Here is a 57671-nt window from a genome sequence, read left to right on the forward strand (position 1 = left end):
TTATTGAAATTACAAAAAATATTGCCAAAGAAAGCCAAAATAATCGTCAAACAACCGATATAAAAAAAGTTCTTCAAATGGCAGATACTTTTGAAGAAACAGCTGAAGAGATGAAGAACCTCAGAATTCAAGACGAAAAACTAATGCAATATCAAATCGGCTTTGCCGAAGTATATCGCGGTAACGCTCAAGCAACTCGCGAATTTGTCGATGCCTTGCAAAAAAAAGACATTGCCAAGGCAAAGTTAACCCAAAAAAGAGTGCAACAAATAGGAAAAAAAGAACAAGAATTAGTCAGCAATATGAATAGTTATTGCCAGGGAAACCGAACTAAGGACGTAGAGTAAAAGTCGGAAGTCGGAAGCCGAGGAAGTAGGGGAAGTGTGGGGAGTGTGGGGAGACTTTTGGGACGGGGAGACAATTAACTACTAACCACTAACTACTAACTACTCGCTAATTTAGGGCAAAAAGCGATCGAGGGCGGCTTTTAACTGTTCGATCTCTTCATCGATATTACCCTCATCGGCAGCACGGGCAATGCACTCGCTCAGATGTTCGTCTAAAATTAGGCGCGCCACGCGATCGATCGCGCCGCGAACGGCAGCAATTTGGATTAATACTTCAGGACACGGACGGCTTTCTGTCACCATTGTTTTAATTCCGCGTATGTGTCCCTCTATACGAGACAGTCGATTCACAATCTGCCGCAGAGAAGCTTCGCTATGAACGTGAGGCTTGCCTTGCCCCTCATGAGTGTGGACGCGATCGCCATGTTGATGAGCATTTTCTGACGGATGCAAAATTTTCTGCGGACTTGGATGAGTTGAATTGGTCAATGGCTTAGCTTCCATTTTTCACTCGATAAGGTGTGTAGCGGACATGCTACTAAATTCTAGTCTGACATAGATCGTAGGAGTGGAGCTAAATTAATTTTTGTTTTGTTGTGGGGCAAACAGCTTTTTTCCGCGATCGATTAGTGGTTAGTAGATAGATAGTCTGTGCTATTGACTTAGAGCGCGGAAGAATCGTTGCATATTAGTTAATAAACCGGGTTTTTTCGGTTTTGGTGCCTGGGTACTCTCGTTCTCATCGCTGTTGCCCGTTACGGCACCAGCGATGAGTAAATCTAGCCTTTCTCCTGTGGGTTTTTGGGGTTCTTCGGCAATTAGTTGATAGTCTTCCTCTCCTCCTAGCCAGACTTGCCACAAAGACGGATAAGAACGCAGCACGACAGCCCCTTCTAGAGGTCTAAAGTAGTAAGAGGATTCCAAGGTACTGAGGAATCGTTCTCTCAGTTGGCGGGCAGCCAAACCAATTCCGACAACGGAAACGTCTTCTAGTTGAGGAATGAGGAGAACTACGGGGCGATCGCCTGCCAAATTGCAAAGTTTCTCAACCGAGTTGACTTCAATCGCCGAGGGAGAGACGACTAAGAAAGCCGTATCCTCTTCCGATATCTTCATATCTACCGGGATAAAACGACTCCCCAAGTCGCTTACTTGAAAAACGGTCTCTCCCCAATCGCGACGTGCCAAAGCTGCCGCACCCGTATCGGGAAATAAAACCCTCAATCCAGAACCATAGTCTTCCAAAAGGGAAGTAAATTCTAGGGCAAGCGATTGGGCTTGCAGGGCAATTTCTGGGACGACCAATTCTACTTGTATGCGCTCGCAACCGGCTTCTAGAGCAACTTTAGTCGCTTCTTTAGCTTGTTCTACAGCTTCTTCTAAGGTTGATGGAACTTGAGGCATAGTCAGTTATCAATTATCTGTTATCAGTTATCAGTTTATAGCGTTCGATTTCTGGTGTGGCGATCGCTGCATGTTAGTCGCCAAGGAATAACTTCTTAATGTCCAGCCGTTACTAATTGAGGCATTAGTCGATCGAGAACTTGTTTGAGTACCATTGCCGTCCAATCGATCTCGGCTTCGGTGGTTTCTCGTCCCAGAGTCAGGCGAATTCCGCCTAACGCTTCCTCTGGAGTAAAACCCATCGCTAGCAATATAGGGCTGGGAGATAGTTTCCCACTGTGACAAGCCGAACCAGAACTAATTCCGATTCCTGCTAGGTTTAACTGACGTACTAGGGTTTTTCCCGTAATTTTTTCTTTTCTGACTCGCTCGTGAGGATCGCTGACGATAAAGCTAACGTGGTGCGGCAAGCGATACAATCTGTCTCCGGTGGGAATGAGGTAGGGACAGTCGGCTAAGCGATCGAAGAGGCGATCGCGCAATTCAATTAACCGACGGGTTTCTGTTTCCATGTCAGCGGCAGCTAATTCGGCAGCAACGCCAAATGCGGCAATGACGGGAACGGCTTGAGTTCCCGAGCGCAAGCCTCTTTCTTGTCCGCCACCGCCAAGGAGGGGAACTAATTCTCTGCCTTCGCGCACGTATAATGCCCCAGCCCCTTGAACCCCATAGATTTTGTGGCTGGAGAGAGAAAGCATATCGACTGGCAATTTCTGCACGTCGATAGGCACTCGTCCGGCTACTTGAACGGCATCGGTATGAAAGAATACGTTGCGATCGCCTTTGGCGCTGCGCCCAGCGCAATCGCGGGCAATTTGAGCGAGTTCCTCAATCGGTTGTAGCGTGCCTACTTCGCTTTGCCCGTAAATAATTGACACCAAAACTGTATTTGGCTGTATGGCTGCTTTTAAATCGAGAGGATTTACTCTGCCGTAGCGGTTGACGGGCAGTCGAGTCACTTGCCAGCCCCATTTTTCGAGCAAGTTAGCTGGTTGTGCGATCGCCGAATGTTCTGCGCTGGAAATAATTATGTGTTGAGGCGTTTGATAGCGACGCGCTACGCCCATCATGGCGAGATTGTCGGCTTCTGTTCCCCCAGAGGTAAAAACAATGGATTCGGGATTGGGGGCGTTGATGAGATTGGCGACTTGAATTCTAGCGGTTTCAATAATTGTTGCTGCCCTCTCTCCCCAAGCGTGCAAGCTGGAAGGATTTCCCCACTGCTGCGCGAGGACTTCTTGCATCTTGGTAACCACCTCCGAGCGTGGAGGCGTTGTGGCACTATAGTCAAGATAAATTTGCATTTTTTTACACTTTGAGGCGCGTCCCTAGCACGCTAGGCTGACTCTATTTAATAACTTAGCAAACTTGGTTAAATCCCTAGTTAATGTCCTAAATATTGTTGCAGCGATCGCCGCATTACATCGACGGGAACTGGTTGTTGCAACCAAATTTTTAAGGCGGATGCACCTTGCTCGACTAACATCTTTAATCCGTCAATCGCTTTCGCGCCTCGTTCTTTTGCTCGTACTAGAAATTGGGTAGGGTTAGGCGTATAAATGAGATCGTAGGCGATTGCATCGGTTGGCATTTTCTCCATCACCACTGCATCCACTGGAGATTCATTCACTTTTGGATACATTCCTACGGGAGTTGTATTCACTAACAACTTGGTATCCGATACCAGCTCTGCTAATTCCGACCATTCATGAACTTCTATTTCGGTTTTGAGAGCTGAATTCTGCCAACTTTGTTTAAACTTTTCCAATTTAGTGCGATCGCGTCCTACAACGCGAATTTTTGGACATCCTATCTCTGCACATCCGACCACAACAGCTCTCGCTGCACCCCCATTGCCTAAAATAATCGGGGTAACTTGCGTCCAATCGCGATCTAATTCTTTCAAAGGAGCTAAAAACCCTTCTACATCGGTATTTGTGCCGCACCAACCCGCTTCCGTGCGCCAAACGGTATTAACTGCCCCTACCAGTTGCGCCGCCGCAGAGACTTCCGATAGCAGAGGGATAATGGCTTGTTTGTGGGGGATAGTAATGTTAAACCCAACGACACCTATTGCTTCAAAACCCGCGATCGCTTTTTCTAAATCCTTTCCTTTGACTGGAAAAGGAACATAAACATAATTAACCCTCAAATGTGCGATCGCTGCATTGTGCATGACTGGCGACAGTGAATGTTCGACTGGATCGCCAATAACTCCTAATAGTTTGGTTTTACCTGTAATCAGTTGCATTTAAATTAATTTAAGCATCAGGAGATGTTTACAATCTTAGTATTGTCAAACCAACAAAAAACTACAACAAAAATCCACTCATACATCGCCCAGATAACTTTCTTAGCGCTTCTGCGTAAGATTTTATTTATCCTTTTGAATGGCGATCGCATTATCAATCGAACAATCCAGTTAATAAACTGTCACTTCTTATCCTTTCCCCCTCAAGCCGCCATCCATAAAATTGAAATAATTTGGTCAAGCAGAATTTTTTAGGATAAAGAAGCAATGAATAAACATAACATCGTCCAAGACCACAGTTCGGCTTGGGTAATGCAAACCTGGCTATCTTTTATTATTTCCGTAACTGCTACCTCGCTTGGAATTATTTATTTACCCGTCGATGGTTGGACAAAAAGCTTTATGGGAATGGGATTAGCTTTTACGGTTGGCTCTACAATTAGTTTGGCAAAAACTCAAAGAGATTTACATGAAGCAAAAAAAATCACGTCTAGAATCGAGGAAGCCAAAGTCGAAAAACTGTTAGCAGAACACAATAATCTTTAATAAAAATCCTCAATGGAGATAAACCATTGAGGATTTTTTGAATAGCAGAGCTATGTAAATTAGCCTTTTTTATTTTGTTCGATCTGATGGATTGAATTTAATGATTTGCTTGTTTCTTGAGTTTCTTAGCAGCAATTGTGCGATTCTTTTGAGGAAATCCAAGTTGCTTGATCTCTTGGTATTTTCGCTCTTCTTCTAACTCTTTTAGTTTGCTGTAATCGACCCAGTGAATGCAATCCACCGGGCAGGTATCGATAGCTTCTTGGATTGTTTCTTCCAAATCGCCATCTTGATTAAAAACTCGCGATCGCCCGTACTCCGATTCGATGTAGAACGTATTTGGGGCAACGTGAGCGCAGTGTTTGCAGCCGATGCAGGTGATTTCATCGACGTAAACACCTTTTTGCCGCAGTGCGCCCCCTAGTTCCGGCTCGAATCCAGATCGTTCCGGTACCTCTCGAAATATACCCCCTAGCTCCGGCTCAAACCCAGATCGATCGGGGGTTGGGGAAAAGCCAGCCATTAGGCACTCCAGCGTTGGACGACTAAACGAATAGAACCATCTTCATTTTTTTGCTGTTCTGCAATCTGGAATCCTTGCTTAACAGACTCGCTTATTACGGTATGGAAAGCATATCTCTGAGTTACTTTTCTCAAGAAACCTTCCACAGATAAAGGTTGCTGCCAGTATTGCAAATCGGCAACCAACTCATATTCGTTTCCGTTCCAGCTAAAACCGATGTCGTGGTTATTGTCTTGTTCGATTACAATTTCAGCTGTGCGGGTTTGGCCTTGATATCCTCTGACGGTCGTCGGTCCCTCTTTCCAATCAATTCCCAGATCGGTCAGGGCAGCTTTGAGGGAGGTTAGGTTGCGAATTTGGGTTTTGATATTGCTAAAGTGCGACATAATCCTAGACGATTTGATTGAATTGGATTTTAGAAAAGGTAAATTTTAGAAAAAATTACCAGTTGCTAAAACTAGCCTGATTAGTGGCTCTAGCTGACTGGTTGACGGCTTGGGAGTAATATTCGGAAGTGTTCTCCTGGGAAACCACCTGTCCGAGTTGAGTTTCGATCGCCGCAGTCACCTCTTGACAAGAAGACCCAACGATGCCCGTCACAGTTTCTTTCACTCGACCATCGGGATAGATAATGAACTCTAAGGTTTCCATATTCATGTTCGATCCCTTCCTACTCCTCTATTTCTAGCTCTGCTGTTTTTTAGGAGACGACTATATTGCTTTGCTTAGCCCTATACAATAATCTTGAGCAACCGTAGCAATATGAATCAGATTTTAGCAAAATTTAATATTTACTGAGACATCTACTTTTATTGTTTGTAAGTTTCGCTTAACTTTTCATTTCAGTCAAGAGCAAAAAATTCTCAAAAATGCTGAGTGCAACAAAAATATACAGATCGAGCAAGCAGCAGCCTTAGATAATAAAAATCGGTCTAGGTAACGAGAAGAGAAATGATGAGTACAGACAAAGTTATCCGAGTAGGGGTTTTAGGGTTTGGAGGATTAGGACAAGCGGCTGCCAGAGTTCTCGAACCTAAGATAGAGATGAAATGGGTAGCAGTTGCCGATCGCAAGGGATATGCTTACAATGAGATGGGCTTGGATGGAGATGCTTGTATTGCCGCTTGTCGGGATAAAGGATCGGTGGGATATGTACGACCCTACGGAACGCTCGCTAGCAATAGTATTCAAGAATTATTAGCCAAGGCAAATACAGACGGTTATTTCCTCGCCTTGCCCAACTTGCCAAATACTTTTATGGCAGATGTCGCGCGGATGTTCATCCAATCCGGTTGGCGAGGCGTTTTGGTAGATGCGCTCAAACGTACCAGTGCGGTAGAGCAATTATTGCAGTTGCGAGGCGAACTACAAGCAGTAGGCATTACTTACATGACGGGATGCGGGGCAACGCCAGGACTGCTAACGGCGGCAGCAGCGCTTGCCGCTCAAAGTTATGCAGAAATTCACAGCGTTAAAATTACCTTTGGAGTAGGAATCGCTAACTGGGAAGCTTATCGGGCAACCATTCGCGAAGATATCGCCCATTTACCAGGCTACAACGTAGAAAAAGCCAGGGCAATGAGCGATGCTGAGGTAGAGATGCTCTTAGATAAAACCAATGGAATTTTGGCGCTAGAAAACATGGAACATGCCGACGATATCATACTAGAGTTAGCAGGAATCTGTCCGCGCGATCGCGTTTCGGTTGGCGGTGTCGTCGATACCCGCAATCCCAAAAAGCCACTCAGTACCCATGTTAAGGTAGCGGGACGGACATTCGAGGGCAAAATTTCTACCCATACCTTTACGCTAGGCGACGAAACCAGCATGGCAGCTAATGTTTGCGGTCCCGCTTTCGGCTATCTTAAAGCTGGCATTGCTTTGCACCGTCGCGGAATTTACGGGTTGTTTACCGCAGCAGAAGTTATGCCTCAGTTTGTTAAGTAAGTGGAAAGTCACCTAGATTTTAGGAGCGCAGACATAACACTGGCATGCTTGTTCGGAGCTTGCACCACTTACAGAATAATTAAAGGTTCGGTCTGGTAAGATCGAATCTGTAGTGCGCTCATCGTAGCGTGCGCGTAAGCGCATACGTCCCACTCGCAAGCAAGACGCTCGCACTATGATTACGGTTGTTCGATTGGATTTATTCTAATGAAGAGAAAATCGAGTTAGATATGCGATCGCCTAAAAATACGGACGGTTAGTTTCAACGTAATTAATAATTTCTGGAAAGAAACTCAGAAAATCTAGCTCGATTTCATCATAATTTTTTAAGAGTTCGTCTTGAGCTAGTGCCAGACTATTTGCTCTTTTAATCCGTCGAGACAAACGCTGACAAGCTAGATCGATCCCTTCGATTTTTTTATACAAAACTAACCAGTTTTCAGAAATCATTACGGGCAGATTTCTTTGCAGTCTTTCGGGTAAAATATTCCTATTCTTCTCTAAAATTTTATAAATCTTATCGGCAAATTCTTCTAGAGACTCTTTTGAGAATTGCGACCAGTTTTTAGCCAAAAAATGATCGTAAAAAATATCTATTATAACACCGGAAAAATGGCGATGAATTTTGCTGAGGCGCTGTTTACTTTCTTTGTAAAAATAGTGAGTATCAGTAAAAAAGTCTACTCGTCGATGAGTCTCAATTCCCTTGAGTATGCTTTCACTATAATGAGTTTTGTATCTTTCTAGAGAACCTTTAACAAAATCGCCAAGCAAATTGCCAATGCGAGATTCTGGCGTATCTTCTGCTAGAAATAAATGAGCCAAATAATTCATTAATTTAAGGTCTGTTGACTCTTTTTCAAGCACAAGGTTTGCGTCTCTACATCTAGTTGTTTTGACTTTTTATGATGAAAACGAATGCCTAAAAACACATCATAAAGGAAACTCCAAAAGTTTTTTCTCTCCAGTAAACCTAGAGATTGATCGCATCCTTTGGCATCTAAAAGCGGTTTGGTAGCATAATAGGCAGCTTGATATTTATACCAAGGAATCGAGGGCCACAGATGATGAATGAGGTGATAATTTTGTCCGAGAATGAGAAGATTGAGGATAGAGTTGGGATAGACTCTCGCATTTTTCCAGCGATCGCGCTCTTGAAAAGGACGATGGGGTAGATAATCAAAAAAAAGCCCTAGCGCTAACCCTACTACTAAAGCTGGAACGAACCAAAAGTTCATAATATAGCCAATAAAACCATAGTGGCATCCCAGAAAAACAACTGTGATAAGAAACAGTCGGCTTAAAAACCATTCAAGCAACTCATAATTGCGCCACAAACGCCGCTTGAAGAAAAAAACTTCATGATAAAAAAAGCGTGCCGCAATTAACCACAAAGGTCCCCCAGTAGAGACAAAATGGTCGGGATCGTTTTCGGGATCGTTGACGTGAGCGTGGTGTTGCAAGTGTACTCTGGTAAATACGGGAAAGGCAAATCCCAACATCAGCGCGCTGCCGTGTCCCAGAATAGCATTAAGAATTCGGTTTCGATGGGCGCTGTTGTGAGATGCATCATGAATGACCGTACCTGCTAAATGCAAAGCCAGAACATTAAAACAAAAACAGCACCAATCCCACCAATCCCACAACCAATAACCACAAACTGAAAAAACAATTAGCCCTAAAGCTGCTAAAAACATGATCGCAGTAGGATTTAATCCATCGGGCGCTTTTAGAAACTCTTTGGGCACCGTCAGCAGCATCTGGGCCGACTGCATCGTTGTTGTTGCTCCTTTTTATCCTTTGTTTATCCTTCCCTCGCGTAGTTTACAATACAACGGCTATTAGATAAAGATTTGTAACATTATCTCATCTAATATGTAACAGCTAGATAAATAAGTTACTAATTGTCATTTGTTCTTTGTCATGCGTCATTGGGATTGGGGGAAAGGGGAAAGGGTAAAGTCTTCCGCACTACCGACTGCTTGCGAAAGATGCGTGAAACCTTGTGCTTCTAATCTGGTAACTAATCCTTCTAGAATGCGACGTACCATCCAAGGTCCTTCATAAATCCAACCCGTATAGACTTGTAGCAGACTCGCACCAGCCGTAATTTTTTCCCAGGCATCATCGGGGGTAAAAATACCTCCAACCCCAATAATTGGGAGTTTACCTTGGGTTTTGTGCCAAATAAAGCGGATTATCTCTGTAGAGCGCTGGCGCACGGGAGTGCCGCTAATTCCTCCGGCTTCGTCTTTAATATCTTTCCCCGTCGCTTCGAGAATTTGGGTTTTAAGTCCGTCTCGTCGAGTCGTGGTGTTGGTGGCAATAATACCAGCTAAATTATAGGCTTTCGCTAAGTCTAGGATAGTCGCGATCGCATCCCCATCCAAGTCGGGAGAGATTTTAATTAATAGCGGCTTACTGCCCCGATTTTCTGCAACCAATGCTGCCAAAATGGGTTCGAGTTGTTCTCCTGCTTGGAGCGATCGCAATCCTGGCGTATTGGGAGAACTCACGTTCGCAACAAAATAATCAGCCCAATCTCTCAGATAGCGAAAACTTTCCACATAATCCTCTGCTGCCTCCTCCAATGGAGTTATTTTAGACTTACACAGATTAATCCCGATAGGAATGCGACGAGGCTGTCTTTGCCAAGCTTGTCGCAGGGTTTTTGACATAGCTTCTGCGCCTTGATTGTTCGCTCCCATGCGATTTAGGATGGCTCGATCCAACGGCAGGCGAAACAAGCGAGGACGAGGATTGCCAGGTTGCGGGTGAAGCGTTACTGCTCCTAATTCTGCAAACCCAAAACCCAAACTATTCCAGATTCCAGCCGCTACTCCATCTTTATCGCAACCCGGAGCCAAACCGACGGGATTATCAAAATTAAGTCCCCACAAGGTTTGTGAGAGTCGCGGCTCGCTGTAGACAAAGGATTGCTCGCATTGTTTCAGCACCCAGCCTCCCCAAACAGAATGACGCGATCGCTCTATCCGATTTAGAGTTTTGAGGAGTTGCTGATGCGCCCCCTCTGGATTGTTTTTAGCAGCAGCGAAAATGAGTGGATATAAAGGTTGCGCGAAATTAAACATAGAAGAATAGTTGGGAAGTGAGATTGGTAAGTAGTAATTTTACTGATTTTCGTACAGATTTTTCCGTAGAAATAACCAGTGATTTATAAAGTCTTTAAGATCTTACTATTTTCATTTTAGTAAATCTTCGAGATCGAGACTATTTTAAAGGCATAAATAATTGACTCGTTCCGAATTTATTGATTTCTTTTCAGTATTTTCTCGATATTTTCTCTTGAAAAGATGTTTTTTTGGTAAAAAATGATTCTCTTGGATGACATGATAACAATAACTGGGCAGACTAGAATTAAGGCAAAATAATCAGTTTAAAAAGTAAGGAGAAATCAAAAAATGAAAAGGATATTCAAACTAAGACTAGCAATTTCTGTGGCTGGTTTTGCTATTGCTGGTTTGCTTTTTTCTAAAGCAGCCGAGGCAGTTACCCTGTATAGAGTTTCACAAGAAACTGCTGTCAACAGCAGCAACTACAATCTCTTGGGGTATATTAAACCTTTTGTTACGACACAAACAGTTAGCCAGTACTACAATTACAAAAACTCCTCGTTTGGTGGTTCTAATATTCAACTTGTCAACGATCGCTCGCATCTCTTTTTAGTTCAGGCAAAAGATGGTTTAGCCCTTTTCTCAGTTCATAATTCACCAGCTACCTCAGATAGAACTGGTGGTAATGCACGAATGCAATTTGATTTGTTGGGAGATCCTAACAAAGCCTCGTTTATGGTGAGAGACGATGCAAGCGATACATATCTCGTAAATGGTACGGTTATAAACGCCGCTAATTCGACTTTAAGAGGCGATACTTTTACCACAGCCCAAAATTGGCAACCCGGTAAAACAGATGGCTTTGCAATTGGTTCTCTCAACGACAACTGGACAACGTGAGTTCGATAAGGTTAAAAGACGGCAGGAGGAAGGGCTGGTAAGCCTGAGGGTTCTAAATCGAGAGAAGGTTTTTTGGGTAGGTAAGTGTAAGCTATCAATCCAGCTAAGAGATTGACTAGAAAATTCCAAACACTTCGGTGTCTCGAATGCTCGATTTGAGAAATGTTCTTGAGTTGGTCATTGACGGTTTCAATCAAGGCTCGTTTACGCAACAAAATTTTGTCGATTAACCGCACTAACTGCTGTTTCATCTTTTTCTTGCGTCGTGTAATCAGTTCGAGTCCTCGCTGGTAAAGTTGCTCAAATAGCTCTTGAGAAATATAACCGCGATCGCCAAATAACTTACCAATCAGATCTTGAGTTAAGTCAGGTACAGGCTTACGGTCGTCAGTATTACCTGGGGTTAACTTAAAAGCCAGCAACTCGCCTCGTTGGTTAATAATTAGGTGCAGCTTAAACCCATAGTGCCAACCGACAGAGTTTTTGCCCCAGCCCACCAAACCTTCAAACACACGATGGCTCTTGGAACGGCAAGGATGACATACCTCGATTGGGGTCGAATCAATGAATGAAATGCCAGTTACTTCTCCTCGACGGGTCTGTACAAAGTAGCACAACAGCATCAACGACCAAGGCATCAATTCCACAAAACGAGTATAACTGACCAGATGAGGAAAAGCTTTGCGCCAGCCCGGTAGAACTTGTCGTAGGTAAAATTCTTTGAAGGTACGATAGCCAGAGCCATGAAAAGCAATCACAATCGTCATTACTTCACTCAAGCTTAAACGAGAGCGACACAATCGTTCCCCACTCTGAGCCGTCAATAGAGGGATTGAAAGCCAATGTCGTTCAAAAGTTTGATAGAAGTCGTCTACCTCACAAAATATTTGAGTAATATCGAGACGAGATACAATATCTGTCATAGCTGAGATGTCTATAGAGTAAGCATTTTGAGTTTACATCTCAGCTTTTCTTTTGCCTAGATTTTTCCGTCGAACTCACGTTGGACAATGTTTGCTCGCTTCACTGCCCGGACAAACTTAAATTCCTGGACTGCCTATTCGCAAGATGGAGCGAATATTTCGCTTGCCCTGGAGAATAACCGGAGAGTAAAAATAGATAAGGTTGAGATCCCCGAACCTACTGCTAAATTAAGTCTGCTTGCGGTTGGCGCGCTTGGGGTTGGTACTTCGGCACTGAGACGCAAAAAAGATTGCGAGTAAATCAAAATAATCTGGCCTATGAATCAATGACAAAATTCACCAACCATACCTCTTACCGTCTTTTACAAAAAAAGAGCTGGTAAGAGGATAATAGTTAGAGTTGCTCTAAATAACTCAGCAAATCTGCCATTTCCTGAGTACTTGGCTGAAATTTTGGCATAGGAGGGGTTTTCCCGCTGATGACTTGCTCGATCAAGCGAACTTTAGATTTGCGTTTGGGAACGTGGTGCAAGCTCGGTCCTACATTACCATCAGCTCGCAATCCATGACATCCCGCACAGTTGATTTGAAAGATTGCGTGACCCCTATCTCGATCGCCAGCGAGGGATAAAACTTTTAGCACGTAGGGATCGGAAACCCTGCTGAAATGTATTCCCAGAGCGATCCCGATAACTAGCAAAGCCAAAGCTACTGCTACCCAAATCAATCGCTGTGCCAAAACTTTAGGTTGCGCTAACTGATTATCCACTGGTCATTTCAACAGGTCGCTCTTCTGTTAACATTTTGCAATGTTTTAGGAGTCAAATGCTACTTTTATTAAACACATGTAACAGTTTGACGGCGAAGTCTTGCATATTATAAAAATAACTTAAGATTATGAGAGCGATCGCGCAGAATCGCATTAAGAAATAAAAATGATTGGCGCTGCGATCGCCGAACTATCCGATTGCTAGGTCGCAGTAGAATTGGGCGACATTCTCGGATAGGATAGAAACATACAAACAGGCATAACTATGATACAAGGAGAAATACCGTGATCGAACCCCTGCTTCTGGGAATCGTTTTAGGTCTAATTTTCATCACGTTGGCTGGTCTATTTTTTGCTGCCTATATGCAATACAAGCGCGGCAATCAGCTTGGGATCGATTAATCATCCCTCGTGAATGATGAATGATGAGTTACAAAAATTCAGAATCTATCATTCATCATTCAGTTGGCAGTTAATGGTTATTTGCTTCGAAAGCGATCGCTTCGCAAACATTCTCGACAAGTCAAAGTCTAATTCTCCTACCAACCGTAACTTGGCTTGGCGCTGAAAATCTTCCCTAAAGCTTAGTTCGATGTCGAGATAGTTGGGAGGATGGTAGGGCAGACGTTCCGCCCACTCGATCGCTACAATTCCTGGCACCACCTCTATCCCTTCCCAATAGACATCTAAATAGAGTCCCTCAACTTCTTTTGGCTGCAAGCGGTATAAATCGAAATGATACAGCGGCAAACGCCCCTCGGTATATTCGTTAATGAGAGCAAAGGTAGGACTGAGTACGGTGTCTTTTATGCCTAACCCTTCTCCGAGTCCTTGAACTAAAGTTGTTTTCCCAGCGCCTAAATCTCCTCTCAGTAAAACGACACTTCCAGCAGGCAAAGACTCTCCTAAGATTTTGCCTAAATGTCGAGTTGTTTGGGGATCGGGCAAAAGAATTGTCGCTGACTGAAAAGTCATATTGTGCTTCTAGTCTTGATAAGATTAACTACCTTCTGCCTTAAAACTATCAGCCGTGTACCTCATCCAAAAGAGAACTGCTATCACTAATAAGCAAACGCCGAATTATCTGCCGCTGTACCACCGCAACAAGACTCTAGCTAATCGATGGGGATCGTGACGCACATAACCCGTTTCTTCATCTTCATCCATAACGTTAGCCAACACGACGCGGCATCCTAAATTAGAAACCTCCTCTCGATCCAAGAAAACGGGATGGCAATTTTCCTGTGCGTAGCGTAGCAAAGATTGAGGAGAAGGGGATTTTCGCTGGACGAGGACGGCATCAAAGACTCGTTTGCCGCAGACGCGATCGATCGCTCGAATATGCTCGGCAACGGTATATCCTTCGGTTTCTCCGGGTTGGGTCATAATATTGCAGACGTAGATGCGAGGCACTTTAGCATTAGCGATCGCCTCTCGAATTCTCGGTACTAACAAATTGGGAATGACGCTAGTATATAGGCTACCTGGTCCGATAATAATATAATCCGCCTCCTCGATCGCCCGAATGGCTGCGGGTAAGGCTGGAGGAGCGGTTGGATGACAGCCAATTTGACGAATCTGTCCTTTAGCTTTGGTAATATTAGACTCTCCTTGAATTAAGCGCCCATCAGCCAATTCAGCCCATAGACTCACGTCGCTGAGAGTAGCGGGTAACACCTTGCCTCGCACTGCCAAAACTTGGGAACTAGCAGCGATCGCTTTTTCTAGATCTCCTGCAATCTCAGTCATAGCAGTCAGAAACAAATTGCCAAAACTATGACCGCTCAATCCGTCGCCCGCCTGAAAGCGATATTGAAACAATTCCGTGAGCAGCTTTTCCTCATCTGCCAAGGCAGCAATGCAGTTGCGAATATCTCCGGGCGGCAGCACGCCGATTTCCCGTCGCAGTCGTCCGGAAGAGCCGCCGTCATCGGCAACAGTGACGATTGCGGTAATATTGGCGCTATACTGTTTCAGACCCCTGAGCAAAGTAGAAAGCCCCGTTCCGCCGCCAATAGCAACGATTTTGGGTCCTCGATTCAAGCGGCGATGGGCGAGCAGGACATCCACCAGTTCGCGATCGCTATCGGGCTGAAGCGCTTCCGTAATCGAGCCAACCGTGCGAGTTTGTCCCCAGAAAATGAGAAACAGTCCCAAGGCGAAGGCGAGCGGTCCGGAGACATAGCTGGGAACGGTATTGGTAATGGTTCCTAAGACTGCGGAGACAAATTCAATCAAGCGATAAATGGGAGTCAGCTTGATCCAAATCGCCAATCCTAGAGCGGTGAGGACAACACCAATAGCGCTGATAACCAACCAACGCTTGACCAATAATCCGGGCGATAGCCACTTGAACCATCGGTTAAATTGTTTGGGGGTTCGTCTGCCAACAGCAGCCAACTTTCCCCTATCTGACTTAAGTTTGCGCAAAGCGTGTTTTAATAGACCGATTGACATAACCGATGACTAACGAGAAAACCGTCGTCAAAAAGACTCTAACTGACTCTGAAGCAATCTCTCAAGTATTTTTAACAATCGGCTTGATGAAAAAACGAATTTTAGGACTCGATCCGGGAATAGCAATTGTTGGATTTGGCACAATTGTATGTCAGAGTGCAGACAATTGGGCGATTGCCGTTAGGAATCGACAGATTCGACCGTGGCAACCCTCCCCCGAACCCGTTCGATTACTGGAGTTCGGGGCGATCGAGACTCCTGCTGCCACCCCGGATGGAGAGCGTCTGGCAACCATCTATGAAGATTTACGCACGCTCCTCAAAGAAAGTCGTCCCGATTTAGTCGCGATCGAAAAACTATTTTTTTACCGCATGAACAATACGATCGCCGTTGCTCAGGCACGAGGCGTATTGTTGCTAGCCCTGGCCATAGAAAAGATTCCCTATGTAGAATTTACTCCCGCTCAAGTCAAACAAGCTCTCACCGGGCATGGTAATGCCAAAAAGTCCGAAGTTCAGGCTGCTGTGGCGCGAGAGTTGAATTTAGCCGTCATTCCTCAACCCGACGATGCTGCCGATGCTTTGGCTGTCGCTTTAACTGCTTGGTTTCATTCCCAGTTTTGAAGCGAGCGACCTTCCCATACCCCAGTACGCGAGCGGATAAGTCTCGCTCCCTAGCTTTTCTAGCGATTTTCTTGTCTATCTAAGAACTTGGCTACTTTGAATCAGCCAGCGACCTTGTTGGCGAACCAATTCATAACGAACCCGTATGCTGTAATCGTCGGATTGTCCGCGATTCAACTGTCCGTTTTGATAGTAGTTGGCAATTTCTCTAACCGATGCCTCTACCGTAGCGCGATCGGGGTTTTGCGTGTCGGTTTTGAGGGAGCGGACTTGCATCTGGTGTTGATAGTGCCAGTAATTGTTACTTCCTTTTAGTTTTGCCACGCGATCGCGCCACTGAGATAGCAAAGTTCCCGTTAAAATCTCGTCCAATTTCTCTACCTGGTGCTGGCTCCCCATTGCTTGAGATTTAACCGTTAACCAAGTTTGGATAACTTGCTCGGCTCCCTGCTGGGTTAGAACTTCTGGGGGGATAACCACCTGTGCGTCTGCTGGCGGAATCGCGATTGGAGGTCGATTGAGCGCGATCGATAATTGTTCTCCTTTGAGAGCATTTAGAGGAGAACTGCTCGCTTCAAACCACTTATTCACCAAGCCAAAAGCTCCTACCCCGAATACAACCGCCGCCGCTCCCAACAGCAAGCGCTGCCTCCGAGAAGACGACCGAGAGCGATTTCTACGTCGCGGAGAACGAAAGGACGGGCGTTGTCGTTCTGGATCGCGTTTTTTTGGAGGACTCGATCGTCTTCTGCGGTGAGAAGGTGGCTCTAGGGTTGGCTGGCGATAACCCGTCACGACCAATTGCTCTCTAGAGAGTTCTGGCGGCTCTTCTGCATAGCCGCTGAAATTTACCGTACCTCTTTCATAGGTACGGGGGTTGGCTGCTAACACGGCAGTCGTTCGCCCGCCAGAGGTTGCAGCGAGCGTCTTCGTTTCTCCATAATATCGAGAGCGGCTGAGCGCCGATCTGGAGGTTCTCGTTCTTCTTTCCTGGAAGTTCTGTTGTCTTCCAGCTTGATTTTTCGCCATTGTTTCTCCTATTGCGTGTTGAGGATTGACTGGTGAGGGCTGCTCTTGTTCGCCAGAGCTAGTTGGTAACTGCTCTAGGTATTCTTGTACCTCTTTATCGGCAAAGTATTGCTTGATAGAGGCTGTCTGATTTGCTAGGTCTCGAAAATGGGAAAAGACTTCGGTTTGCAGCCAACGTTCTCCATAGACGCATAAACCTCGCAATAGATCGGGTTCTCCTTGGGAGCGATCGCGAATGAAGGCTAGCGGTTCTTCTTCCTTGCTGCCTTCTAGCGCTCGACTCGCCTCTTCTGTTTGACCTAGCAGCAGGGCGCACATGGCTTGCTCTAGATAAACGTCTTGCCGCTCGCTTAACTCACAGAGAAGGTCTTTAGCCCGAACGATTAGAGCGGGTTTTTTTTCGGCAAATCCTCTCCCGATTAAGGCATAAATAGCGAGATATTTGCCGACGGTTGAAGGGCGTTGAGCTTCCGCTTCAAACAAGTCTTGCTGTTCTTGGGCGGTTAAATAAATTCTGATTTGCTGGATAAAGCGCAGACAGTCATCGATTCCTAACCCAGAGCGATCGTCGCCTTTGCCGTCAATCCCGCCGCGCTCTTGCAGCATGTCTTTGAGTAGCTTCAACCCTTTGTTTCTCTCTGCTTTTCTCTCTTCTTCAAGGGCTAGTAACTCTAAAATCCGATAGGGTCTTAACTTATACAGCTCCGTGCGAATTTCTGCCCATACGCTTGGGAAAAGGTGTTCTTTCTCTAGCAGTTCAAGCCCTTTGCTTCCCAATTCCGCTGCTGTTTCGTATTCTCCTCGCTGCCAATGCTCTCTACCCAACTCCCAGTAGGCTAAAGCTAAGGTTAGGATGATATCGCTCTTAACTGCCTGTAGTGTCTTTGGGTCTTCCGGGTCGGGACTGACTTGTTGGGGGTTGTTGAGAAAAGGATAGCCCAAATTGAGAACTTGCTCGTATTCTCCCAGGTCTTGAAGGATTAGTAGCGCTCCAACAAATTGCTCTGGGGCAATTTCAATCGAGAAGGCGGGGCGTTCGGGGACACTTTTTTGCGATTCGTCCGTCTCATTTACAGATGACTCGTTATTTTGTTGCGCTGGTGCTTTTTCTTCCGCTTTTTCTGAGTTGGTTTTCTCTTTCTCTAGAAAATTTTCCTCGTATTCAGCTCGTTTTTGGGAATCGCAGAGAACTTGATATGCCATCTCTAGCAATTGTTTGCGAGCAGCGATCGCGATGCCGCTATATTCCCATCTTGTCGGCAACTGCAAGTTACGGTCGCGGTAAGCTTGATTCAATAGCTCGTCCGTTACCCGAACCGGTATTCCCAAAATTCTGTAGTAGTCGAGCGGAATTCGCACGGTTAGTTTCCTCAGGTCGGAGTTATCAAAAATTTAATTTGCACAAAAATTTTACTCCTTCTTGGTCTCTGTAGCCGACAAGCTTTAGGATATTTCAGAATATCTGGCAAAATTTTAGCTCAAACACTTGGGATTGGTAAAAAAATCTTTAAAAATTTATATCTTATTGGCAGCAAGGCTCCGCCGATCGCAACAAAACCCATCTAATCTTAAACCGCTGTTATCCCAAAACTGGGTCGGATTCAGTCAAAGACTAAGTTTCTGGGGCAGTACATAGATTCATTCTTCGGACTAGATGCCGTATCCGAAAAAGTATGATAAAGTTCATGGTAAAATGTTGCGAATTTACTTTACTTGATTTTTTAGGCTTTCTATTCTAGAAAAACATCGCAATCGCTAACTGCTAACTGAATTTAAAGATTTAGGCTTTATGGTTTCCGAACGCATTCTACCCGAATTTAATACGGCTTCAGTCCGGATTACTAAAGAAGAAGGATTGCTTCTTTATGAGGACATGATTCTCGGACGCTTTTTTGAAGACAAATGTGCTGAGATGTACTATCGGGGCAAAATGTTTGGTTTTGTCCACCTCTACAACGGACAGGAAGCCATCTCGACCGGAATTATCAGAGCTTTGCGCCGCGATCGAGATTATGTTTGCAGTACCTACCGCGATCACGTCCACGCGCTTAGTTGCGGAGTTCCGGCCAGAGAGGTCATGGCTGAGTTGTTTGGCAAAGAAACTGGCTGTAGCAAAGGTCGCGGCGGCTCGATGCACCTGTTCTCTGCCCAACACCGACTCTTAGGCGGCTATGCGTTTGTCGCCGAAGGCATTCCCGTGGCGACGGGCGCTGCCTTTCAATCGAAGTATAGACGAGAAGTGATGGGAGATGAGAGTGCCGATCTCGTCACTGTCTGTTTCTTTGGCGATGGGGCAAGCAATAACGGTCAGTTTTTTGAATGTTTGAATATGGCTGCCCTTTGGAAACTCCCGATTATCTACGTTGTCGAGAATAATAAATGGGCAATTGGGATGGCGCACGATCGCGCCACCTCTCAACCGGAAATTTATAAGAAAGCTAGCGTCTTCCAAATGCCGGGAGTAGAAGTCGATGGAATGGACGTTTTGGCAGTTCGCAGCGTCGCTCAAGAAGCCATTGCCCGCGCCCGCGCCGGCGAAGGACCCACTCTAATCGAGGCGTTGACCTATCGCTTTCGAGGTCACTCCCTTGCCGATCCCGACGAATTGCGATCGCAGGACGAAAAACAATTTTGGGGAGCACGCGATCCGATTAAAAAATTTGCCGCCTATCTGTTCGAGCACAACTTAGCCGAGCATGAAGAACTCAAGGAGATCGAGCGTCGCGTTCAAGCAATCATAGACGATGCCGTTCAATTCGCACAAGAAAGCCCAGAACCCGATCCCAGCGAACTTTACCGCTATGTCTTCGCTGAGGACGAATAGAATGACAAGGAAAGAATAACGGGGCAAGACAAAAATTTATAGCATTGTTGCAGGGGTGCAAGGCTTTGCACCCCTACTTATCATTGGCGATGACTTGGTAGAAGGTTGGGATTTCCGTAAAGCCTGAAAGAGGGAGAAAATGATACCATAATTATTGATTCTCCGTCATCGGTCAATTCTCGCGAATGACCAAAACAATTCTCAATTCACAATTCGCAATTGACTATTCACCCATCAAGAGGGTATATGTCCCCACGGAAATCAAAGATTCAGTGGTCGAGAGCGGTGACGAGCAGCTCGCCGATTGTAATTGTGAATTGCTACTTGCCAATTGCTAATTGGTCTGACATCCCGATAAGAAACTGCCATGCTATTAAAAAGTTTATTAGGCGACCCCAACGCACGTAAGATCAAAAAACTTCAGCCGCTGGTTACTGACATTAACCTTCTCGAAGAAGACATTAAAAAGCTTTCTGACGAAGAACTCAAGCAGAAAACGGCAGAGTTTAAGCAAAAACTAGAAAAAGCCAGAAGCGATCGCGAACTAGAAGACATCTTAGACGAGATCCTCCCCGAAGCCTTTGCCGTAGTTCGAGAAGCTGCCGTTCGCGTTTTGGGAATGCGTCACTTCGACGTGCAATTACTTGGGGGTATCGTCCTGCATCAAGGGCAAATTGCCGAGATGAAAACCGGGGAAGGGAAAACCCTAGTAGCAACCCTTCCTGCCTATCTCAACGGCTTGACGGGGAAGGGCGTACACATCGTTACGGTTAACGACTACCTCGCTCGCCGCGATGCTGAATGGATGGGACAAGTCCATCGTTTTCTGGGGCTGAGCGTAGGCTTGATCCAAGCGGGAATGAATCCAGAAGAGAAAAAGAGAAACTACGCCTGCGATATTACCTACACCACCAACAGCGAACTAGGCTTTGACTACCTGCGAGACAATATGGCGCCGTCAATGTCAGAAGTGGTGCAGCGTCCCTTCAACTACTGCATCATCGACGAAGTAGACTCGATTCTCATCGACGAAGCCCGAACGCCATTGATTATCTCCGGACAGATAGAACGCCCGACGGAAAAATATCTCAAGGCGGCAGAAATCGCCCAACAACTGGTCAAACAAGTCGATGAAAGTCAACCGGGCGATTACGAAGTCGATGAAAAAGCCCGCAATATTCTCATGACTGATGAGGGTTTTGAAAAAGCCGAGCAACTATTGGGAGTTCAAGACTTATACGATCAAAATAACCCCTGGGCGCATTACATTTTCAACGCCATTAAGGCCAAAGAACTCTTTATCAAAGACGTAAACTATATCGTCCGCAATGGAGAAGTAGTCATTGTGGATGAATTCACCGGACGGGTATTGCCAGGGCGACGTTGGAGCGACGGCTTGCACCAGGCGATCGAAGCTAAAGAAAGGGTAGAGATTCAACCGGAAACTCAAACCCTGGCAACCATTACCTATCAGAACTTCTTCCTGCTCTATCCCAAACTGTCGGGGATGACAGGTACTGCCAAGACCGAAGAAACCGAATTGGAAAAGGTCTATAATCTACAGGTGACGGTTATTCCGACTAACCGACCTTCTAGACGCTACGATATGCCAGATGTGGTCTACAAAAACGAGCGGGGCAAGTGGATAGCCGTAGCAGAAGAATGTGAAGAAATGCACAAAATAGGTCGTCCGGTGTTGGTGGGAACGACCAGCGTCGAAAAATCAGAATTGCTCTCTCGCTTACTCCAAGAAAAGAAAATTCCTCACAACCTGCTCAATGCTCGCCCTGAAAACGTGGAACGGGAATCGGAAATTGTAGCACAAGCTGGACGCAAAGGCGCTGTCACCATCGCTACCAACATGGCAGGTCGAGGTACCGATATTATCTTGGGCGGTAACGCAGACTACATGGCGCGATTGAAGATCCGAGAATATTTAATGCCCAAGATTGTCCGACCGGAAGACGACGATGCCCTGGGGGTTAGCGTTCCCGGAGTCGGCGGGCGCAACCGCCCTCAAGGCTTTGCTCCCGGCAAGAAAGTCAAAACTTGGAAGGCATCGCCTCAAATTTTTCCCACCGAGCTATCTAAAGATACCCAAAAGCTGCTCAAAGATGTGGTGAAGTTTGCAGTAGACCAATACGGAGAGCAGAGTTTAACGGAACTGGAAGCTGAAGAAAAAGTAGCGATCGCGGCAGAAAACGCTCCCGTCGACGATCCCGTCATTCAAAAACTGCGGGAAGCGTACAAACTCATTCGCCGAGAATACGAAGAGTATACCAGTAGAGAACATGACGAAGTCGTAGAACTGGGAGGACTGCACGTAATCGGAACCGAACGCCACGAATCTCGCCGCATCGACAACCAATTAAGAGGTCGGGCGGCGCGACAAGGCGACCCCGGTTCGACGCGGTTCTTCCTGAGTTTGGAAGACAACTTGCTGAGGATCTTTGGCGGCGATCGCGTTGCCGGTTTGATGACCGCCTTGCGAGTCGAAGAAGACATGCCCATCGAATCCAAGATGCTCACCGGATCGCTGGAAGGGGCGCAGAAAAAAGTAGAAACCTACTACTACGACATCCGCAAACAGGTATTCGAGTACGACGAGGTAATGAACAATCAGCGTCGGGCAATTTACGCCGAACGTCGTCGAGTGTTGGAAGGACTGGATCTCAAAGAACAGGTTCTCCAGTACGCCGAGAAGACGATGGACGAGATCGTCGATGCTTACGTCAATCCCGAACTTCCTCCCGAAGAATGGGACTTAGAAGGTCTGGTAAATAAAGCCAAGGAGTTTGTCTATCTTTTGGAAGATGTCGAGGTTTCCGATATTGCTGACATGAGCGTCAGCGAGATCAAAAACTTCCTGCACGAAGAAGTTCGCAAAGCCTACGATATCAAGGAAGACCAAGTAGATAAAGTTCGTCCGGGACTGATGCGCGAAGCGGAGCGTTTCTTTATCTTGCAGCAAATCGATACCCTCTGGCGCGAACATTTACAAGCAATGGACGCCTTGCGCGAGTCGATCGGATTGCGTGGGTACGGACAAAAAGACCCCCTAATCGAGTACAAACAGGAAGGCTATGAGATGTTCCTAGAGATGATGATCGATATTCGCCGGAACGTCGTCTATTCTCTGTTCCAATTCCAGCCGCAAGGTCAGCCGCAAACGGTATAATTTCTGTCAGGGCGTACTTGCCGTACGCCCTTACTGCTGTGACTCTGAATTGAGCATATTCATCGCAATTTCTAGACTGACTTTCATGCGGTTGAGAGAAGCTGCAAGAATGCCAATTTCATCGTCGGCTGGATGTTTAAACTCTCCAGATAAATCGCCGGTACTGACTCTTTGAGCCACTTGAGACATTTTTTTGAGAGGATCGGTCACTGTCTTTTTCAGGAAGAGGTTAATTAGGACAATCGTTAGTAGCAGGAATGCACTAAGAATGCCGATGACTGAAAACTGTAACCGTCGCGCTGCCTGAAAGACTATACTAGCAGGAACTGAAATCATTTGCGCTCCTACAATTTCGTTTAATTTCCAGCCATAACCATTCTTATCGCCGTAGGTAGTAATTTGACTTGGAGGAGCTAGTTCTGGCGCACTGTGACACCGCAAACAACTCTCCTGAGAAACAGCGAGAGGACGAGCGATATAAAAGATATCGCCACCGGGAAGGGAACGAAAACCAGTCTTTTCTTTTAAAGTGGGTTGAGTGCGAAAAGTTTCCACAATTTGAGTTTCAAATTCGTCGGCTTTATCTCTTAAATTTGTAGGATTTAACGTCGCCTCTTTATAGAAAAAATCTTGATATTCTTTACGAGTTCTTAGGCGTTCAAAAACTTCGCGAGCCGAATAAGCAGGAACGGTTTGAGGCAAAAATTCGGCTTCGGTTTCTAGTCTAGGAGCTAATTCTGGATTTACCTGAGTACTGGTGTAGTGCCTGACTGAACTCATCGTTTCTATTAATAAAAAAGCTTTGTCAGTAACAATTTGTTCTGCATTTCGATTCAAAATTATCGATAACAATAATCCACTGACAGAAACGACGAGAAAAAAGATAAATACCAAAAGCAAATTGAGTTTTGTCCCCAGATTGAGTTTAGTTCCTATATTAAGTTTTGTACCGAGCTTAAAAAGTCTTAGCATCTATAAACTCCTGAAAAAAATTAAAATTGTTATAGTTCATTTGTAATCTGCCTAAAATTGTAAACGCAAAGATCCGATCGCATTTCTTAAAGCTTGTTAAATATGTTGCTCAAGCGCTTCCTGCTTTTATCATTTCTGATGCTCGCAGTAGGGTGTAAGCCGATGAGTCCCCCCTCATCGGGACAATTGACTATAGGAGTCATTAGTTTTGAAGAAAGCGATCGCTCGGTCGAACAATACTCCGAGCTAAAAAATTATTTAGGTAGCGTACTGAAGAGCTTGGTGGAATTAGAGCCAGCCTACAACGAACTCAAAGCGATCGATCAAATTAAGCGCAAGCGCTGGGATATCGTCTTTGCTCCGCCGGGATTAGCCGCGATCGCAATTTCTCAAGCGCAATACGTGCCTCTGTTTCCGACAGAAGGAGCATTAAAAACTCGTTCGGTTATCATTGTCCTCAAAGATAATCCGATCGAAAACCTCAATCAGCTAGCCGGAAAGACAATTGCATTGGGTCAACCGGGTTCTGCGACGGGATATTATTTACCTATCTACAACCTGTATGGGTTGACATTAGCCGAAGTCCGTTTGGCAGCAACGCCAAAAAACGTCCTCGAATTAATTGCTAATCGAGAAGTCGCAGCAGGAGCCATGTCGCTAGCAGAATTCAACCAGTATCGCTCCAAGTTTCCTGGCGTTCGCTTTCGCATTCTCCATACAGATTCTCATATAGTTCCGAGCGGAGCCGTTTTAGTCTCGTCCGACCTAGATCCGGCTCAAAAAGACCAAATTCGCGAGACGCTATCAAAAGTTTCGCCCGCGATCGCATCTTCTGCGGGATACATTACCAACGCTCCTCCCCCAGATTACCAATATCTCATAGCAGTCGTCGATCGAGTAGTTCCCATTGCCGAACGCATCAGACAGAAGCCAGCACCGCTATACGAACAAAAATAATTACAACAGGATCGGCAGGGAATTTGTGTTGCCAATCCTGCTGGGTGCAATGAGTGGCTAACTCAACTAAATCTATTAACCGACATTAACCTTGATGACTTTGTGTTTTTCTTCTTCGGTTTTCGGCAAGGTAAGGTTCAAAATTCCGTTTTTGTATTCGGCTTGAACTTTGTCGGTTTGAATGTGGGCAGGTAACGGAATCGTTCGCTCGAACTTGCCATAATAGAATTCGGAGCGAGTAACTCCTTTTCCTTCAGTCTTGGTTTCAGACTTGCGCTCGCCGCTAATCGAAACCGAGTCGGCGGTCACTTCAACGTTGAGATCTTTGGCTTCTAAACCGGGGACTTCGAGTTTGAGGTGAATCTCGCTGTCCGTTTCTTCCATTTCAGCAGCAGGAACGCCAAAGGAAAGCGCTCTTTCGCCATCGGGCATCAATCTTTCAAACAAGCGATTCATGCGCTGTTGTAAGCTTTCCATTTCCCGCCAGGGTTCCCAACGTTCGATTTCCCGAAAAGGTTCCCAACGAATGAGTGCCATAACTACACCTCCAAGATTAGAGCTTTTGTCTCAGGAGACTCGATCTCAAACTTCCTGGCTTCTAGGAAATTGGTAAAGTTTTTAATTTCAGGAAGCTCGCTTTCAAGCCCCCAATTCAAAACTAGCAAGAGAATCTAGGTATCGTAGGTTCGGTTTTGTGACCGTCAGCGATCGCAATTTCCGTACCAAAATTCTTCCAATCGAATTCCCATCAATCCAATGGGGATTAAGCACCCGTTCGGAATAACATCACATCCCCTTCCTGCACGACATAATCCTTACCTTCGCTGCGAACTAAGCCTTTTTCTCTTGCTGCCGCCATACTGCCTGCTGCGACTAAATCCTCGTAGGAAATCGTTTCTGCGCGAATAAATTTTTTCTCAAAATCGGAGTGAATAACCCCTGCCGCTTGCGGTGCTTTCATACCAGCACGAATCGTCCAAGCGCGAGATTCTTGTGGACCCGTGGTTAAATAAGTGCGCAATCCTAATAGTTCGTAAGTCGCCTTGATTAAGGATTTTAGCCCTCCTTCTTCCACGCCAAGGGCAGCCAGATAATCCGCTCGCTCCCCTTCAGATAGATCGACTAATTCTGCTTCGACTTGAGCAGAGACGACGACAACTTTCGAGCCTTCTGCGGCGGCAACTTGTTTGACTTTCTCTACCCACTCATTCCCTTGTGCCAAATCTTCTTCGGATACGTTAGCAGCATAGATGATGGGTTTACCCGTCAGCAGTCCCAATGATTTAATGGCTTCTGCCTCTTCTTCGCTTAAGTCAACCTGACGGGCGGATTTACCTTCATTCAAAGCAGCGCTTAATTTTTCCAAGGCTCTCAGTTCGATTTGCGCCTCTTTGCTATTCCTGGCTTGCTTGCGAGTGCGATCGATGCGGCGTTCTACCTGCGCCAAATCTGCCAAAGCTAGCTCTAAATTAATTACCTCGATATCCCGCACGGGATCGACAGAACCAGAAACGTGAATGATATCGTCGTTCTCGAAACAGCGTACTACATGAACGATCGCGTCTACTTCTCGAATGTTGGCAAGAAATTGATTGCCTAGCCCTTCGCCTTTGCTTGCGCCTTTAACTAAGCCTGCAATATCGACAAATTCGATCCGCGTCGGCACAATTTTTTCAGAATGGGAGAGTTTTGCCAACACTTGCAAACGTTCGTCGGGAACTGATACAACCCCAACATTAGGTTCGATGGTACAAAAGGGGAAGTTGGCAGCCTCAGCTTTGGCATTGGCAACCAAGGCATTGAATAAGGTGGATTTACCAACGTTGGGAAGTCCAACAATTCCGGCTGTAAGCATAGTCAGTTAAATAATCAGTCAATCGCTAAGTTTTAATCTTTGTTAAGAGTAACGCGAATGTTGTCTCAATTGGCGAGGAGCGAGTCGCTATATGATTATTTTGATACCAGCCAGATAAAACTAACCGCGATCGAAGACTAACCTTGCATGTACCGCCTTGCCAAATTTATCGCTACTGCTCTATTAACCGCATCTCTAATTGCTTGTGTTATGAAATTCCCCGTCGAGGCTACCCAGCTTCAAATTTTCATCCCACTCTACTCCTATCCAACCTGGTACGATCCCGATACCTATTCATGGACTAGAGTAGCAAAAGCTGCCAGTCAAGTGCCCATTACCGCAGTTATCAATCCTAATAATGGTCCTGATTCCAGTCCGCCAAATAAAGATTACGCCAGAGGTCTCGACGATTTGCGAAAAGCAGGCGTTTCTCTGTTGGGTTATGTTTTCACCAGTTATGGCAAGCGCAATCTGGCTGAGGTAAAATCCGAGATCGATCTCTACGATAAGTACTACGATATCGACGGGATTTTCTTCGACGAAGCGGCTAGCAGTGCTGATAAGCTGGATTACTATCAAGAACTCTACAACTACATCAAAGCCAAACCCAATTTAAATCAAGTAGTCCTCAACCAAGGAACTCAGACTGATGAAGGCTATTTGACTCGTCCGGCAGCAGACACTATTGTAATCTTTGAGAATTACTCAAAAGCTTGGGAGAAGTATCAACCTCAACCCTACCTTAAGCGCCACGGTGCGAAGCATTTTTCCTGTTTGATTCACACTGTTCCCGATGCGGCAACGATGAAAAAGTACATCGATATCGCAGTAGCCCGTAATATTCAATATCTCTACATTACCGACGATAGCCCCGACGATCGCGATCGCGATCCTTGGAATCGTTTGCCTTCCTATTGGCAGGAAGAGGTAAATTACATTCAATCTATCAATCAAAAGGTTTAGCGATCGAGCGCCGCTCGGCACTCTACAGTAGAAGACTGTCCGCTGTCACTAAGCAGGGTTACTGGCTATGACATTTGAACTCGACCACCTCTTTATCTGTACTGCCATTGGCGCGCCTGAAGCCGATCGCTTGCTATCATTTGGGTTAACTGAAGGTACGCCAAACATTCACCCCGGACAAGGCACGGCTAATCGTCGTTTTTTCTTCCACAACGTTATGTTGGAACTGTTGTGGGTACTTGACATTCTCCCCGGCGCGAACGCACGGGGGATTCTTCTTTCAACCAGCTAACTTACTCGTGGCTGTTTTCACCTACCAAGCAGAGGTTAATCTGTCCAGAAGGGTTTACTTTAGGTGTGCCCCACCCTAGTTGCTCTAGTCCTTTATTCAAAATATTAATAGCAGCATTCCAGTCTCTACAAAGTACAGCACCACAACTACAAACATGGGTTCTAGTACTTAGAGATTTTTTGACCCTAGCTCCACAAGAGCTACAATCTTGAGAATAGCCCGGTATGCTGGGGCTAATTTTTGCAATAAGACAATTAATCGAGGTACTCATTGGTAAACTTCTAAGTTGGGCGGGCTTTACCCACCCAGTTCTGTGTATGACTCTACCGTTATAATGAAGTCATGAAATAAACTCGTTGCTTGAACTAATGACGACTTCCTTGACTCAGGTTCTCTCCCTTGAAGATTTCCTCAAATTGCCATATTTGATTGCCATATTTGGAGGATTCTCCGGCATGGGAATACGTGGATGGGGTCGCAATCCAAAAGCCCATGCCTAAGACTCGACACTCTATCCTACAAAAACGTCTTTTGGCAGAAGTTGACAGCAAGACTGCTGATTATACAGCGTTACCTGAGTTGCGATGTGCCTTCGGTGGGCGTTCTATTGTTCCCGATGTTGCGGTAATTGCGTGGAATCGAATTAACCTGAATGAAGTAGGTGAACCGGAGGATGACTTTACCGAAGCACCTATTGGATCGTCGAAATCCTTTCACCCGATCGAAAGGTGAACCGTGCAATTGACAACATTCTGCATTGTTTGAAACATGGCAGTAAATTAGGATGGATGCTTGACCCAGATGATTATTCTGTTACCAAAGCCGAGTTAAAAGGAGACATTAACGTTTTGAAATCAGAAGTCGGCTTTTTGAAAGACGATATTAAAGACCTGAAAGGGTCAACTAGAGCGCAAATTTGGACGTTAATCGGAATTCTCATTACAGCAGTCGGTGGGTTTTTAGTGGCAGTTAGGCAATTTGTTTTGTTGGCCCCTAAACTGTGACATTTCCTATAACTTGTTCTGATATTGTTTGGGTGTCAAGTTTGTATATCGGCGGAAAACATTAATTCAATGGTTTGAGGAACGCGATCGCAACTTTCAACCGCTGCTTGTTCGATTAGGACTGGCAGTAGATAGATTGACAGTAATTCGACTTCAGCAACCCAAAGAAACTCGACCTCACGATGGGTTAAACACTCTCATAGCAAGCGAAAATAGTAGATTCTCAGTTCGTCATCTTCATAATAAATAGAAGTATTGGCATGGGTGCGACGATATGCCTCGCACATCTGTAAGGCTTCATACTGCACGCTAGCTCGACCTGCTGCCGATCGATAGTAGCGATAGGTAGGATCGGACAGGAGCGAGTAGGGAACATTTTGAGGAGCGAGCGCTGAGGTAATAAAGGGCTTTTTTTCCACGAAAATAAACAGATGAGGCGTGGAAAAAGGAAATTTAAAATCGGGATTGCCTGCCTTTTTGACATAATTGTTGACAACCTGTGCCATATCTTGATACCATCCCGCGCCATAACTTTGAGAAAACTGCTCGACGGGAGCGACAATCGCCCAACCTTTGTTTGCAAAGAGCATGCGGAGTTCTAGGGTTTTGCGAGCAGCTATATCGTATTCTAGATAGGGAATCTGGGGCGGCAAGGGTAGTAAGAAATTCAGCGAAAAGGCAAAAACGAGTATTAAGCAGATGGCTTGCGACCATTGACGCAATATTAAACTCAATAACCAGATTGCCAAGAGCGATAAGAGTCCCCAAAGCAAACTCAATCCTATTGGCAGCGTTAAGAGAAAGCTTTGACCCCAATGCTGCTGATTTTCGGGACTAGCCGCGAGTAGCGCCAAGGCTATCCACGCGATCGCAACTATAGCTAGGGCAAACCTGCGTCCGCCCAGCAGTCCGATCCCGCCAACGAATGCCAGAATTAGTAGTGGCGGAGCTGTCATGGCAACGATCGCCAAGCAACAAACAGTATCGATCCCAGCAGATTGTTTTTGTTTTCTGAGCCTAGTATTGCAGTAGCAGGCGATCGCTAATAGAAGAAAAGTCGCCCCGATTTCTAACTCGCCTGCTGCCCATTGTCGAATCAGCGATGCATTCAAACTCCCCACAATTGTACTCAGCCATTGTTGCAACCAGTCGGGTAAATTGCTAGGAATCTCTTTATGCCAAGTAAATAAGTAAGCTCCCAAGCTGTAGGTAGCTATCAGTGCGGCTGTCGTATTCTGCGTGAGAACGCGCACGTGATAACCGACACTCAACACTAAGAGCAGCCCCAATAGCGGACTTAAAAAGCGAATCGCCTGCATAGCATCGATCGCCCCTAATAGAGACACGACAGTCGCTAAGGCGGGCAACACGGGCACATAGTTGACCTGCGGCTGTTCTCCTGCCAGAAATTGCCGAGTTATCAGCAAGGTGCGATAGCTATCGGGATGCGAGAAACGCAGTTCGAGTAGGGGATGTTCGAGGCGAAGCAGGATAGCAAAGGTGAGAATGACTGACAGTGCCAGCACGGTTAGTTTGTTCCGTTCTATGGCAATTCGGATTGATTTAAGGGAGCGAACCAGCCAAATTTTGAGCGAGCGCCAACTTCGACGAGCTACCTGCTGAAATTCGGGAAACAAGCCGCGATCGAGCCAATCTATAGCAGCAAAGGTCAAAGGTTGAAATGCTAAGGTCAATTGCGCGATCGCGCCCCGGCGATGGCGGAACAGCCAGCCCAGCAGAAAACACAAACCGCAAAAAAGCACTAGGGTAAACCAGCTAAATAGGCGCAATGTGCTTAAACTCAGCACTCCCGTCACTGCAACTAGCGTCATTCGCGCCCAAGCAGCGATCGCTCGACTGTCAGGCGATCTGGCTTTTGCGGGAGAAATCAACTGACCGGGCAACCAAAAAAATACAGCGAAAAATAGGGCACTTACCCAGAGAGCAGCGATTAGATCGAGGAGAAGGTTTTGAATGACTGACACGATCGCAAATTTAAACGTCGAAAATTTAATCAAAAAACTCTTATTTCAAAAGCAAATCTATCATATCCGATAGTGCAAATTAAGTAATGTAATTTTTCGCGATCGATTACAGTTTTTAATTTGTACATTTTATATCCAAAAAAAATAACATTTTTGTCTCAAAAAAATACTCTTTTCAAGGTGCGGCAAAAGTAATAAACTAGGTAGCGTGAAGTCCAAACTTCTTGAAAATTCTAGCGTTTTACCAAATAAAGATTCAGTTATTATAAATTTTGATTTTAAACTCTTGATGTTTTAATTAGGATATGGCTATCATTAAAGATTAAATATTTTCTTTTAAAAAAATAATTCAATATAAATAGCAATAAATTGTAAAAAACTTGACAGAAACTTTATAAAAACTGCCAGTTTTTATGTCATAATATTTTTTTGAAAACATCTAAGTATATTCGCTTAAGTAAAATCCGATGACTAAAAAAATATTAGTTACCGGAGGAGCTGGTTATATCGGCTCTCATACCGTGTATCAATTGGGAAAATTTGGTTATGATGTCGTAGTTTATGACAACCTTTCTACTGGTTCGGTATCGGCAGTAACTACTGGCGAATTGATTGTAGGCGGATTAGAAAATAAAAAATTTTTATCGCATATTTTTGCCAAACATCAATTCGATGCCGTCATCCATTTTGCAGCCAGTATTTCCGTCCCGGAATCCGTCGCTCAACCTCTCGATTACTACACCAACAATACTTGCAACACCTTAAATTTATTGCAGTGCTGTCAGACCTATGGGGTTGATAAATTCATCTTTTCCAGCACCGCCGCCACCTACGGCGAGCCAAAAGAAAATCCGGTGACAGAAAACTCGCCAACCGAACCGATGAATCCCTACGGTCGCTCTAAACTTATGAGCGAACAGATAATTCGCGACTACAGTCGCGCTTCTGGATTGAAATACGTTATTTTGCGCTACTTCAATGTAGCTGGCGCAGATACGAACGGGCAAATCGGTCAGTCTGCCAAAAAAGCCGAACACTTAATCAAGGTAGCTTGCGATGCTGCATTGGGTCGTCGTCATTGTGTCAAGGTCTTTGGGACGGATTTTCCTACTCCAGACGGCACCGGGATTAGGGATTACATCCATGTAGAAGACTTGGCAAGAGCGCATATCGATGCGCTGCGCTACTTAGAAGTAGGCGGTGACAGCCAAATTTTCAACTGCGGTTATGGTCGAGGTTACAGCGTCCGGGAAGTTATCGACAAAGTAAAAGAGATTTCTGGCGTAGATTTTTCCGTCATCGCAACAACCCGACGAGCAGGAGATCCCGCTTGTGTCGTTGCCTGCGCTGACAAGATTCGTCAGATGCTCGGTTGGGAACCTAAATTTAATAGTTTGGACACTATTGTTAGAACGGCTTTGAATTGGGAGAAAAAATTAATTACGCTTGCCCAATTAGAAAAAACCCTAGCCGAACAAAATTTCAAGCTGGGCGTTCTTCTGCTTGAGAAACAGGTTATTTCTGCGACTGAATTAGAGAAACTCTTACAAGAACAATCGGCTAGCGGAATGAAGTTAGGCGAACTGTTGGTTCAGAAAGGACTTCTATGCCAAAACAATTTAGAGAGCGTTCTAAAAGAGCAAAGCTGGCGAAAGAAAGGCTTTTGGTTAAAGTTACCGACTGCGGTTTGATCTGACGAGTTATCTGTTGTTTTCCTAACCCTTCAACCTAAGAGTTATTTTTCTGAAAACCAATAGTTTTTCTTACTCCTTACTTCGGGCAATCTTGAAATGTTAGGAGCTAGGAAATGTATGTTTAATTCTCTCAATTAAAATTTTTTAGTTTATCAGATAAAAAGGAGCAAAAATGTCTAATTATTGGCTGCCAGAATCAATCGAATCGGCGTTAACTACGGTTTTGCTGGCTGCTTTAGAAAAACTTAAATTTTTGAGAGATGACTCTACTTTTATTGAGAAAATAAGTCTAGCTTTTGGCAATTCTTGGGATCGCGATCGCGCCAAAGCGTTACTTCAAAACTTAGCAAGTGGCAACAATTTACCAAAGATTGCAATTGTCTCTTCGCCGCAAATTAATGGAGGCAAAGGAGCTTTCGATCGCACTGATAATATTATCTATTTATCGCAGGAATTTTTAATTGCCAATGCTAGCAATTTAGATTCTATTGAAAGCGTTCTACTAGAAGAAATCGGTCATTTTATCGATTCTCAAATTAATACTACAGATTCTGCGGGAGATGAAGGGGCAATTTTTTCTGCAATTGCTCAAGGAAAAACTTTATCTGACTCCGAACTTGCCGCCCTAAAAACCGAAAACGATACGACTGATATCACCATCAACGGACAAGCAAGAACGGTAGAACTTGCCACAAGTTTTGGCAATATAACTCTCGATGGAAACTTAAGTGACTGGACTAACTTTTTCCGCTTAGATGCAGTGCCGGGAACGGGGCAACCGGGATATGAAATCTATGGCAAATATGCAGGTGATGCCTATATATTCGCGATTAAATCGAATAGCACTCAAATCGCTTCTGGAACGACAATTTGGTTAAATACCGATCGCAATGCGAGTACGGGTTATCAAATATTTGGTTTTGCTGGCGGGGCAGAATATAACGTCAACTTTTTTACCGATAATCAACCCTATCTTTATACGGGTGCAGACGGAGAAACTCCAGTCGGAGGTACTATTGCTGGCACACCTTTAAATTATGCTTTTGGCAATAACAATCAAATCGTTGAATTTGCCGTTCCCATCTCGCAACTTCAAGGAGTTTCTCCCAATAGCGCGATCGATATTTTAGCCGATATTAATAATCAGATATTCTTACCATCAGATTATTCTGCCACCCCCTATACGATTAAAACCAATTTACCGCAGAGAACTGACTTTAGTAAAAAAGTCGCCATTGTTTTTTCTGAAACAACTGCTAATAACTTTTTTGATAAAAAGGCATATACCCAGCTATTCATGTCCATGCAATACCAGGCAATGATGGCAGGGATTCCCTTTGACATTATTACAGAAAACGATCTGACCAATATTAATAATCTTGTCAATTATGATGCTATAATCTTTCCCTCTTTTCGCAACGTTAAAACTAGCCAACTGGGCGCAATTACAGATACTCTACTCGACGCGGTTTATAAATACAATATCGGCATTATTACTGCCGGAGATTTCCTAAGCAATGACGAAAATAATAATGCTTTACCGGGCGATTCCTATATTCGCATGAAGCAGCTTTTAGATGTCACTCGTACTACGGGCGGCGGTCCCGTTAATGGCACTCTCAGAGCTGAGGATATTACCCATCCGGTAATGCAGAATTATGCCCCTAACGAGCAAATTCGTGCCTATAATGGCATATTTTTTAACGCCTATGGCGACGGAATTACTGGCGACAACAAACAACCCATCGTTTTGGCAGATTTTGAAGCAAATGGACAGAGTTATAATGCCGTTTTAGCAACGCAAACAGGCGGTAGGAACGTTCATTTTGCGACTGAAGGATTTTTAGGAGATAACAACTTAGTTTGGCAAGCACTGCAATGGGTTATTTCTAATAACCAGCCAACCGTTCGACTGAATATGAGTCGGGATGCCAGTATTTTTCTCTCCCGCAATGACATGGATCAGTCGCAGTATATCGATGAAGTTCCTCGCGTCAACGTTCCGCTTTATAACATCATTGCTGAGTGGAAGAATAACTATAATTTTGTCGGTTCTTATTACATCAATGTTGGGAATAGACCAAACCAAGGAGCCGTTACGGATTGGACGGTTTCTGGTCCCTTATACCGAGATTATATTGCTCTGGGCAATGAAATCGGAACTCACTCTTATACTCATCTGCAATTCGACTACACGCCTCCTAACGATACCAATGTTTTAACTCCTGCTCAACTAGAATTTGAATTCAATCAATCCAAATTAGTTATCGAGCAAGAATTAGGAAAATACGTTCCAGGTTTTCAAGTTATTGGTGCAGCAATTCCCGGTCAACCGGAAGGAATTGCCGTCAGCGAAGAATTAAGAAAATATCTCTCCTATGTAACGGGTGGATATGCGAGTGTTGGTGCGGGATATCCAGGGGCATTTGGATTCATGTTTCCTGGGGATGATTATGTCTATTTTGCTCCCAACATGTCTTTCGATTTTTCCTTAATTGGATTTAGACAATTAACGGCACAACAAGCCGAGGCAGTTTGGGCGCAAGAATATGCCGAGATAATTAACAAAGCTGCCCAACCGATCGTTCTCTTTCCTTGGCACGACTACGGTCCTACTTTAGCCGAGCCTGGTTATACCAAGGAAATGTTTGCCAATTTTATCGCTAGGGCATACAACGACAACACAGAATTTGTTACCTTTGCCGATCTCCATCAGCGCATTAAAACCTTCGAGCAATCCCAGTTATTTATTAACAATGCTGGCAATACTATTACTGCTAGAGTTGCTTCCAATGATGTGGGGAAATTCTCGCTCAATATTAGTAATAACCAACCCATTCAAAGTGTAAACAATTGGTATGCCTACGACAGAGATACGGTATTTCTTCCCAAAAATGGCGGCGAGTTCACTATCAATTTAGGTGCGACACCCGATGATGTCACGCGGATTACTAACTTGCCAATGCGGGCTGAATTATTGTCTTTGACGGGAAATGGCACCGATTTAGAGTTTACCTTCGTTGGCGAAGGTGAAGTTGTCATAGATTTGAAAGCTGCTAATGGAAGAAATTATTCCATTGAAGGGGCAAGCAGTTGGACTCTCAATGGAGAAATCCTGAGAATGCAATTCAACACCGTTAAGCAACATACGGGGCGCGTCAGCTTGTCTCCAACGGTTGCAAGTCCCCTGGCCGTTGCCAATCCCATCGCCGATGTTGCAGTTGATGAAGATGCAGCCAATACCGTTATCGATCTCAGTAATGTCTTTAGCGACGGTAGCAGACCCTCGGCAACCATTGAGAAAACCATTTTTGCCAACAGCAATAGCGATTTAGTCGCTGCTACGATCGCCGATAATAATCTGGTTCTAGATTATCAACCCGATCGCTTTGGCACCGCAGAAATTACCATTCGCGGTACATCTAATGGTTCGATCGTCGATGACACCTTTATCGTTACTGTCAATCCCGTCGATGATGCGCCTATCGTCGCCAATCCGATTGCCGATGTCAGTGCCAACCAAGATGCGCCCAACACCAACATCGATCTCAGTAACGTCTTTACCGATATCGATAACGATCCTGCCGCGATCGCAAAAACCGTTCTGACCAATACGAATCCCAGTTTAGTAACTGCCGCGATCGCCAATAATACTCTCACCTTAGATTACCAACCCAATCGATTTGGCACTTCAAACATTACTATTCGCGGCACCTCTGGCGGCAAAACCGTTGACGACACCTTTACTGTCACCGTCAACCCAGTCGGCAAGGTCATCAATGGAACGACTAGCAACAATTCCCTTTCAGGCACCGTAGGTCGAGACATTATCTACGGTTTGGGCGGAAATGACACGCTCGCTGGCAACGGGGGAGATGATGTTCTCTTTGGCGGAACAGGCAATGACTCTCTCCAAGGTGGCGGCGGACGCGACGTGCTGATTGGGGTCGATCCCAGTCAATCGACCGCAGGTAGGGGCGAGATAGATATTCTCAGAGGCAACCAAGGAAGCGATCGCTTTGTTCTAGGAGAATGGGATCGAGTTTATTACAACGACGGCAACGACAGCGATCGCGGTTTAGCCGATTATGCCCGAATCGTTGATTTCTCGGCTACTCAGGGAGATACGATCCAACTTCGCGGGAATGCTTCTAACTATAGCCTGAGTGCTTCTCCCAACGGGTTGCCTAGCGGTACGGCTATCTTCTTAAAGACTTCGGGACAGGACGAACTGATTGGCATCGTACAAGGGGTTAGCAACCTAAATCTCAATAGCAGCGCTTTTAGTTTCGTTTAGTACTGGGGAGGATTTTCTCGATGGCATCGTCTTTTATGACAACGCAAGACCTTACAGAAACGAGACTGGAGGGCATTTCCTTACCTGCTTCGCCCTTATTTGGCACCGACGGCATTCGCGGCAGGGCAGGCGCACTTTTGACGGCACCGCTGGCATTGCAAATCGGCTTTTGGGCGGGGCAAGTCTTAAAAACCTACCATTCTCAACCGGGAGCGATCGTTGTCGGTCAAGATTCTCGCAATTCTAGCGATATGCTGGCAATGGCGCTCTCGGCTGGTCTAACTTCAGCCGGAATGGAAGTGTGGCATGTGGGGTTGTGTCCCACCCCTGCCGTTGCCTATCTCACCAGTACCTCCCCCGCGATCGCGGGAGTCGTTATCTCAGCAAGCCACAACCCCCCCGAAGACAACGGCATCAAATTTTTTGGAGTCGATGGGACTAAATTATCCGACGAGCTACAAAGCCAGATTGAAGCTGGACTGCGAGGGAAGCTCTCAGAATCCGTCTCTGAGTCTTGGGGACGGCAATATTACCGACCAGAGTTATTAGATAAATACTTTCAGTCTTTACAAGCTTCCTTCTCCTGTTGTGAAAGCTTGGCAGGAATACGGATCGTCCTCGATTTAGCCTGGGGTGCTGCGGTTCATCTCGCGCCAAAACTCTTTAAGGCAATGGGTGCCGAGGTCATCTGTCTCCACGATCGCCCCGATGGCAATCGCATCAATGTTAACTGCGGCGCGACGCATCTGGATTTCTTGCAAGCTGCCGTCGGGCGCACTCAAGCCGATCTCGGTCTGGCTTTCGATGGCGATGCCGATCGCCTGATGGCGGTAGACGAGCGAGGACGGGCGGTGAATGGTGATTACATCCTCTATTTATGGGGTCGGGAGCTAATGCAAGCAGGACGATTGCCTGGAAAAGCGACGATCGCGACGGTTATGTCCAATTTGGGCTTTGAGAGGGCTTGGCAACGGTTGGGCGGTCAACTGATCCGAACCGCAGTCGGCGATCGTTACGTCTGGGAAGAAATGCTCCGCCAGGGAGCCATGCTAGGCGGTGAGCAATCGGGACATATCCTCTGTCGGCATTACGGCGTTTCTGGCGACGGCTTGCTGAGTGCCCTACATTTGGCTACACTGGTGCGGCAGTCGGGAACTTCGCTCGGAGAACTGCGCGATCGCAGCTTCGCTCCCTATCCTCAATTGCTCAAAAACGTCCGCGTCAGCGATCGCGATCGTCGCTTGGATTGGAGAGCTTGCGAACCCCTGCAACAGACAATCCAACAAGCTGAAACGGCGATGGGAGAAGAAGGACGAATTTTGATTCGCGCTTCCGGCACCGAACCCGTCATCCGAGTCATGGTAGAAGCCACCGAACTAGAACTCGCCAGCTACTGGTCGGATCGGCTCGTCAGAGCTGTCGAGCAACATTTAGCAGCTTGAAAAATTTATCGCTTAGCTTCCCTAATCCAAAATCTAAAATCCGCTGTTCTCTCTCAGAAAGCTCCGAGAGCGGGCGGCGGTGGAGCCAAAATTCACAATTCAAAATCACTATAATATGATTCACATTCTTATAGTAGACGACCAGAAAATGTTTCGAGAGGCGCTCAAAACTCTGTTGGAGTCAGAGCCAGATTTAGAAATCGTCGGCATTGCCAAAGATGGCTACAGCGCGATCGAGCAAGTCGAGGCACTGCGCCCCGACGTGGTGCTCATGGATATGGAAATGCCTAAGCTAGATGGCGTGAGCGCCACCAAAACCATCTGCCAGCGCTTTCCCAGTTGTAAAGTTCTCGTCCTCAGCAACCACGACGACGACGAGTACGTCGCTAAAGCGCTCCATGCCGGGGCGATGGGCTATCTGCTCAAGACTATCCCCGCTCAGGAACTCCGAAAAGCCATTCGGTTTCTTCACAAGGGATATGCTCGCATAAGGCCGGGACTCTACGCCCAAGTAGTTCCGACTTTTAAAGGCATGACTTCTACCATAAAAACTGTCGAGTTAGCTGAAAAACTCTCCTTAGAGCTAGGAGCCACAAGCGCTCCCCCTAATAGCTCTGCTCTCCAGTTACTTGAGAGAGAGAATCGAGGGGCGATCGAACGTAGGGAAAACGAACCGCCCGAACGCCCGAACGCCAAAGAGATTAGCTGGTTGCAAGTGCTTGCCATGCTGATAGTAGGAGTCGGTTTGACGGGAGGAATTTATCTGGTGCGTCAATTCCTCAGACAACCTTTACCTTCCCTAAACCTCTCGCAACAAGCTGCCACCCTTGCCGATACAAAATTTCCCGGAAAAATAGAACCAGCCAGAACTTTCAAGATCGCGGCGACGACTCCTTCAGTGGTAGAGAACATCTACGTTAAGATCGGTCAACCCGTCAAAGCGGGTCAACCCTTATTGGCTGTGCAAAATTTGGAAGCGCAAAATGCGCTCTCACAAAGGCAACAGCAGCTACAAGCGGCGCTACAGCAGCAGCAGCTCGCCTTACAACAACAGCAAACCGCTAGAGGGCGCATCTTAGAACTCACCCAAGAAATCGATCGCATCTCTCGAACTGAAATCCCCCTAGCCAGTCAAATCGCTGAGGCAGAATTGCAGGTTTCTCTTGCCCAGAGCCAGGTCGATACCGTTCCTTTACCTCAACGGCAGGACTCGATAGAACGAACCCAAGCAATCTATCAACGCGCTCTCTCCAAAGTCCATCGCTTTACCGAACTCTATCAAGAAGGCGCGATCGCCAAAGATCAACTAGAGCAAGCTCAAGCAGATCTTCAGGTTGCCCGCGCCGATTTTCAGGTAGCACGGGAAGCTGCCCAAGCAACAGCCGCGCTCAAAGCTGCCAGACAAGAAAAATCTCGCTACCAGCTTCGCTCGGCTCTCAACGCGCAGCAGGAAAAACTCAAACAACTGCAACAACAACTCCAAACCGCTCGCTTGGAATATGCTCAAGCTACCGAGCGCTTAGAACTGCTGCGAAAACAAACGTCTCAGTTATCCGCTCGTCAAACTCCTCAGATAAAGACTATCGTGAAAGCCACTAGCGACGGCATTGCGATCGAACTGCCAGTCGCCGTTGGAGAGCAAATTTTTACGGGCAATCCCTTGATCGGATTGGCGCAATTATCTAACCTAACCGTCGAAGTTCCCGTCAGCGCTCGTCTGATTAACGCCCTCTATCCGGGGCAGTCAGCCGCGATCGCAGTTGGAGTCGGCGAAAACACCCAAAAGTTTACAGGCAAGATCGCCTCGATTAATCCCTTACCCGATGGCGAATTAAATCATACAGTAGAAATACAATTTGCCAATCCCAAGCAAGCTTTGCTAATCGGTCAAGTAGCAACCGTCGAGTTTTTACAGTAAGCAGTTACCAGCTACCAGTGAAAAATAAACTATTGACCGATCGCCGAATAACTGACTAACTGGTAACCGATCGCTAATCACTAATCACTGATAATGAAACCTTGCGTACTATTGACCACAGAGGGCACTTATCCCTTTCATAAAGGAGGGGTGAGTACATGGTGCCACGTTCTCACCCAGCGAATGCCCGAAGTCGATTTCAAACTCTTTGTCCTCGTCGCCAATCCCTACCTGCCGCTGCGCTACGAGCTATCCTCGAATGTCCGCCAGGTAGTCAAAGTGCCTTTGTGGGGAATCGAAGATCCCGTGGAATACTCTTGGCGCTTTCCCTTTTCCAAGGCGATCGAGAGCAAAACGAACGCGACTGAAAGGACGATTGAAAAGCGATTCATTCCCCTGTTCGATCGCTTTCTGCAAGCTATTCTCTTTGGCAAGTCGGATATAGAAGCGCTCGGACGCTTGCTTGTGGCGATTCACGAATACTTTCTGCGCTACGATTACCACAAGACCATGAAATCGCCTCTCGTGTGGTCTGCTTTTGGGCGATGGGCGCTTGCCGATTGGCAGCAGCAGTACGACCCCAAGCGCCTGACGATCGCCGAACTGACAGAAGTCATGCGCTTGTTGTACCATTTCCTGATTTCTATCCACCTCCCCGTCCCCGAAACGGATATAACTCACTCGTCGGCAGCCGCTTTTTGTGGCTTGCCCTGCGTTATTGCAAAATTGCAACGAGGTACGCCCTATTTACTGACAGAACACGGGATCAATATCCGGGAGCAATACCTCAACCTCAATCGCAGCATCGATTCCCCTTTTGTCTGTCTGTTTATGTATCGAGTGATGGCGGCGGTTGTGAAACTCAACTATCACTTTGCCGATCGCGTCGCTCCGGTTTGCGCGTACAATTCTCGTTGGGAAAAGTGGTGGGGCGTGCCGGACAAGAAAATTAAGGTCATCTACAACGGAGCCGATCCCGATAAATTTTACCCGACTCCAAGCGTCGAGAAAGAACGCCCGCTAGTGATGAATATGGGCTTGATCTTTCCACTCAAAGGTCAACTCGATTTGATCGAAGCCGCCGCGATCGTTCGCGATAAAATTCCTAACGTGGAGTTTCGCTTCTACGGAAAAGCCTCCGATGAAGAGTATTTTGCCGAATGTCAGCAACGGGTGCGCGACTACAAGATAGAGGAGAATATTAATTTTGCCGGGTTTACTAGCGAACCCTGGCGCGTTTACAGCGAAGCAGATGTGGTCGCCATGGCAAGTATTTCTGAGGGCTTTCCCTATGCTGTGATTGAGGCGATGCTCTCCGGTGCGACTATTGTTTCTACCGATGTTGGCGGAGTCAGCGAGGCGCTAGGCGATACGGGATTGCTGGTACAAGCTCATCGCCCGCAGGAACTCGCCCAAGCCATTCTCAAGCTGCTAGAACTTCCCAAAGAGAAGCGAGAGCAATATGGTCGGCGGGCACGCGATCGCGCTTTGGAGTTGTTTACTGAGAAGCGCTTTCTGGAAGAACATTTGAAAACCTATCGCCAGTTAATCGATCGCTTGAAGACAGACGAGGACACCAATGAATTTGCCAGAGAAAAAGTTACAGGAGTTGCTTGAGGCAGTCGAGAGCGTCAACCCGCAAATGGTAAATTATTGGCAGACAACTGCCATTATTGAATCTTTAGGCTACACCGATCGCGTTATTCAAAAAGAATTTAATTTTCCTAATGCGCTCTCTTTGGGCAAATATATCTACGAGCGCCATAGCCCTTCTCCCTCTCGCCAGCCTTTACCTGCGCGCCAGAGGTTTTGGAAGCGGGCGAGCGCAGAAATCGGGATTTTTATCGAGCAATTCTCTCGCAGCTTTGTCTATGCCATCCCGCTAATTTTAACGTTGCTTTTGGAGTATATCGGACTGGAAGGTAAAGGGCGATCGCTGCCGCTTGGGCTAGCGTCGCTGATTACGCTGGCAACCTTGGCGAGTCTATGTACTAGCGGCGGTTTCGTGCAGATGATTAGCCGCCGAGGAGCATTCTACATTGGTTTGGGAGAGCCGTTGCAAGCGCGTCGAGTTTGCCTGCCCATTTTCTACTTAGGTGCTGCCGCAAGCATTCTTCTTTGTTTGGTCGGACTTTGGTTTGGTTTTTATCGCAGTCTCGTCGCCGATGAATATTTGATTTTGGCTGCTATTTACTATTTATTGCTCAGTTTGCTTTGGATGCTGATCGCGATGCTTTCGGTTCTATTTTCTAAGGCCGAGGCTTTCGTTCTGCTCGGATTCAGCCTGCTATTTCTTCTATTGCGAGTGCGTTTGGGAATGGACGCGATCGCGGCTCAAATTGCAACGACTTCGATTGCTTTGGCAGCAGCGAGCGTTTTAGTCGCGATCGCTTTTAATAAGGGAAAACATGCCTGTGATGGCAGTGCCGAAGTCAAATTACCCCATTTGAGCGCTCTTATCTATTTACTGGCTCCTTATTTTTTCTACGGAATCGGTTATTTTAGTTTTATTTTTGCCGATCGCTTAATAGCGGGTTGGGCGATCGATCCGGCTTCCGGGTTAATTTTTGCGATTAATTCCGACTATCAAAGAGACATGGATTTAGCGCTGCTGAATTTCCTGATGCTCGTTCCTTGGGTGGAATATTTGAGCTATAAGTTCATTCGTTATTGGTACGATCGCGCCAAACAATTAACTCTAATAACAAGCCGCGCTTTTGTCAAAAAATTACGGTATCTCTATGGATTAGCGATCCTCTTAACAGTGCTGTTTTTTATCTTCTCATTTACGATTGTTATTGGTGGATTCAACCCCCTCAATTTAGGAGCAAAAGAAACATCACAAACGCTTTTGGGCTGTTTTGGATATTTGTTTTTTGCGATCGGATTGTTCAACGGAATTTTATTGTTTAGTTTGAATCGGGCTAAGGAAGCATTGCAAGCTTTATTACCCGCTCTTGCACTCAATTTTACCGTTGGTTATCTTTGCGCTAATCTTGTCGATGTCTACAGTGCTGCGATTGGTTTGCTAGTCGGTGCATTTGCTTTTATGATTTTTTCAAGTCTTAAAGTTTTGCAAGCCATTAAATTTCCTGATTATGCCTATTATTTAAGCGGATATTAACTTAAAAAGTCAAAACTAATCGAGAACGGTTACCTCCAACTCATCAAAATTCCTCTGTTTCCTGTTTGGCGAGCTTCCTGCGTTCGAGATAATCTCTATGAAAAATCCATTGCCCATTTTTGATAAATCCCCAATCTCTCACCTTAAAACCTCTGAAAAATAATGTCCAAGCTCCATCCGAACCTTCTGGAATTTCTAACCGATGCAGAGATTGAGGCGAACTGATGCGAAAATGCCCAACACCTCGCCAAAATTTGCCTTCAGGCTTGATTTCCCAGTAGCCACCTTTTAAAATCAGCGTTGCATACCACCAGGGATGATCGTGGAGTTCGTCGGGATCGCTCAAACAAATTTTGTGCAGCATGATATTGAAGGGAAGATCTCGCGCTTTTTCCTCGTCGGTCAACTTATCTTTAAACAATAAATAGTAACGGTACATATAAGGTTGCACGTTATCTCTGTCGTAAATAATGCGCATGCGACCCAATTTTTCTAGAAGTTTTAGTAACATCGTTAAGATTTTCAATAGAAATTACTTTTAGATTAGCAAGGAATTTTCGAGTAGATGCATCCTAATCAAACTTCTCTCAACGAACTCTCGCGTTGTCTTTTCTTTGCCAAATACTGCTGATGAGATTCATCAGCTAGATAGTATTCCGTTGAGGGTTGGATTTGGGTGACAATTGCTTTGTTAAAGCGACTCGATCGCTGGAGGTTTTGTTTAGAGAGCCTTGCTGCCATTTCTTGTTCGTTATTATAATAAAATATGACAGATCTATACTGCTCGCCTCGGTCGGAACCTTGACGATTAAGCTGAGTCGGATCGTGAATCGACCAAAATACTTCTAAAAGTTCTTCGTAGCTAGTGCGATCGGGGTCATAATCGAGCTGTACGACTTCGGCATGACCGGTTATTCTTGATAAAACATCCAAATAGCTGGGATTGGGAAAGTGTCCTCCCATATAGCCTACTGAGGTAGAAATTACTCCTTCAACGTTCCGAAAAGCTTCCTCAACACCCCAAAAACACCCGGCTCCAAAAGTAGCTTTCATGAGTTTTTACCTGCTCTTGTGTGATTATCGATCGCTATTTACTCGTGCATTATTTAACCGATTTTTTCGATATGTTTAGGATTATCCACAGGGTTATTTTGCCGTGACTTGATTTCACCAAGAAATAAATTTCTTGTCTCCAAATATTCAGTCCGTTTGAAGTAAGATTTTGCACCTGTCGGGCTAGCCGCCAGGAAATCAATTTCCTGGCTTACATGTAAAGTCCATTAAAATGGACTGAATATTTATTCACTCGTCTTAAGACGACTTTATATATGAGGCAGCGATTTCAGTCGAGGGGGCTATTGAGAATAGTGCAAGATATCAGTTTGAACGGACTTGAGTATTTTAGACAGAGAATTTATTCTCTGGCTACTAGAATCAAATAGCCCTAGATTATTCAAAATTGTCAAAAATTTTCTTTTATCCTTCAGGACTTACGCAAATAAATTATATATTATATGTTGATGCAGTTGATTGAGCAACTAGGGAAAATTTATTATTGTCCTCTCAAAAAAATCGTTTAGTTGATGTAAAAAAAGAGTGCCACCTGCGTTGGAAAGTTGAGGAATTTCACCGGGAACTCAAATTTCCTTCAATTCGCCTGAAGCTCATTTGAGCTATACGCTATATATAGCGTATTTACGTAAGTCCTGTCCTTAAAAATTAGAAATCAAACAAAGATTCTAATTCGGTACGCATTGCTTCAAAATTCACAACTTGGGCAACGATAACATTTTCCTGTCCCAATGTTTCTAATTCGCTCTTCCAGTATCTTACCTTAGCTTCGTGCTTAACCCAAAACTCAACGATTGTCCGAACTACTTCATCCCAATCCCAATTGGGTTTGTAGGGGATGGTTTGAGTCGATTTAATGAAAGCATCGAGGGTACATTGATAGCTTCCCAAATAAGCTTTCCCTCGACGGGGATTTTGTTCGACTCGTTGTTGATGTTCAAAGAATTTTAAAACTGGTACTACTCCAACCAAATCGAAGGAATAGGACATAACGGACTCTGAAAACAATTTATATCAAAACGCTTTTCTTGATTCGATCTTAACCAGTTGAATCTGAAAAAACTGTTCTTTATCAACTCTTTTTTACAAATGATAGGCTGGTCGGGTCGCGATCGCGCTCCAAAAAAATCGACCACCAAGACAAAAAGACAAATAAATGCCCTTGTATCTTGGTGGCTCAAGTTGTTGAGTTGACCAAAACAATTGCCAATTGACAATTCGCAATTCGCAATTAATAAATTAGGGAGTACAGGCTCCCACTGAAAGTTTGATTTCACTGGCTCCCAATCAGTGGTGAGTCTAAACTGCCCACTGATTGTATTGCGAATTGATGTGACCGAATACAGTTCTAAGGCGCTAAGGCATTACCCCGCAGAAGGCTGCCAATGGTCTTAGCCGTAATCTTCATCTGAACGAGGGGATTAGCGGGTACTACCGTCTTGTAAAGATAGCTATCAAAGGTCATTTTTTGTACGTCCTTATCAGCACACATCTCTACAAACGCTTCGCGGGTGGCATCGGTGCGATAGAAGACCCGTTGCAGGATATCCAGCACGAGATAAGTCATGCCGTACTTCTTATCCCAACGCTTGAGATAAAGCTTGAGGTCGTCTTCAGTGGGAAGGCGCTGTCCGCCGTTGCTAGCTTCTACAATGGTTTCGGCGCACATGCGAGCCGATTTTGCCGCAAAGTAGATCCCTTCGCCAGAAGACTTGGTAACGGTTCCTGCTGCGTCTCCTACGAGGGCAACTCGACCGACGACGCGACGGGGACGGGGATGTTCGGGAATGGGATGTGCCTCTACTTTGATAATTTGTCCGCCTTCTAGTTTACGAGCAGCGCGGGTACGAATCCCCATTTGCAGGTCTTTGATGATTGCCTTGTTGACCTTCATCGTGCCCGTTCCTACGGCAACGTGGTCGTATTTTGGGAAGACCCAAGCATAGAAGTCGGGGGAAACATCCTTACCGACGTACATTTCTGCCAGTTCTTCGTAGTAGTTCATTTTATCTTCTGGCAGGCGAATGCGCTCTTGGAACGCGATCGCGTAGTTATAATCCCCGGCATCGATGGCTTTGGCAATGCGGGAGTTAGCGCCATCTGCCCCAATCACGACATCAGCTTTGAGAGTCTTGATGACTCCTTGAGCATCGCCATTGGAATAGTCGGCATAGTGGAGAGTATAAGGGTCTGTATTATTGCTGGGAATATCTAATTGATAAACGGTGCCATTAATCAGGTTTGCCCCTAATTTGGCAGCGCGCGAGCGCATAAAACCGTCGAGAACTTCCCGACGGCACATGCCAATATATTCATCTTTGTTTTCTAAATTGATATCCACCTCGATATTCGACGGCGAAATCATCTTCATTTTTCTGACGCGCCGATCGATAATTTCTGGCGGTAGATCGAATTCGCTTACCATGCACAGCGGAATCGCACCGCCGCAAGGTTTGGCATTGTCTAGCTTGCGCTCGAATAAATAGGTTTCAATTCCGGCTTTTGCTAGTACTTCGGCAGCCGAAGAGCCAGCCGGACCCGAACCAACAACAGCAACCCTTAACAACAAGGCTTTTCTCCTAATCCGTAAGCAAGTTACGGATTGCATCGTACCACGGACTTCCGCTCTCTACGACCGATTTTGGTCGATTTCGAGCAAAGTTGAAATAGAGCTTAACATCTTTGGTAACAAAGCTTCACAATTGGGAGAGCGATCGCGTGCTTTCCAGATTTGTCACTTGTCCTTTGTACTAATGACCAGTGACTAATGACCAATGGCCAATCCTACCAGCCGATAGGGGTTTCTTGCGGCGTTGGCGTTGACGTTTGCGGCTGTTTGGGAGTCAATTGCATCAATCCAAATCCAACTACAGCAACGGCTGCCAGTCCACCGACAATTGCTGCTGCCCTGAGAGCGGGATTGACTTGTAGTTGCGCGGTTGTATCCGCTTCCGTGGGATCTTCTGAATGGACGAAACGGTGATAGAGGAAGTCGAGGGCGTAGTTGCGCAGTTCGTAGTAGGCAGGCTCTTCGAGGATGCGGGCGCGAACGCGAGGACGGGGGAAGGGAATCTCGAGAATTTCGCCAATCTTAGCAGCAGGACCGTTGGTCATCATGACTAAGCGATCGGCTAAGTATAACGCTTCATCGATGTCGTGGGTAATCATTAACACCGTCAGGCGATGTTCCCGCCAAATTTTAAGCAGTTCGTCTTGCAATTCTTCTTTAGTAATCGCGTCTAATGCCCCAAAGGGTTCGTCTAAAATCAAGATTTGCGGACGAATTGCGAGGGCACGGGCGATCGCGACTCGCTGTTTCATCCCCCCCGACAATTGGGCTGGCTTTTTATTGGCGGCTTCCGTCAATCCCACCATTGCCAAATGTTCCTCGACAATTGCCACTTTCTCGGCTTTGGTTTTGTCGGGATAAGCCCCCTTGACTGCCAGATAAACGTTTTCCAAGGCAGTTTTCCAAGGCAGTAAGGAGTAGTTTTGGAACACCATCATGCGATCGCGGCCGGGTTTGGTAATCAGTTTATCCTGTAGCTTTACCTCTCCCGTCGTCGGTTGATTGAATCCAGCCACCATGTTCAGCAGAGTTGATTTTCCGCAACCAGAGTGACCGATAAGGCAGACAAATTCGCCTTCAGAAACGGTCAGATCGACCCCTTCCAAGACTGGATAAGGACCGTTAGGCGTGGGATAAACCTTGGAAACTCCATTAATCGAGAGCAAAGTTTTATTTTCTCGAACTGACTTTGGTTCGGTATTGGTGATAGCTTGCATTTTTAGGTATCAATCGTTACTGCTGTACTGCTATAGTTTCGTCGATGAGAATTTCCGAGATGCGGAACTCCCGTCGAATGTCAAAACGTTCGATATAACTGACCGGATCGTCTGGATCGAACACCATGCCATCAAATAACGCAAAGCTATGACGATCGGGTTCGATATCGGGCAAGCCCAACTGACGACAGGCTTCGCCAAAGAGATCGGGACGGCGTACCCTCTCTAAAATTTCGATCCAGTTTCTAGGAAAAGGCGCGTATCCCCAACGGGCAAGTTGGGTGAGAATCCACAAGCCTTCTACCCGTCCGGGACAGTTGGTTTGGTTTACATGAAACTGATTGAAACGCAAGATCCGTTCTGGGGGTGCCCCCGTGCCGCGATTGTAGGGATCGAGGAAGCCGGGACGAGTGTACTCTGGTAAGGAGCCGACGTATTGCGGCTGACAGAGTAAGTCGAGGATTTCTTCCCGATGGCGGCGATCGTCGCAGTATTCGCAAGCTTTCAGTAAAGCTTTGACGAGGGCGATATGGGTTTTGGGATATTTAGCTACCCAGTCTTCCCGTACTCCTAACACTTTCTCTGGGTGACTCGCCCAAATGTCTAAGTCGGTGGCGATGACGTAGCCGAGTCCTTCATAAACGGCGCGGGAGTTCCAAGGTTCCCCGACGCAGTAGCCGTCGATATTTCCGGCTTTGAGGTTGGCGACCATTTGCGGCGGCGGAATGACGGTTAGGCTGACATCGCGATCGGGATCGATCCCGCCAGAAGCGAGCCAGTAACGCAAAAGCAAATTGTGCATCGATGATGGGTGAACCATTCCGAAGGTATGCACTCGATCGGAATTGTTGGCTAGGGCAGCTTTCAAATCCCGTAAAGTCTCGACTCCCCACTGCTGGAACTGTTTGCTCAGAGTGATGGCATTGCCGTTGCGGCTGAGTACCAACGCGGTAATGATGGGAACAGACGGTTTCCCCCCCGCACCGATGGTCATGCTCAAAGGCATTCCAGCGACCATCTGCGCTGCATCTAAACGTCCCGTTGCCACGCCTTGGGCGATCGCTTTCCAACTCGGTTCGCGACTGAGATTAACTTCTTCTAATCCTTCTTCTTTAAAGAAACCTTTTTCTTGGGCAACGATGAGCGGTACGCAATCGGTTAAGGGAATAAAGCCGATTTCCAGGTTAATTTTTTCTAAGCCATGACGAGCGATCGCGACTTGCTTGTGGGGAACTTGTCCGACTTTTTTGGCGCGTTTCTGCTGGTTGAGGAAGTAGACGATCTCGTTGCGCATCGCATAGTAACTGGGATGGTTGACCACTTCCAGACGATGGCGAGGACGGGGTATCGGTACGTCGAGGATCTGTCCGATATGTGCCTCTGGACCAGTGGTGAGCATCACCACGCGATCCGAAAGCAGTAGCGCTTCGTCTACATCATGCGTCACCATAATCGTTGTGACGTGGTTCTCTTCGACAATTTGCGTCAATCGCTCTTGCAAATTGCCTCTGGTCAGCGCGTCTAACGCCCCAAATGGTTCGTCTAGCAGCAACACTTTGGGACGAATTGCGAGGGCGCGGGCGATCGCAACTCGTTGTTTCATTCCCCCAGATAGTTCTGCCGGACGTTTGTTGGCTGCGTGTCTCAGACCGACCAAATCGATGTTATGCTCGATGATGCCTCGCCGTTCCCCTTTGGACAAATTGCCCAGAACTCGATTGACTGCCAGGGCGATATTTTGGCGTACTGTCAGCCAGGGTAAGAGGGAGTAGTTTTGAAAGACAACCATGCGATCGGGTCCCGGTTCTCTTACTTCCCGACCTTCGAGAACCACTCCTCCCGCTGTCGATCTATCTAATCCGGCAATGATATTGAGTAAGGTAGATTTTCCGCAACCGGAGTGTCCGATTAGAGAAATAAATTCTCCCTTTTTGATTTTTAGATCGATATTTTTCAGGGCGATATAACTGTCGCCATTTGGCAGGGAAAAGATTTTATCAACGCGATCGATTTCGATAAAAGAAGACATTATTCAATAGAAAGAATTTGAATGTAGTGCGGGCATCATACCCGCGCGAGCAAGATGCTCGCACTAACAAAGAAATTTACTTCTGTTCTTCGGGAACGACGAGACTAGCAATAAAGCCAACCAATCGATCTAGTAAGAAACCAACGATCCCGACGTAGACGAGGGCGAGAATTAAGGGGCTGAGACGGCCGCTATTGTAGGAATCCCAAATAAAGAAGCCGATGCCAACGCCGCCTACCAACATTTCAGCAGCGACGATTGCCAGCCAAGATAGACCAATCCCAATGCGCAACCCCGTAAAAATATACGGAACGGTTGAGGGAAAAAGAATATTGAAAAAATACTCAACTTTAGAGAGTTGCAAAACTCGCGAGACGTTTTGGTAATCGCGAGGAATTTGTTGAACTCCTACCGTAGTATTGATAATGATGGGCCAAATTGCTGTAATGAAAATCACGAAAATAGCGGAAGGGTTTGCCTGACTAAATGCCGTTAAAGAAATCGGCAACCAAGCTAAAGGGGGAACGGTTCGCAACACTTGAAAAATTGGGTCTAGAGCATCGAACATCAGGCGATTGGAACCAATCAAAATGCCCAAACCAATCCCAACAATAGCGGATAGAGAGAAGCCAATCCCAACCCTTTGCAAGCTGGCTAAAATTTGCCAAAATAACCCTTTATCCGTTCCGCCGTTGTCAAAGAAAGGATTGATGATGAGCGGATTCCAAGTTTCTTGGAGAATCGTTAAAGGTGCGGGAATCCCAGACTTGGATCCCCCGGCTAAAATTTGCCAAACGATTAAGAAAATTGCGATCGCTACAATGGGCGCAATAACTTTTCTGGGCGATTTTTGCAGGACAGGTAACAGAGAAGCCAATATATTATTTTGGGAACGAGTTCGTAGATTAGCAGTCATTTCGATCGGTTATTGGTTTTTGGTTAGTAGTTAGTTGGTATGGGGGAGTTAGTAGCGAGCCTTAGCAATTAGTAAAATACAAATACTATTAACGACTAGCTACTAACAACTGACTTTCTATACTTTCTTAATTGCCAGACTCTTGAGATATTCTTCTGGCTTTTCTGGATCGAACTGCACGCCATCGAAGAAGGTTTCTACACCGCGAGAAGTACTCTTAGGAATCTCTGCATCGGCAACTTTTAGTGCTTTAGCCGATTCTTTCCAAAGATCCTCGCGGTTGACTTTATCGACTAACTTTTTCGTATCCGTATCTGGCTTAATATATCCCCAGCGAATGTTTTCGGTTAAAAACCACAAATCGTGACTCTTGAAAGGATAAGAGGCATTATCTGACCAGAATTTCATTAATTGGGGGAAATCTTTTTTGACGACGCCCGTGCCGTAATCGATCTCGCCTTTCAGGCGTCCCAAAATATCTTTGACTGGAACTTTTAACCACTTATCCTGGGAGATAATTTGGCACATTTCTTCTTTGTTTTCTGGCTTGTCGCACCACTGCTGGGCTTCCATTACCGCCATCAGAAGTGCTTTAGCTGCTTTGGGATTTTTATCGACCCAATCTTTGCGCATAGTGAAGGCTTTTTCTGGGTGATCTTTCCAAAGTTCTCCCGTCACAATAGCTGTATACCCTAATTGCTGGTTAACTAGCTGAGCATTCCAAGGTTCGCCGACGCAGAAAGCTTCCATATTACCAGTTCGCATATTGGCTACCATTTGCGGTGGCGGTACGGGGATGACAGAAACATCTTTATTTGGATCAATTCCTCCAGCAGCTAGCCAGTAGCGAATCCACAAATCGTGAGTTCCGCCTGGGAAAGTCATCGCTACTTTAATTTCTTGTTTGCCGCCTGCTTTTGCTTTTTCAAAGGCTCCTTTGAGGGCTTTGCTATCCAAACCGACTTTTAGATCTTTGTAGGTATTCGCAACAGAAATTCCCTGACCGTTAGTATTGAGGCGAGCGAGGATATACATCGGCAGGGGTTGCTTGGTTTTGGTGATTAGACCCATTGTCATCAAGTAAGGCATGGGAGTTAAAATATGCGCCCCGTCGATGCCGCCACCGTCAGAACCCAGTTCCAAATTGTCTCGCGTGACGGGCCAAGATGCTTGCTTGACAACCTCTACTCCCGTCATGCCGTATTTGTCGAAAAGACCCTTTTCCTTAGCAATAATTAGGGGAGCCGAATCGGTCAGCGCGATAAAACCGAGTTTGGCGGTCGTGACTTCGGGTCCGTCACCTGAGGCAGCAGCAGGACTTGTCGTTGCAGTGGAAGAAGATGTCGGCGTAGTTGTCTGAGTATTGCTGCTGGTGCAGCCATGAAGAATCACTGTGCCTGCGGCGGTAGCACCTGCGGTTAAAATAAATTTGCGTCTAGATAGTTTGCTCATGTTTTCCCGATAATTTCTAGCTGTTAAAAAATAGGCAAGATTTAGAGATTTTCCTACAGATAACAAAAGTTTGTCGAAATTCGATCCCATGGGTAAATTAGAATCTCTGTGAGAAATAAATGTCTATTAAATACTTTTTTAGACAATTTTTCTCGGCAGTCAATTTGGGGAGTAATTCCATTGAGGCTTGGATTTTTAAATCATTGAGAGTTACTGGGTCGGTCGCACCAGTTTAGTTGGTTTCTCATGTTAAGGTGTCGTCAGCTAATTCCTTCCTAAATCCCAAGAATAAGCTTGTTTTTATCATGCATTTAGTTTGGCTTTATGCACAAAAGTAGTAGCGATCGATTCTTTCAATTTACAATCTTTAATGAAGGATATTGTATTTTTTGTTACAGATAATAATTTTTCATGCATTTTTAGCATCACAAAGATTTTTTATTGCATAAACTCAGTAAAGTCTGAGGAGCGTTTTTACTCTAGGCGCTTTTTATGGTACAATTGTATCAATCAAAAGCGTTCGAGAAAAAGTTTTTTAGTAGGGGTTCAGCCCTTAACAAACTTTCCTTAGAACTGCTCTAAAGCCGTCTGTAACCCTTTTGTGTTAGAATTTTTGAGGATTTTGCTGTCAAGAGAGTCGTTCGGCGGCTCTTAGCTTGATTTGAGGAATTTTATGACGAGCACGAGTAACTACGGTGCAGAACAGATTCAAGTTCTTGAAGGTCTAGACCCCGTACGCAAGCGTCCGGGGATGTATATTGGTACGACTGGACCGAGAGGACTCCATCACCTCGTTTACGAAGTGGTAGATAACTCTATTGACGAAGCGTTGGCAGGTTACTGTACCCACATCGAAGTCGATATTAACTCCGATGGTTCCGTCACCGTAACCGACAATGGACGCGGTATTCCCACAGATACCCATCCCACCACTGGCAAGTCAGCCCTCGAAACTGTCATGACAGTCTTGCACGCTGGCGGGAAATTTGGCGGCGGCGGTTACAAAGTTTCAGGCGGACTGCACGGTGTTGGCATTTCCGTCGTCAATGCCTTATCGGAATGGGTAAAAGTTACTGTCTGGCGAGACAACAAAGTTCACACCCAGCGCTACGAAAGGGGCATTCCCGTTACCGAGTTGGAAATCAAGCCAGAGAAGGAAGAGCGCACGGGAACATCTATCACCTTCTTACCAGACTTGCAAATCTTTACGGGCGGTATTGAGTTTGACTATAGCACTCTCGCCGGAAGATTGAAAGAACTTGCCTATCTCAATGCAGGAGTCAAAATTACCTTTTCCGACAAGCGAGGGAGCGAACCCCACGTCGAGACCTATTGCTATGAAGGCGGAATCAAAGAATACGTCGCTTACATGTGTCGGGAAAAACAACCCTTACACCAAGACATTATCTATGTGTCGGGAGAAAAAAATGGCATTCAACTCGAAGTTGCCATGCAGTGGTGCGTTGATGCTTACAGCGACAACTTGTTAGGATTTGCCAACAATATCCGCACCATTGATGGGGGAACCCATTTAGAAGGATTAAAAACCGTTCTGACGCGCACGCTCAATAACGTGGCTCGCAAACGAAATAAAATTAAAGACAACGAGCCTAACCTTGCTGGAGAAAACGTCAGAGAAGGACTGACGGGGGTCATTTCCGTCAAAGTTCCCGAACCCGAATTTGAAGGACAAACTAAAACTAAACTTGGCAATACAGAAGTTCGAGGAATCGTTGATTCCATCGCCGGGGAAGCCTTGAACGAGTACTTAGAATTTCATCCTCAAGTTGCCGATGCGATTATAGAAAAAGCCGTTCAAGCTTTCAAAGCGGCTGAAGCTGCCCGTCGCGCCCGCGAATTAGTTCGCCGCAAATCGGTCTTAGAATCTTCTCCCTTGCCAGGAAAATTAGCCGATTGCAGTTCTAGAGATCCCAGCGAGTCAGAAATCTTCCTCGTGGAGGGGGATTCAGCTGGTGGCAGCGCCAAACAGGGAAGAGACAGGCGCTTTCAAGCGATTCTGCCGCTACGGGGAAAAATCCTCAACATCGAGAAAACCGATGATGCCAAGATCTACAAAAATAACGAAATTCAGTCGTTAATTACGGCACTGGGATTGGGAATCAAAGGAGAAGAATTTGATGCGTCGCAGTTGCGCTATCATCGCATCGTGATTATGACCGATGCTGACTCGGATGGCGGTCACATCCGCACTTTGTTGCTCACATTCTTCTATCGATATCAACGGGAATTGGTCGATCGCGGTTTCATTTATATCGCTTGTCCTCCCCTCTATAAAATAGAGCGAGGTCGCAATCATTACTATTGCTATAGCGATCGCGAAAAAGCTCAAATTATCAATCAGTTCCCTGCCAATGCAAATTACACTATCCAACGGTTCAAAGGATTGGGGGAAATGATGCCCGATCAGCTTTGGGAAACGACGATGAACCCAGAAACCCGCACCCTCAAGCGAGTCGAGATTGAGGATGCCGCCGAAGCCGATCGCATCTGTACAGTGTTAATGGGCGATCGCGTTGCTCCCAGACGAGAATTCATCGAAACCCACGGTTCTCGACTCGAATTTACCGATTTGGATATCTAATCCCAATTTCAAAAATCCCTGCAACGCCTGAATTCCTAGGGGCATGGCATGCCATGCCCCTACTAGGGCGCTAACCGTTCTCTCAACCAGCTCCCATCTTCGAGCAAGCGATAGCGCAGGCGATCGTGCAGGCGACTGGGGCGACCTTGCCAAAATTCGATCGAATTGGGAATAACTCGAAATCCCCCCCAGTGAGGCGGGCGGGGAATTTCTTGTCCGGCATATTCTTCCTTGAGTTGGGCAAATCGCTTCTCTAAAACCTCGCGACTGGCAATAACTTGGCTTTGATTGGATACCCAAGCCCCTAGCTGGGAGGTTTCGGGACGACTGGCAAAATATTCGTCCGATTCTTGGGCGGAGACTTTTTCAACTCTACCTTCGATGCGGACTTGGCGTTCTAGTTGCGCCCACCAAAACACCAACGCCGCCCAAGGAGTTTGGATTAACTGCCGTCCTTTGGCACTGTTGTAATTGGTATAAAACGTAAAACCCTGTTCGTCGAAATCTTTGAGCAAGACCATACGGGCTGAAGGTTTGCCATCTGGCGCGATCGTTGCTAAAGTCATGGCATTGGGTTCGGGCAGCTGAGCTGCGACTGCCTCCGCCAACCAGACTTGAAACTGTTGGAAGGGATCGCGATCGGCATCGGCTTCGCTTAAGCCTGCAAGAGTATAATTTTGACGTAAATCGGCTATCGAGATGTTCGCCATCTAGCTTTAGATCGTTAATCGTTCGCAGTTCATTAATTGATTATGATAACGCCTGCTCAAGAAGCGATCGCCACCTTAATCGAATTGGCACAAAACGGAGAAATCGACCCTTGGGATGTTCCCGCGATCGACATTATCGACCGTTTTTTGAGGGAGTTGGGACTCCCCGACGAGATCGATGCCGTTCGAGGACAGACAAATTTACCTAAATTCGGGCAAGCCTTCTTGTGGGCATCAATGCTAGTGTTACTCAAAGCCGATACCTTAGCAAGTCTTGAAGCCGATGAAGAAGACATTGCCCCGGAAGAATTAGAGTTATTAGAAGAAGAAAATCCCCAACGCTCCCTACCGAGGGATTTAGAACGCCGCATCCGCAGGCGAGCTTCAGCACCGCCTCTTCGCAGACGACGGGTGACGCTGCAAGAGCTGATCGCGCAAATCGAACAAATTGCTGCCGAATTAGAGAAAGTCTCTGCTCCTGCTGCTGTAGTAGAGCGTTCTCGCCCTCAATCTCGCCGAGAAGCCATTCGCACGATCGCTCAACTCGCTCATCAGGAAAATTTGACCGAGTTAGCTAGCCGCTTAGAACAGTTTCTCACCTTTGAGTTGCCGCAGCTAGCACCCGAAAAGACGCAAATCGAGCTAGAAGAACTGTTGAACTGGTGGGCGCAAAGTTCGCTCAACGATGCCAGAGCTATGGGAGAAACTCCTAAAGCTAAGGATAAAGTTGGCGTTTTCTGGGCGCTGTTGTTGCTGTGTTCTCAGTCTAAAGTGGAGCTATCTCAAGCTGAATTTTATCAAGACCTTACAATTCAAGTGGTTCGCTAGATTGTCCCCTCGTTGAAAACGATTTTCTCGATTTCTGCGAGGTAAGTGCTAAACTGGGCATTATTATTCATCATAGTCATTGTCATTCGCGCCATAGGTGAGGAACAAGTATTCATGAAAGCCATGATTCTGGCGGCTGGTAAAGGAACTCGCGTAAGACCGATTACCTATGAGATTCCCAAGCCACTAATTCCCATCTTTCAAAAGCCAGTGATGGAGTTTTTACTAGAACTTCTACGAGAGCATGGCTTTGACCAAATAATGGTAAACGTGAGTCACCTAGCCGATCGCATCGAAGATTATTTCCGTGACGGTCAGCGCTTTGGCGTTCAAATTGCCTATTCCTTTGAAGGGCGGATCGTTGACGATGGGAAGTTGGTGGGAGAGGCGTTAGGATCGGCAGGAGGCTTACGGCGCATTCAGGATTTTAATCCGTTTTTTGACGAGACTTTCGTGGTTCTCTGCGGCGATGCGCTTATCGATCTAGATTTAACTGCAGCCGTCAAATGGCATAAAGAAAAAGGCGCGATCGCTACAATCGTTACCAAATCCGTGCCTAAAGAAGTCGTCTCTAGCTATGGGGTAGTCGTCACAGACGAGAGCGATCGCATTATCGCTTTCCAAGAAAAACCCTCGGTTGAAGAAGCCTTAAGCACCCAAATCAATACGGGAATTTATATTTTTGAACCAGAAGTCATCGACTTTATTCCACCTGGCATAGAATACGACCTCGGCAGTCAGCTATTCCCCAAGCTAGTCGAGAAAGGCGCTCCTTTCTACGCTGTCAATATGGATTTTGAATGGGTAGATATCGGGAAAGTCCCCGACTACTGGCATGCGATTCGAGCTATTTTGCTCAGGGAAATTAAAAATGTCGAGATTCCTGGAATTGAGGTCAAACCGGGCATTTATACCGGGCTTAACGTAGCGGTTAATTGGGATAAAGTAGAGATTACGGGTCCCGTTTATATCGGGGGAA

At 46.0% G+C, this 57671-nt stretch carries 50 protein-coding genes and 2 pseudogenes (2 of these 52 cut by a window edge); 23 read left to right on the top strand and 29 right to left on the bottom strand.

The window, feature by feature from the left end:
• On the top strand, window positions 1–347 hold the 3' portion of the coding sequence (locus tag PLE7327_RS15180) for a hypothetical protein (RefSeq protein ID WP_015144693.1). Its footprint begins 103 nt before the window's first position; 347 of the gene's 450 nt are visible here — the last part of the coding sequence; the start codon falls outside the window, past its left edge; it ends in the stop codon at window positions 345–347.
• Window positions 348–458: 111 nt separating this feature from the next.
• On the opposite strand, the gene PLE7327_RS15185 is transcribed toward PLE7327_RS15180, so the two are convergent.
• From PLE7327_RS15185 to PLE7327_RS15200, 4 genes are all read right to left on the bottom strand, one after another.
• Window positions 459–851, bottom strand: coding sequence for a metal-sensing transcriptional repressor (locus PLE7327_RS15185; RefSeq protein WP_015144694.1), 393 nt, complete (start codon window positions 849–851; stop codon window positions 459–461).
• 150 nt (window positions 852–1001) lie between these two features.
• A complete protein-coding gene (locus PLE7327_RS15190; RefSeq protein WP_015144695.1) occupies window positions 1002–1751 on the bottom strand; it encodes a DUF1995 family protein in 750 nt (249 codons plus the stop codon).
• 95 nt (window positions 1752–1846) lie between these two features.
• Window positions 1847–3055: a cysteine desulfurase family protein gene (locus tag PLE7327_RS15195; protein WP_015144696.1), complete on the bottom strand. Its 1209-nt coding sequence runs from the start codon at window positions 3053–3055 to the stop codon at window positions 1847–1849.
• A gap of 80 nt (window positions 3056–3135) precedes the next feature.
• The gene (locus PLE7327_RS15200; RefSeq protein WP_015144697.1) at window positions 3136–4002 is read right to left on the bottom strand and encodes a shikimate dehydrogenase; all 867 of its coding nucleotides are present in this window, start codon (window positions 4000–4002) and stop codon (window positions 3136–3138) included.
• Window positions 4003–4269: 267 nt separating this feature from the next.
• On the opposite strand from PLE7327_RS15200, the gene PLE7327_RS15205 reads away from it, so the two are divergent.
• Complete coding sequence (locus PLE7327_RS15205) at window positions 4270–4548, top strand: YiaA/YiaB family inner membrane protein (RefSeq protein WP_015144698.1); 279 nt, start codon at window positions 4270–4272, stop codon at window positions 4546–4548.
• 97 nt (window positions 4549–4645) lie between these two features.
• Here PLE7327_RS15205 and PLE7327_RS15210 read toward each other — a convergent pair whose 3' ends face one another.
• The 3 genes from PLE7327_RS15210 to PLE7327_RS15220 are packed head-to-tail and all read right to left on the bottom strand — an operon-like array spanning window position 4646 to window position 5728.
• Window positions 4646–5071 carry a ferredoxin gene (locus PLE7327_RS15210; RefSeq protein WP_015144699.1) on the bottom strand — a complete coding sequence of 142 codons (426 nt, stop codon included), beginning with the start codon at window positions 5069–5071 and terminating at the stop codon, window positions 4646–4648.
• Window positions 5071–5457, bottom strand: a complete 387-nt coding sequence (locus PLE7327_RS15215; RefSeq protein WP_015144700.1) for a DUF1257 domain-containing protein — start codon at window positions 5455–5457, stop codon at window positions 5071–5073. Before PLE7327_RS15215 ends, PLE7327_RS15210 begins: the two co-directional genes overlap by 1 nt.
• Before the next feature lie 55 nt (window positions 5458–5512).
• Window positions 5513–5728 (bottom strand): DUF2997 domain-containing protein, encoded by a 216-nt coding sequence (locus tag PLE7327_RS15220; RefSeq protein ID WP_015144701.1) that lies wholly within the window; start codon window positions 5726–5728, stop codon window positions 5513–5515.
• 294 nt (window positions 5729–6022) lie between these two features.
• On the opposite strand from PLE7327_RS15220, the gene PLE7327_RS15225 reads away from it, so the two are divergent.
• Window positions 6023–7018: a saccharopine dehydrogenase-like oxidoreductase gene (locus PLE7327_RS15225; RefSeq protein ID WP_015144702.1), complete on the top strand. Its 996-nt coding sequence runs from the start codon at window positions 6023–6025 to the stop codon at window positions 7016–7018.
• A 240-nt stretch (window positions 7019–7258) separates the two neighbouring features.
• Here the strand turns inward: PLE7327_RS15225 and PLE7327_RS15230 are convergent, their stop codons facing one another.
• From PLE7327_RS15230 to PLE7327_RS15240, 3 genes are all read right to left on the bottom strand, one after another.
• Window positions 7259–7852, bottom strand: coding sequence for an ACP phosphodiesterase (locus tag PLE7327_RS15230; protein WP_015144703.1), 594 nt, complete (start codon window positions 7850–7852; stop codon window positions 7259–7261).
• Window positions 7852–8793 (bottom strand): beta-carotene hydroxylase, encoded by a 942-nt coding sequence (crtR, locus tag PLE7327_RS15235; RefSeq protein ID WP_015144704.1) that lies wholly within the window; start codon window positions 8791–8793, stop codon window positions 7852–7854. Before crtR ends, PLE7327_RS15230 begins: the two co-directional genes overlap by 1 nt.
• A gap of 153 nt (window positions 8794–8946) precedes the next feature.
• Window positions 8947–10110 carry a quinone-dependent dihydroorotate dehydrogenase gene (locus PLE7327_RS15240; RefSeq protein ID WP_015144705.1) on the bottom strand — a complete coding sequence of 388 codons (1164 nt, stop codon included), beginning with the start codon at window positions 10108–10110 and terminating at the stop codon, window positions 8947–8949.
• Between the two features lie 330 nt (window positions 10111–10440).
• Here PLE7327_RS15240 and PLE7327_RS15245 point away from each other — a divergent pair, with 330 nt between their 5' ends.
• Window positions 10441–10992 (top strand): hypothetical protein, encoded by a 552-nt coding sequence (locus PLE7327_RS15245; RefSeq protein ID WP_015144706.1) that lies wholly within the window; start codon window positions 10441–10443, stop codon window positions 10990–10992.
• An 11-nt stretch (window positions 10993–11003) separates the two neighbouring features.
• On the opposite strand, the gene PLE7327_RS15250 is transcribed toward PLE7327_RS15245, so the two are convergent.
• Together PLE7327_RS15250 and PLE7327_RS15260 are read right to left on the bottom strand one after the other, a co-directional pair.
• Entirely contained in the window at window positions 11004–11915 is a 912-nt protein-coding gene (locus tag PLE7327_RS15250) for an IS982 family transposase (RefSeq protein ID WP_015143165.1), read from the bottom strand.
• A 394-nt stretch (window positions 11916–12309) separates the two neighbouring features.
• Complete coding sequence (locus tag PLE7327_RS15260) at window positions 12310–12684, bottom strand: cytochrome c (RefSeq protein ID WP_015144707.1); 375 nt, start codon at window positions 12682–12684, stop codon at window positions 12310–12312.
• A 285-nt stretch (window positions 12685–12969) separates the two neighbouring features.
• On the opposite strand from PLE7327_RS15260, the gene petG reads away from it, so the two are divergent.
• A complete protein-coding gene (petG, locus tag PLE7327_RS15265) occupies window positions 12970–13086 on the top strand; it encodes a cytochrome b6-f complex subunit V (RefSeq protein ID WP_015144708.1) in 117 nt (38 codons plus the stop codon).
• Between the two features lie 48 nt (window positions 13087–13134).
• Here petG and PLE7327_RS15270 read toward each other — a convergent pair whose 3' ends face one another.
• Both PLE7327_RS15270 and yvcK read right to left on the bottom strand, forming a co-directional pair.
• Window positions 13135–13659, bottom strand: a complete 525-nt coding sequence (locus PLE7327_RS15270) for a bifunctional alanine racemase/tRNA (adenosine(37)-N6)-threonylcarbamoyltransferase complex ATPase subunit type 1 TsaE (protein WP_015144709.1) — start codon at window positions 13657–13659, stop codon at window positions 13135–13137.
• A 105-nt stretch (window positions 13660–13764) separates the two neighbouring features.
• A complete protein-coding gene (gene yvcK, locus PLE7327_RS15275) occupies window positions 13765–15141 on the bottom strand; it encodes a gluconeogenesis factor YvcK family protein (protein ID WP_015144710.1) in 1377 nt (458 codons plus the stop codon).
• A 5-nt stretch (window positions 15142–15146) separates the two neighbouring features.
• On the opposite strand from yvcK, the gene ruvC reads away from it, so the two are divergent.
• Window positions 15147–15764: a crossover junction endodeoxyribonuclease RuvC gene (gene ruvC / locus PLE7327_RS15280; RefSeq protein ID WP_015144711.1), complete on the top strand. Its 618-nt coding sequence runs from the start codon at window positions 15147–15149 to the stop codon at window positions 15762–15764.
• 75 nt (window positions 15765–15839) lie between these two features.
• Here the strand turns inward: ruvC and PLE7327_RS15285 are convergent, their stop codons facing one another.
• Window positions 15840–18152, bottom strand: a complete 2313-nt coding sequence (locus PLE7327_RS15285; RefSeq protein ID WP_015144712.1) for an IMS domain-containing protein — start codon at window positions 18150–18152, stop codon at window positions 15840–15842.
• A 430-nt stretch (window positions 18153–18582) separates the two neighbouring features.
• Here PLE7327_RS15285 and pdhA point away from each other — a divergent pair, with 430 nt between their 5' ends.
• Complete coding sequence (pdhA, locus tag PLE7327_RS15290; protein ID WP_015144713.1) at window positions 18583–19617, top strand: pyruvate dehydrogenase (acetyl-transferring) E1 component subunit alpha; 1035 nt, start codon at window positions 18583–18585, stop codon at window positions 19615–19617.
• Window positions 19618–19984: 367 nt separating this feature from the next.
• Window positions 19985–22795 (top strand): preprotein translocase subunit SecA, encoded by a 2811-nt coding sequence (gene secA, locus PLE7327_RS15295; RefSeq protein ID WP_015144714.1) that lies wholly within the window; start codon window positions 19985–19987, stop codon window positions 22793–22795.
• 30 nt (window positions 22796–22825) lie between these two features.
• On the opposite strand, the gene PLE7327_RS15300 is transcribed toward secA, so the two are convergent.
• Window positions 22826–23767 (bottom strand): DUF3365 domain-containing protein, encoded by a 942-nt coding sequence (locus PLE7327_RS15300; protein WP_015144715.1) that lies wholly within the window; start codon window positions 23765–23767, stop codon window positions 22826–22828.
• Window positions 23768–23929: 162 nt separating this feature from the next.
• Here PLE7327_RS15300 and PLE7327_RS15305 point away from each other — a divergent pair, with 162 nt between their 5' ends.
• Window positions 23930–24724, top strand: coding sequence for a phosphate/phosphite/phosphonate ABC transporter substrate-binding protein (locus PLE7327_RS15305; protein WP_015144716.1), 795 nt, complete (start codon window positions 23930–23932; stop codon window positions 24722–24724).
• Between the two features lie 75 nt (window positions 24725–24799).
• Here the strand turns inward: PLE7327_RS15305 and PLE7327_RS15310 are convergent, their stop codons facing one another.
• Both PLE7327_RS15310 and ychF read right to left on the bottom strand, forming a co-directional pair.
• Complete coding sequence (locus PLE7327_RS15310; protein WP_015144717.1) at window positions 24800–25261, bottom strand: Hsp20/alpha crystallin family protein; 462 nt, start codon at window positions 25259–25261, stop codon at window positions 24800–24802.
• Window positions 25262–25487: 226 nt separating this feature from the next.
• Entirely contained in the window at window positions 25488–26579 is a 1092-nt protein-coding gene (gene ychF, locus PLE7327_RS15315; protein WP_015144718.1) for a redox-regulated ATPase YchF, read from the bottom strand.
• Between the two features lie 147 nt (window positions 26580–26726).
• Between ychF and PLE7327_RS15320 the strand changes: the two genes are divergently transcribed.
• On the top strand, window positions 26727–27542 hold the full coding sequence (locus PLE7327_RS15320) for a spherulation-specific family 4 protein (protein ID WP_015144719.1): 816 nt from the start codon (window positions 26727–26729) through the stop codon (window positions 27540–27542).
• 67 nt (window positions 27543–27609) lie between these two features.
• Window positions 27610–27834 (top strand): hypothetical protein, encoded by a 225-nt coding sequence (locus PLE7327_RS23560; protein WP_015144720.1) that lies wholly within the window; start codon window positions 27610–27612, stop codon window positions 27832–27834.
• A 1-nt stretch (window position 27835) separates the two neighbouring features.
• On the opposite strand, the gene PLE7327_RS23565 is transcribed toward PLE7327_RS23560, so the two are convergent.
• Entirely contained in the window at window positions 27836–28105 is a 270-nt protein-coding gene (locus tag PLE7327_RS23565) for a transposase (protein WP_254657996.1), read from the bottom strand.
• 97 nt (window positions 28106–28202) lie between these two features.
• On the opposite strand from PLE7327_RS23565, the pseudogene PLE7327_RS26655 reads away from it, so the two are divergent.
• Window positions 28203–28649 (top strand): annotated as a pseudogene (locus PLE7327_RS26655) (Uma2 family endonuclease); the annotation flags it as partial.
• On the top strand, window positions 28623–28838 hold the full coding sequence (locus PLE7327_RS25395) for a hypothetical protein (protein WP_015144721.1): 216 nt from the start codon (window positions 28623–28625) through the stop codon (window positions 28836–28838). The pseudogene PLE7327_RS26655 and the gene PLE7327_RS25395, both read left to right, overlap by 27 nt.
• A 197-nt stretch (window positions 28839–29035) precedes the next feature.
• Here PLE7327_RS25395 and PLE7327_RS15345 read toward each other — a convergent pair whose 3' ends face one another.
• Window positions 29036–30823: a hypothetical protein gene (locus PLE7327_RS15345; RefSeq protein WP_015144722.1), complete on the bottom strand. Its 1788-nt coding sequence runs from the start codon at window positions 30821–30823 to the stop codon at window positions 29036–29038.
• A 467-nt stretch (window positions 30824–31290) separates the two neighbouring features.
• Here PLE7327_RS15345 and galE point away from each other — a divergent pair, with 467 nt between their 5' ends.
• The 6 genes from galE to PLE7327_RS15375 all read left to right on the top strand — a co-directional run bounded on the left by galE (window position 31291) and on the right by PLE7327_RS15375 (window position 43298).
• Complete coding sequence (galE, locus tag PLE7327_RS15350) at window positions 31291–32514, top strand: UDP-glucose 4-epimerase GalE (RefSeq protein ID WP_015144723.1); 1224 nt, start codon at window positions 31291–31293, stop codon at window positions 32512–32514.
• A 175-nt stretch (window positions 32515–32689) separates the two neighbouring features.
• Entirely contained in the window at window positions 32690–36814 is a 4125-nt protein-coding gene (locus PLE7327_RS24900) for a hypothetical protein (protein ID WP_015144724.1), read from the top strand.
• 20 nt (window positions 36815–36834) lie between these two features.
• Window positions 36835–38256, top strand: a complete 1422-nt coding sequence (gene glmM, locus PLE7327_RS15360) for a phosphoglucosamine mutase (RefSeq protein ID WP_015144725.1) — start codon at window positions 36835–36837, stop codon at window positions 38254–38256.
• Between the two features lie 115 nt (window positions 38257–38371).
• The gene (locus PLE7327_RS24905; protein ID WP_051036449.1) at window positions 38372–40174 is read left to right on the top strand and encodes a response regulator; all 1803 of its coding nucleotides are present in this window, start codon (window positions 38372–38374) and stop codon (window positions 40172–40174) included.
• A 93-nt stretch (window positions 40175–40267) separates the two neighbouring features.
• Window positions 40268–41791, top strand: coding sequence for a GT4 family glycosyltransferase PelF (gene pelF / locus PLE7327_RS15370; RefSeq protein WP_015144727.1), 1524 nt, complete (start codon window positions 40268–40270; stop codon window positions 41789–41791).
• A complete protein-coding gene (locus PLE7327_RS15375; protein WP_015144728.1) occupies window positions 41754–43298 on the top strand; it encodes a hypothetical protein in 1545 nt (514 codons plus the stop codon). Before pelF ends, PLE7327_RS15375 begins: the two co-directional genes overlap by 38 nt.
• A gap of 43 nt (window positions 43299–43341) precedes the next feature.
• Here PLE7327_RS15375 and PLE7327_RS15380 read toward each other — a convergent pair whose 3' ends face one another.
• Window positions 43342–43809 (bottom strand): hypothetical protein, encoded by a 468-nt coding sequence (locus PLE7327_RS15380; RefSeq protein WP_015144729.1) that lies wholly within the window; start codon window positions 43807–43809, stop codon window positions 43342–43344.
• 65 nt (window positions 43810–43874) lie between these two features.
• On the bottom strand, window positions 43875–44351 hold the full coding sequence (gene msrA, locus PLE7327_RS15385; RefSeq protein WP_015144730.1) for a peptide-methionine (S)-S-oxide reductase MsrA: 477 nt from the start codon (window positions 44349–44351) through the stop codon (window positions 43875–43877).
• Between the two features lie 464 nt (window positions 44352–44815).
• Between msrA and PLE7327_RS26660 the strand changes: the two are divergent.
• A pseudogene (locus PLE7327_RS26660) lies at window positions 44816–44940 on the top strand (transposase); the annotation flags it as partial.
• Window positions 44941–45017: 77 nt separating this feature from the next.
• On the opposite strand, the gene PLE7327_RS15390 reads toward PLE7327_RS26660, so the two are convergent.
• From PLE7327_RS15390 to PLE7327_RS15415, 6 genes are all read right to left on the bottom strand, one after another.
• The gene (locus tag PLE7327_RS15390; protein ID WP_015144731.1) at window positions 45018–45359 is read right to left on the bottom strand and encodes a hypothetical protein; all 342 of its coding nucleotides are present in this window, start codon (window positions 45357–45359) and stop codon (window positions 45018–45020) included.
• Window positions 45360–45717: 358 nt separating this feature from the next.
• Window positions 45718–46935: a geranylgeranyl reductase gene (gene chlP, locus PLE7327_RS15395; RefSeq protein WP_041393408.1), complete on the bottom strand. Its 1218-nt coding sequence runs from the start codon at window positions 46933–46935 to the stop codon at window positions 45718–45720.
• Window positions 46936–47153: 218 nt separating this feature from the next.
• Window positions 47154–48155, bottom strand: coding sequence for an ABC transporter ATP-binding protein (locus tag PLE7327_RS15400; RefSeq protein WP_015144733.1), 1002 nt, complete (start codon window positions 48153–48155; stop codon window positions 47154–47156).
• Between the two features lie 16 nt (window positions 48156–48171).
• A complete protein-coding gene (locus PLE7327_RS15405; protein ID WP_015144734.1) occupies window positions 48172–50184 on the bottom strand; it encodes a nitrate ABC transporter ATP-binding protein in 2013 nt (670 codons plus the stop codon).
• Between the two features lie 76 nt (window positions 50185–50260).
• A complete protein-coding gene (ntrB, locus tag PLE7327_RS15410) occupies window positions 50261–51100 on the bottom strand; it encodes a nitrate ABC transporter permease (RefSeq protein WP_015144735.1) in 840 nt (279 codons plus the stop codon).
• 117 nt (window positions 51101–51217) lie between these two features.
• Window positions 51218–52552, bottom strand: coding sequence for a CmpA/NrtA family ABC transporter substrate-binding protein (locus PLE7327_RS15415; RefSeq protein WP_041393411.1), 1335 nt, complete (start codon window positions 52550–52552; stop codon window positions 51218–51220).
• Between the two features lie 673 nt (window positions 52553–53225).
• On the opposite strand from PLE7327_RS15415, the gene gyrB reads away from it, so the two are divergent.
• Window positions 53226–55154: a DNA topoisomerase (ATP-hydrolyzing) subunit B gene (gene gyrB / locus PLE7327_RS15420; protein WP_015144737.1), complete on the top strand. Its 1929-nt coding sequence runs from the start codon at window positions 53226–53228 to the stop codon at window positions 55152–55154.
• Window positions 55155–55216: 62 nt separating this feature from the next.
• Here gyrB and pdxH read toward each other — a convergent pair whose 3' ends face one another.
• Window positions 55217–55864 carry a pyridoxamine 5'-phosphate oxidase gene (gene pdxH / locus PLE7327_RS15425; protein WP_015144738.1) on the bottom strand — a complete coding sequence of 216 codons (648 nt, stop codon included), beginning with the start codon at window positions 55862–55864 and terminating at the stop codon, window positions 55217–55219.
• A gap of 39 nt (window positions 55865–55903) precedes the next feature.
• On the opposite strand from pdxH, the gene PLE7327_RS15430 reads away from it, so the two are divergent.
• Window positions 55904–56692 (top strand): segregation/condensation protein A, encoded by a 789-nt coding sequence (locus tag PLE7327_RS15430; protein ID WP_144266211.1) that lies wholly within the window; start codon window positions 55904–55906, stop codon window positions 56690–56692.
• A gap of 114 nt (window positions 56693–56806) precedes the next feature.
• Window positions 56807–57671: the 5' portion of an NDP-sugar synthase gene (locus tag PLE7327_RS15435; RefSeq protein ID WP_041392207.1), read on the top strand. It continues 314 nt past the right edge of the window; only the first 865 of its 1179 coding nucleotides appear in the window; it begins with the start codon at window positions 56807–56809; its stop codon lies off the right edge, out of view.

The organism is Pleurocapsa sp. PCC 7327, assembly GCF_000317025.1.
GTDB lineage: Bacteria > Cyanobacteriota > Cyanobacteriia > Cyanobacteriales > Microcystaceae > Hydrococcus.

Excerpts from the sequence above, each read along its gene's own strand:
- PLE7327_RS15185 (WP_015144694.1), bottom strand. The coding sequence starts at position 851 with ATGGAAGCTAAGCCATTGACCAATTCAACTCATCCAAGTCCGCAGAAA.
- PLE7327_RS15190 (WP_015144695.1), bottom strand. The coding sequence starts at position 1,751 with ATGCCTCAAGTTCCATCAACCTTAGAAGAAGCTGTAGAACAAGCTAAA.
- PLE7327_RS15195 (WP_015144696.1), bottom strand. The coding sequence starts at position 3,055 with ATGCAAATTTATCTTGACTATAGTGCCACAACGCCTCCACGCTCGGAG.
- PLE7327_RS15200 (WP_015144697.1), bottom strand. The coding sequence starts at position 4,002 with ATGCAACTGATTACAGGTAAAACCAAACTATTAGGAGTTATTGGCGAT.
- PLE7327_RS15205 (WP_015144698.1), top strand. The coding sequence starts at position 4,270 with ATGAATAAACATAACATCGTCCAAGACCACAGTTCGGCTTGGGTAATG.
- PLE7327_RS15210 (WP_015144699.1), bottom strand. The coding sequence starts at position 5,071 with ATGGCTGGCTTTTCCCCAACCCCCGATCGATCTGGGTTTGAGCCGGAG.
- PLE7327_RS15215 (WP_015144700.1), bottom strand. The coding sequence starts at position 5,457 with ATGTCGCACTTTAGCAATATCAAAACCCAAATTCGCAACCTAACCTCC.
- PLE7327_RS15220 (WP_015144701.1), bottom strand. The coding sequence starts at position 5,728 with ATGAATATGGAAACCTTAGAGTTCATTATCTATCCCGATGGTCGAGTG.
- PLE7327_RS15225 (WP_015144702.1), top strand. The coding sequence starts at position 6,023 with ATGATGAGTACAGACAAAGTTATCCGAGTAGGGGTTTTAGGGTTTGGA.
- PLE7327_RS15230 (WP_015144703.1), bottom strand. The coding sequence starts at position 7,852 with ATGAATTATTTGGCTCATTTATTTCTAGCAGAAGATACGCCAGAATCT.
- crtR (WP_015144704.1), bottom strand. The coding sequence starts at position 8,793 with ATGCAGTCGGCCCAGATGCTGCTGACGGTGCCCAAAGAGTTTCTAAAA.
- PLE7327_RS15240 (WP_015144705.1), bottom strand. The coding sequence starts at position 10,110 with ATGTTTAATTTCGCGCAACCTTTATATCCACTCATTTTCGCTGCTGCT.
- PLE7327_RS15245 (WP_015144706.1), top strand. The coding sequence starts at position 10,441 with ATGAAAAGGATATTCAAACTAAGACTAGCAATTTCTGTGGCTGGTTTT.
- PLE7327_RS15250 (WP_015143165.1), bottom strand. The coding sequence starts at position 11,915 with ATGACAGATATTGTATCTCGTCTCGATATTACTCAAATATTTTGTGAG.
- PLE7327_RS15270 (WP_015144709.1), bottom strand. The coding sequence starts at position 13,659 with ATGACTTTTCAGTCAGCGACAATTCTTTTGCCCGATCCCCAAACAACT.
- yvcK (WP_015144710.1), bottom strand. The coding sequence starts at position 15,141 with ATGTCAATCGGTCTATTAAAACACGCTTTGCGCAAACTTAAGTCAGAT.
- ruvC (WP_015144711.1), top strand. The coding sequence starts at position 15,147 with ATGACTAACGAGAAAACCGTCGTCAAAAAGACTCTAACTGACTCTGAA.
- pdhA (WP_015144713.1), top strand. The coding sequence starts at position 18,583 with ATGGTTTCCGAACGCATTCTACCCGAATTTAATACGGCTTCAGTCCGG.
- secA (WP_015144714.1), top strand. The coding sequence starts at position 19,985 with ATGCTATTAAAAAGTTTATTAGGCGACCCCAACGCACGTAAGATCAAA.
- PLE7327_RS15300 (WP_015144715.1), bottom strand. The coding sequence starts at position 23,767 with ATGCTAAGACTTTTTAAGCTCGGTACAAAACTTAATATAGGAACTAAA.
- PLE7327_RS15305 (WP_015144716.1), top strand. The coding sequence starts at position 23,930 with ATGAGTCCCCCCTCATCGGGACAATTGACTATAGGAGTCATTAGTTTT.
- PLE7327_RS15310 (WP_015144717.1), bottom strand. The coding sequence starts at position 25,261 with ATGGCACTCATTCGTTGGGAACCTTTTCGGGAAATCGAACGTTGGGAA.
- ychF (WP_015144718.1), bottom strand. The coding sequence starts at position 26,579 with ATGCTTACAGCCGGAATTGTTGGACTTCCCAACGTTGGTAAATCCACC.
- PLE7327_RS15320 (WP_015144719.1), top strand. The coding sequence starts at position 26,727 with ATGTACCGCCTTGCCAAATTTATCGCTACTGCTCTATTAACCGCATCT.
- PLE7327_RS23560 (WP_015144720.1), top strand. The coding sequence starts at position 27,610 with ATGACATTTGAACTCGACCACCTCTTTATCTGTACTGCCATTGGCGCG.
- PLE7327_RS23565 (WP_254657996.1), bottom strand. The coding sequence starts at position 28,105 with ATGAGTACCTCGATTAATTGTCTTATTGCAAAAATTAGCCCCAGCATA.
- PLE7327_RS25395 (WP_015144721.1), top strand. The coding sequence starts at position 28,623 with ATGCTTGACCCAGATGATTATTCTGTTACCAAAGCCGAGTTAAAAGGA.
- galE (WP_015144723.1), top strand. The coding sequence starts at position 31,291 with ATGACTAAAAAAATATTAGTTACCGGAGGAGCTGGTTATATCGGCTCT.
- PLE7327_RS24900 (WP_015144724.1), top strand. The coding sequence starts at position 32,690 with ATGTCTAATTATTGGCTGCCAGAATCAATCGAATCGGCGTTAACTACG.
- glmM (WP_015144725.1), top strand. The coding sequence starts at position 36,835 with ATGGCATCGTCTTTTATGACAACGCAAGACCTTACAGAAACGAGACTG.
- PLE7327_RS24905 (WP_051036449.1), top strand. The coding sequence starts at position 38,372 with ATGATTCACATTCTTATAGTAGACGACCAGAAAATGTTTCGAGAGGCG.
- pelF (WP_015144727.1), top strand. The coding sequence starts at position 40,268 with ATGAAACCTTGCGTACTATTGACCACAGAGGGCACTTATCCCTTTCAT.
- PLE7327_RS15375 (WP_015144728.1), top strand. The coding sequence starts at position 41,754 with ATGAATTTGCCAGAGAAAAAGTTACAGGAGTTGCTTGAGGCAGTCGAG.
- PLE7327_RS15380 (WP_015144729.1), bottom strand. The coding sequence starts at position 43,809 with ATGTTACTAAAACTTCTAGAAAAATTGGGTCGCATGCGCATTATTTAC.
- msrA (WP_015144730.1), bottom strand. The coding sequence starts at position 44,351 with ATGAAAGCTACTTTTGGAGCCGGGTGTTTTTGGGGTGTTGAGGAAGCT.
- PLE7327_RS15390 (WP_015144731.1), bottom strand. The coding sequence starts at position 45,359 with ATGTCCTATTCCTTCGATTTGGTTGGAGTAGTACCAGTTTTAAAATTC.
- PLE7327_RS15400 (WP_015144733.1), bottom strand. The coding sequence starts at position 48,155 with ATGCAAGCTATCACCAATACCGAACCAAAGTCAGTTCGAGAAAATAAA.
- PLE7327_RS15405 (WP_015144734.1), bottom strand. The coding sequence starts at position 50,184 with ATGTCTTCTTTTATCGAAATCGATCGCGTTGATAAAATCTTTTCCCTG.
- ntrB (WP_015144735.1), bottom strand. The coding sequence starts at position 51,100 with ATGACTGCTAATCTACGAACTCGTTCCCAAAATAATATATTGGCTTCT.
- PLE7327_RS15415 (WP_041393411.1), bottom strand. The coding sequence starts at position 52,552 with ATGAGCAAACTATCTAGACGCAAATTTATTTTAACCGCAGGTGCTACC.
- gyrB (WP_015144737.1), top strand. The coding sequence starts at position 53,226 with ATGACGAGCACGAGTAACTACGGTGCAGAACAGATTCAAGTTCTTGAA.
- pdxH (WP_015144738.1), bottom strand. The coding sequence starts at position 55,864 with ATGGCGAACATCTCGATAGCCGATTTACGTCAAAATTATACTCTTGCA.